The organism is Posidoniimonas corsicana, assembly GCF_007859765.1.
GTDB lineage: Bacteria > Planctomycetota > Planctomycetia > Pirellulales > Lacipirellulaceae > Posidoniimonas > Posidoniimonas corsicana.
This window is the reverse complement of the sequence record NZ_SIHJ01000001.1, coordinates 1848667-1906337: the sequence shown is the minus strand read 5'-3', so window position 1 is coordinate 1906337 and position 57671 is coordinate 1848667. Positions and strand designations below refer to the sequence as shown.

48 protein-coding genes are annotated in these 57671 nt (G+C 65.4%); 16 read left to right on the top strand and 32 right to left on the bottom strand.

The genetic code is table 11. From position 1 onward, the window contains the following. The first annotated feature begins 248 nt into the window (after nucleotides 1–248). The gene (locus tag KOR34_RS07350; RefSeq protein WP_197531222.1) at nucleotides 249–3014 is read left to right on the top strand and encodes a DUF5695 domain-containing protein; all 2766 of its coding nucleotides are present in this window, start codon (nucleotides 249–251) and stop codon (nucleotides 3012–3014) included. Between the two features lie 204 nt (nucleotides 3015–3218). Here the strand turns inward: KOR34_RS07350 and KOR34_RS07345 are convergent, their stop codons facing one another. Beyond that, on the bottom strand, nucleotides 3219–3884 hold the full coding sequence (locus tag KOR34_RS07345; RefSeq protein WP_197531221.1) for a sigma-70 family RNA polymerase sigma factor: 666 nt from the start codon (nucleotides 3882–3884) through the stop codon (nucleotides 3219–3221). A 568-nt stretch (nucleotides 3885–4452) separates the two neighbouring features. Here KOR34_RS07345 and KOR34_RS07340 point away from each other — a divergent pair. Continuing rightward, nucleotides 4453–5262 carry a cobalamin B12-binding domain-containing protein gene (locus KOR34_RS07340; protein ID WP_390620783.1) on the top strand — a complete coding sequence of 270 codons (810 nt, stop codon included), beginning with the start codon at nucleotides 4453–4455 and terminating at the stop codon, nucleotides 5260–5262. A 43-nt stretch (nucleotides 5263–5305) separates the two neighbouring features. Here the strand turns inward: KOR34_RS07340 and KOR34_RS07335 are convergent, their stop codons facing one another. From KOR34_RS07335 to KOR34_RS07315, 5 genes are all read right to left on the bottom strand, one after another. Continuing rightward, nucleotides 5306–6340: an SAM-dependent methyltransferase gene (locus tag KOR34_RS07335; protein ID WP_197531219.1), complete on the bottom strand. Its 1035-nt coding sequence runs from the start codon at nucleotides 6338–6340 to the stop codon at nucleotides 5306–5308. Between the two features lie 197 nt (nucleotides 6341–6537). After that, complete coding sequence (locus KOR34_RS07330; protein WP_146563583.1) at nucleotides 6538–7332, bottom strand: DUF1365 domain-containing protein; 795 nt, start codon at nucleotides 7330–7332, stop codon at nucleotides 6538–6540. Beyond that, nucleotides 7305–8585 carry an NAD(P)/FAD-dependent oxidoreductase gene (locus KOR34_RS07325; protein WP_146563581.1) on the bottom strand — a complete coding sequence of 427 codons (1281 nt, stop codon included), beginning with the start codon at nucleotides 8583–8585 and terminating at the stop codon, nucleotides 7305–7307. The genes KOR34_RS07330 and KOR34_RS07325 overlap by 28 nt, the downstream gene beginning before the upstream one ends. Then, nucleotides 8543–9499 (bottom strand): acyl-CoA desaturase, encoded by a 957-nt coding sequence (locus KOR34_RS07320; protein WP_197531218.1) that lies wholly within the window; start codon nucleotides 9497–9499, stop codon nucleotides 8543–8545. Before KOR34_RS07320 ends, KOR34_RS07325 begins: the two co-directional genes overlap by 43 nt. 62 nt (nucleotides 9500–9561) lie before the next feature. Continuing rightward, nucleotides 9562–10311: a DUF1295 domain-containing protein gene (locus KOR34_RS07315; RefSeq protein WP_146565878.1), complete on the bottom strand. Its 750-nt coding sequence runs from the start codon at nucleotides 10309–10311 to the stop codon at nucleotides 9562–9564. 93 nt (nucleotides 10312–10404) lie between these two features. Between KOR34_RS07315 and KOR34_RS07310 the strand changes: the two genes are divergently transcribed. After that, nucleotides 10405–11511 carry an SAM-dependent methyltransferase gene (locus KOR34_RS07310; protein ID WP_146563579.1) on the top strand — a complete coding sequence of 369 codons (1107 nt, stop codon included), beginning with the start codon at nucleotides 10405–10407 and terminating at the stop codon, nucleotides 11509–11511. A gap of 321 nt (nucleotides 11512–11832) precedes the next feature. Beyond that, the gene (locus tag KOR34_RS07305; protein WP_197531217.1) at nucleotides 11833–12486 is read left to right on the top strand and encodes a SpoIIE family protein phosphatase; all 654 of its coding nucleotides are present in this window, start codon (nucleotides 11833–11835) and stop codon (nucleotides 12484–12486) included. A gap of 19 nt (nucleotides 12487–12505) precedes the next feature. Here KOR34_RS07305 and KOR34_RS07300 read toward each other — a convergent pair whose 3' ends face one another. Then, a complete protein-coding gene (locus KOR34_RS07300; protein WP_146563575.1) occupies nucleotides 12506–13258 on the bottom strand; it encodes an SDR family NAD(P)-dependent oxidoreductase in 753 nt (250 codons plus the stop codon). A gap of 124 nt (nucleotides 13259–13382) precedes the next feature. Between KOR34_RS07300 and KOR34_RS07295 the strand changes: the two genes are divergently transcribed. Beyond that, the gene (locus KOR34_RS07295) at nucleotides 13383–14867 is read left to right on the top strand and encodes an SDR family oxidoreductase (protein ID WP_146563573.1); all 1485 of its coding nucleotides are present in this window, start codon (nucleotides 13383–13385) and stop codon (nucleotides 14865–14867) included. Between the two features lie 161 nt (nucleotides 14868–15028). Here the strand turns inward: KOR34_RS07295 and KOR34_RS27630 are convergent, their stop codons facing one another. Further along, entirely contained in the window at nucleotides 15029–16069 is a 1041-nt protein-coding gene (locus KOR34_RS27630; RefSeq protein WP_228714538.1) for a fasciclin domain-containing protein, read from the bottom strand. A 348-nt stretch (nucleotides 16070–16417) separates the two neighbouring features. Next, nucleotides 16418–17254, bottom strand: a complete 837-nt coding sequence (locus tag KOR34_RS07285) for a fumarylacetoacetate hydrolase family protein (RefSeq protein WP_146563571.1) — start codon at nucleotides 17252–17254, stop codon at nucleotides 16418–16420. A 248-nt stretch (nucleotides 17255–17502) separates the two neighbouring features. Here KOR34_RS07285 and KOR34_RS07280 point away from each other — a divergent pair, with 248 nt between their 5' ends. After that, nucleotides 17503–19476: a YjhG/YagF family D-xylonate dehydratase gene (locus KOR34_RS07280; RefSeq protein WP_146563569.1), complete on the top strand. Its 1974-nt coding sequence runs from the start codon at nucleotides 17503–17505 to the stop codon at nucleotides 19474–19476. 26 nt (nucleotides 19477–19502) lie between these two features. Here the strand turns inward: KOR34_RS07280 and fucP are convergent, their stop codons facing one another. The 4 genes from fucP to mobB all read right to left on the bottom strand — a co-directional run bounded on the left by fucP (nucleotide 19503) and on the right by mobB (nucleotide 25639). Then, the gene (fucP, locus tag KOR34_RS07275; protein WP_146563567.1) at nucleotides 19503–20828 is read right to left on the bottom strand and encodes an L-fucose:H+ symporter permease; all 1326 of its coding nucleotides are present in this window, start codon (nucleotides 20826–20828) and stop codon (nucleotides 19503–19505) included. 182 nt (nucleotides 20829–21010) lie between these two features. Continuing rightward, complete coding sequence (locus KOR34_RS07270) at nucleotides 21011–22450, bottom strand: DUF1501 domain-containing protein (protein WP_146563565.1); 1440 nt, start codon at nucleotides 22448–22450, stop codon at nucleotides 21011–21013. Nucleotides 22451–22497: 47 nt separating this feature from the next. After that, a complete protein-coding gene (locus KOR34_RS07265; RefSeq protein WP_146563563.1) occupies nucleotides 22498–24948 on the bottom strand; it encodes a PSD1 and planctomycete cytochrome C domain-containing protein in 2451 nt (816 codons plus the stop codon). Between the two features lie 181 nt (nucleotides 24949–25129). Beyond that, nucleotides 25130–25639 carry a molybdopterin-guanine dinucleotide biosynthesis protein B gene (gene mobB, locus KOR34_RS07260; RefSeq protein WP_146563561.1) on the bottom strand — a complete coding sequence of 170 codons (510 nt, stop codon included), beginning with the start codon at nucleotides 25637–25639 and terminating at the stop codon, nucleotides 25130–25132. Between the two features lie 404 nt (nucleotides 25640–26043). Between mobB and KOR34_RS07255 the strand changes: the two genes are divergently transcribed. From KOR34_RS07255 to KOR34_RS07240, 4 genes are read left to right on the top strand one after another with little or no spacing between them, the layout of a single operon-like run. Then, complete coding sequence (locus tag KOR34_RS07255; protein ID WP_197531216.1) at nucleotides 26044–27879, top strand: methyl-accepting chemotaxis protein; 1836 nt, start codon at nucleotides 26044–26046, stop codon at nucleotides 27877–27879. After that, nucleotides 27876–28274 (top strand): hypothetical protein, encoded by a 399-nt coding sequence (locus tag KOR34_RS07250; RefSeq protein WP_146563557.1) that lies wholly within the window; start codon nucleotides 27876–27878, stop codon nucleotides 28272–28274. The genes KOR34_RS07255 and KOR34_RS07250 overlap by 4 nt, the downstream gene beginning before the upstream one ends. Nucleotides 28275–28283: 9 nt before the next feature. Next, nucleotides 28284–28940: a cupredoxin domain-containing protein gene (locus tag KOR34_RS07245; protein ID WP_146563555.1), complete on the top strand. Its 657-nt coding sequence runs from the start codon at nucleotides 28284–28286 to the stop codon at nucleotides 28938–28940. Nucleotides 28941–28996: 56 nt separating this feature from the next. Next, nucleotides 28997–30118, top strand: coding sequence for a cytochrome-c peroxidase (locus KOR34_RS07240; protein ID WP_146563553.1), 1122 nt, complete (start codon nucleotides 28997–28999; stop codon nucleotides 30116–30118). Between the two features lie 115 nt (nucleotides 30119–30233). Here KOR34_RS07240 and KOR34_RS26485 read toward each other — a convergent pair whose 3' ends face one another. Further along, a complete protein-coding gene (locus tag KOR34_RS26485) occupies nucleotides 30234–31667 on the bottom strand; it encodes a hypothetical protein (RefSeq protein ID WP_197531215.1) in 1434 nt (477 codons plus the stop codon). Nucleotides 31668–32079: 412 nt separating this feature from the next. Between KOR34_RS26485 and KOR34_RS07230 the strand changes: the two genes are divergently transcribed. Continuing rightward, nucleotides 32080–32310: a hypothetical protein gene (locus KOR34_RS07230; protein WP_146563551.1), complete on the top strand. Its 231-nt coding sequence runs from the start codon at nucleotides 32080–32082 to the stop codon at nucleotides 32308–32310. A 133-nt stretch (nucleotides 32311–32443) separates the two neighbouring features. On the opposite strand, the gene KOR34_RS07225 is transcribed toward KOR34_RS07230, so the two are convergent. The 10 genes from KOR34_RS07225 to KOR34_RS07180 are packed head-to-tail and all read right to left on the bottom strand — an operon-like array spanning nucleotide 32444 to nucleotide 43170. Next, the gene (locus KOR34_RS07225) at nucleotides 32444–33346 is read right to left on the bottom strand and encodes a dienelactone hydrolase family protein (RefSeq protein ID WP_146563549.1); all 903 of its coding nucleotides are present in this window, start codon (nucleotides 33344–33346) and stop codon (nucleotides 32444–32446) included. Between the two features lie 37 nt (nucleotides 33347–33383). Then, entirely contained in the window at nucleotides 33384–34535 is a 1152-nt protein-coding gene (locus KOR34_RS07220) for a cysteine desulfurase family protein (protein ID WP_146563547.1), read from the bottom strand. Next, nucleotides 34532–36433, bottom strand: coding sequence for a prenyltransferase/squalene oxidase repeat-containing protein (locus KOR34_RS07215; protein ID WP_228714537.1), 1902 nt, complete (start codon nucleotides 36431–36433; stop codon nucleotides 34532–34534). The genes KOR34_RS07220 and KOR34_RS07215 overlap by 4 nt, the downstream gene beginning before the upstream one ends. Continuing rightward, nucleotides 36430–37302, bottom strand: coding sequence for a prenyltransferase/squalene oxidase repeat-containing protein (locus KOR34_RS07210; protein ID WP_146563545.1), 873 nt, complete (start codon nucleotides 37300–37302; stop codon nucleotides 36430–36432). The genes KOR34_RS07215 and KOR34_RS07210 overlap by 4 nt, the downstream gene beginning before the upstream one ends. Further along, the gene (locus tag KOR34_RS07205; RefSeq protein ID WP_146563543.1) at nucleotides 37262–38986 is read right to left on the bottom strand and encodes a polyprenyl synthetase family protein; all 1725 of its coding nucleotides are present in this window, start codon (nucleotides 38984–38986) and stop codon (nucleotides 37262–37264) included. The genes KOR34_RS07210 and KOR34_RS07205 overlap by 41 nt, the downstream gene beginning before the upstream one ends. A 49-nt stretch (nucleotides 38987–39035) precedes the next feature. After that, nucleotides 39036–40226 (bottom strand): radical SAM protein, encoded by a 1191-nt coding sequence (locus KOR34_RS07200; RefSeq protein WP_146563541.1) that lies wholly within the window; start codon nucleotides 40224–40226, stop codon nucleotides 39036–39038. Between the two features lie 49 nt (nucleotides 40227–40275). Further along, a complete protein-coding gene (locus KOR34_RS07195; RefSeq protein ID WP_146563539.1) occupies nucleotides 40276–41166 on the bottom strand; it encodes a ferredoxin family protein in 891 nt (296 codons plus the stop codon). Next, nucleotides 41163–41543 carry a hypothetical protein gene (locus KOR34_RS07190; RefSeq protein ID WP_197531214.1) on the bottom strand — a complete coding sequence of 127 codons (381 nt, stop codon included), beginning with the start codon at nucleotides 41541–41543 and terminating at the stop codon, nucleotides 41163–41165. Before KOR34_RS07190 ends, KOR34_RS07195 begins: the two co-directional genes overlap by 4 nt. 50 nt (nucleotides 41544–41593) lie before the next feature. Beyond that, on the bottom strand, nucleotides 41594–42697 hold the full coding sequence (locus KOR34_RS07185; RefSeq protein ID WP_197531213.1) for a GTP-binding protein: 1104 nt from the start codon (nucleotides 42695–42697) through the stop codon (nucleotides 41594–41596). Then, nucleotides 42691–43170, bottom strand: coding sequence for a glycine cleavage system protein H (locus KOR34_RS07180; protein ID WP_146563537.1), 480 nt, complete (start codon nucleotides 43168–43170; stop codon nucleotides 42691–42693). The genes KOR34_RS07185 and KOR34_RS07180 overlap by 7 nt, the downstream gene beginning before the upstream one ends. Before the next feature lie 315 nt (nucleotides 43171–43485). Here KOR34_RS07180 and KOR34_RS07175 point away from each other — a divergent pair, with 315 nt between their 5' ends. The 3 genes from KOR34_RS07175 (at nucleotide 43486) to tssK (ending at nucleotide 47082) form a co-directional block, all read left to right on the top strand. After that, nucleotides 43486–44364, top strand: a complete 879-nt coding sequence (locus tag KOR34_RS07175) for a sugar phosphate isomerase/epimerase family protein (RefSeq protein WP_146563534.1) — start codon at nucleotides 43486–43488, stop codon at nucleotides 44362–44364. A 214-nt stretch (nucleotides 44365–44578) separates the two neighbouring features. Continuing rightward, a complete protein-coding gene (locus tag KOR34_RS07170) occupies nucleotides 44579–45451 on the top strand; it encodes a GGDEF domain-containing protein (RefSeq protein WP_146563533.1) in 873 nt (290 codons plus the stop codon). Nucleotides 45452–45603: 152 nt separating this feature from the next. After that, nucleotides 45604–47082, top strand: a complete 1479-nt coding sequence (gene tssK / locus KOR34_RS07165) for a type VI secretion system baseplate subunit TssK (RefSeq protein ID WP_228714536.1) — start codon at nucleotides 45604–45606, stop codon at nucleotides 47080–47082. 42 nt (nucleotides 47083–47124) lie between these two features. Here the strand turns inward: tssK and tssG are convergent, their stop codons facing one another. The 8 genes from tssG to tssA form a co-directional block, all read right to left on the bottom strand. Further along, nucleotides 47125–48258 carry a type VI secretion system baseplate subunit TssG gene (tssG, locus tag KOR34_RS07160; RefSeq protein WP_146563528.1) on the bottom strand — a complete coding sequence of 378 codons (1134 nt, stop codon included), beginning with the start codon at nucleotides 48256–48258 and terminating at the stop codon, nucleotides 47125–47127. Beyond that, nucleotides 48255–50105, bottom strand: coding sequence for a type VI secretion system baseplate subunit TssF (gene tssF / locus KOR34_RS07155; protein WP_146563526.1), 1851 nt, complete (start codon nucleotides 50103–50105; stop codon nucleotides 48255–48257). Before tssF ends, tssG begins: the two co-directional genes overlap by 4 nt. Next, entirely contained in the window at nucleotides 50102–50557 is a 456-nt protein-coding gene (gene tssE, locus KOR34_RS07150; RefSeq protein ID WP_146563524.1) for a type VI secretion system baseplate subunit TssE, read from the bottom strand. The genes tssF and tssE overlap by 4 nt, the downstream gene beginning before the upstream one ends. Before the next feature lie 87 nt (nucleotides 50558–50644). Continuing rightward, a complete protein-coding gene (locus KOR34_RS07145; RefSeq protein WP_146563522.1) occupies nucleotides 50645–51142 on the bottom strand; it encodes an Hcp family type VI secretion system effector in 498 nt (165 codons plus the stop codon). Nucleotides 51143–51177: 35 nt separating this feature from the next. After that, nucleotides 51178–51618 (bottom strand): eCIS core domain-containing protein, encoded by a 441-nt coding sequence (locus KOR34_RS07140; protein WP_146563520.1) that lies wholly within the window; start codon nucleotides 51616–51618, stop codon nucleotides 51178–51180. A 95-nt stretch (nucleotides 51619–51713) separates the two neighbouring features. Next, on the bottom strand, nucleotides 51714–53183 hold the full coding sequence (tssC, locus tag KOR34_RS07135) for a type VI secretion system contractile sheath large subunit (RefSeq protein WP_146563518.1): 1470 nt from the start codon (nucleotides 53181–53183) through the stop codon (nucleotides 51714–51716). A 54-nt stretch (nucleotides 53184–53237) separates the two neighbouring features. Beyond that, nucleotides 53238–53747 (bottom strand): type VI secretion system contractile sheath small subunit, encoded by a 510-nt coding sequence (tssB, locus tag KOR34_RS07130; protein ID WP_146563516.1) that lies wholly within the window; start codon nucleotides 53745–53747, stop codon nucleotides 53238–53240. 56 nt (nucleotides 53748–53803) lie between these two features. Further along, nucleotides 53804–54838 carry a type VI secretion system protein TssA gene (gene tssA / locus KOR34_RS07125; RefSeq protein ID WP_146563514.1) on the bottom strand — a complete coding sequence of 345 codons (1035 nt, stop codon included), beginning with the start codon at nucleotides 54836–54838 and terminating at the stop codon, nucleotides 53804–53806. Between the two features lie 233 nt (nucleotides 54839–55071). On the opposite strand from tssA, the gene KOR34_RS07120 reads away from it, so the two are divergent. Further along, entirely contained in the window at nucleotides 55072–55686 is a 615-nt protein-coding gene (locus tag KOR34_RS07120) for a DotU family type IV/VI secretion system protein (RefSeq protein ID WP_197531212.1), read from the top strand. 29 nt (nucleotides 55687–55715) lie between these two features. Beyond that, entirely contained in the window at nucleotides 55716–57305 is a 1590-nt protein-coding gene (locus KOR34_RS07115) for a type VI secretion protein IcmF/TssM N-terminal domain-containing protein (RefSeq protein ID WP_146563510.1), read from the top strand. Nucleotides 57306–57671: the final 366 nt, after the last annotated feature.

Here is a 57671-nt window from a genome sequence, read left to right as displayed (position 1 = left end):
GTAACTTTCGAAGCTGGCGAACGCCACATCAGCGGCCGTTTGCCGAGCACTCGGCTTAAGAACGAGGCCGGCCCCTAGTGGTCAGGCACTACTCGAACGCAACCCGCCTGCGTCGAGTTAACCCGCGAGCGACCGCGTTGCAACAGCGTCGCGCAAAACTGCGGCCGGACTTGCCCCCTAACCCACAAAGTGCGAAGGGCGTGTTGATTGGCGGTTGCGCGCCCGCCACAACCACAGGATGCCGAGCGATGAGAGCTCCCAGATCGCCCCAAGTCACACTGTCGCGTCCTTCGACAACCGCGGTGCTCTTGACGCTGTGCACGCTTAGCGCGGGCACGTGTCTTGCATCGCCTTCCGAGACCTTCAAGGTTGAGTGGTCCGATGGTGCGATCGTCGATCTGCGCAGGGTCGACGACGCGTTCGATACTCCCTACATCCGTTCGGGGGCGCGACTTGGCGACGTCGACCTGAGGCTGCGGAAACCGGGAGGAGAATGGCGGTCGATCAGCACCTCAGACCTGGCAGAGAAGGGAGCGACGCAATCGAATGGCGGCGCCAGCGAGCGCACCACAACCTACGCGATACCTGCACCTAAGCTGAACGTCACGATTGCGATCCGCGTTGCCACGGAGTCGATCGATTGGACAGTAACTCTAGAGAACACAAGCGAAGCGCCCATCGAGGTGGGAGACCTCGCGTTTCCGCTGCCGATGAATACGCGATTCGCACGCGGTTCGGCTACAACATCGGTGCTGAAGCATAGCTTCGTATCTGGGCATGGGTCATTCTTCTTCTGGATGCGTTCGAATAGCGTTGGCCCCTACCTGACAATGACGCCCATCGGCGACACAGCTCTTGAGTACTGGGACGTGAAACGCGGGCTGTACCGCGCTTACGCCCACTCCGGCGTGATTGGGCCAGAGACGTCTGAGCAGGGAGGCAAGTGGCGGCAGCCCCACACCACCGCCATCCTGCAGCCCAAGGGCGCCCGACGCAGCAAACGCACCTACTCGTTCCGTTTCCAGTGGGCAGACGACTACGACCACGTCCGCGACCTGCTGGTCCAGAACGGCCTGGTCGACATCCATGTCGCGCCCGGCATGACGATCCCGTCGGATCTCCACGCGGAACTCGCGCTTCGCTGTCAGCACCCCATCGCTTTGGTGGAAGCCGAGTTCCCCGAGGAAACCCAGATCGACAAGCTGCCTCCGAATGGCGACTACAGCCGTTGGCGCGTCAAGTTCGGCAAGCTAGGCGAGAACCGCCTCAAGGTCAGCTACGGCGACGGACGCCACGTCTACCTCGAGTACTTCTCTACCGAGCCGCTGGAGACGTTGATCAAGAAGCGCGCCAGCTTCATCGCCCGCTGTCAGCATCTGGACCCGAGCAAGTGGTACCACGGGCTGATCTCGGAATGGAATATGGAGAGCGGCGTCCTGCTCGGACCAGACAACTACGACCGGATCAAGGGGTGGAGGATCTACGAGGTCACCTGCGACGACCCAGGACTCTGCAAGCCCGCCTTCCTGGCGGCCAAAAATTCCGAGTACCCCGATCAGCGGGAAGTCACTGCGCTGGACGACTACGTCGAGCACTTCGTCTGGGGCGGCCTGCAGCGCACCACGACGGAACCCTACTCCTACGGGATCTACGGAATCCCAGACTGGAAGCAGAACCGCGAGAGTGACGATCCGGGCGAGAAGGGCCAGCAGCACCTGTGGAGAACTTACGACTACCCCCACATCGTGCTCATCTACTACCACATGCACCGCTTGGCCCGCGACTTCCCCAACATCCGTACGCGACTGACCGCCGAAGAGTACTTGCAACGGGCGTTCGGTACGGCGTGGGCTATGTTCACGGTCCCGTGGGATATCGTGCAGTGGTCGGGCTATCCCACCGGATACTACAACGAGCTGGTCCTGGTCGATCTGATTGATGCATTGGAGCGCGCCGGCAGGCAGGCCGAGGCGCGGCTCCTGCGGCAGTGCTGGGCGCACAAGGCGGAGCAGTTTGTTAACGGAAAGATCGATCTATTCCAGTCGGAGTACGCTTTCGACTCGACCGGCTTCGAGTCGACCCACGCGCTGGCGAAGTACGCCGTGGAGCAGGCGTCCGCATCAGCCGGCACCGGAGAGTCCCTTGGCTACACTAGGCAAGAGGCGAAGGCCTTCATGGAAAAGCAGCTCGCCGCAAACCTGTTCTGTCGGGGCGTCATCGAACCGGCGTACTACTACCTGGGGAGCGACTACCGCGGCCGCGGCGGTGACGGATACACACTCAGCTATATGGCGCAGATGGGCGGTTGGTCGGTGCTCGACTACGGACTCTACTACGCGGACGAGCCGGCGGAGTACCTCAGGCTCGGTTACACGTCGTACCTGAGCTCGTGGGCGCTGATGAACTCCGGCACGCCGGAGTCCAACTACGGCTACTGGTATCCAGGCAAGCAACACGATGGCGCCGCTGGAGGCGGCTTCGAGCCCGCGCTATCGGGCGAGACGTGGCTGAACCAGCCCCACCACCGTGGTGCTTGGTATTACGCGTGCGAGATCGACCTCGGATACTGCGGTGCGCTGCGATCGGCGGCGACCGTGCTCGCCGATGACCCCATCTTCGGGCGTTTCTGCTTCGGCGGCGCCCTGTCAGAGTCGGATGGGAAAAGGCTTAGAGTCGAACCACGTGACGGGCTACGCCGACGGTTCCACGCATTGCTAGACGATCGCAAACTCCACTTGCTGCTTGAAACAGACCGCTTCCAATCCGGCGAGCAACTCGAGCTATCGACAGATTTGTCCTCAATCGCGTTCCGCATCGAGAGCGACAACCCGGTGCGAGGTTCCACGCCAGTGACCGTCTCGCTCCCGCAGCAGGGGCTGTGGCGGGCCACAGCAGGCGGGAAAACGCTAGGCGACCATTCTTGCAGTTCTGCAGATTCGACCTGGTCGTTCGACGTGCCCGTTCTCGATGGAGGCCGGTCGGAGCAAGTGATCGTACGCCGCGTCGATCGATAGATCTGGGACTGCCTGCTCAAAATGAACGAGGCGTATAGTCTGAGCGTCGCAGTAGAACTCGTCGAGATGGTAAGAGTGTAACGGGCATAGCAGCAGATCGCGTGACACGGCCAGAGCGTCTACCGTCCGCTGCGACCACGCCGCAACGAAAACTCGTTACACTCAACTCGGTGCACCACCAAGTAAGATGGAATCAACCCAAACTTACGAGACGACCGCTCCAAACAACTCGTCGCGGTCGTAGGATTCGGCCATCTGCTTGAGCTTGCTGACGGCCCGCCCTTCGAGTTGTCGAGCGCGTTCTTTGGAGATGCCAAGCTTGTCCGCCAAGTACTGGAATGTCCGAGGTTTGCGGTGAGCACCTAAGGCGTAACGGCTGCGGATGATGAACTTCTCGCGGCGGTCCAATCCCTCAAGCATCGAGTAAGCCAATCGCCGGACATTCTGCCAAGATTGGTCCAGAGCGGCAGACCCCTGTGACTCAGACACTGGCTCCACGGCGTGCTCTTCAACGCTGCAGGGAACACGCTGTTTTTCCTTCTGAGCATCCATCACGCACCTGTAGAGATTCCGGGCAATTGAGCGGTAGGCGTAGGTGCTGAATCGGAACCCGCGATCGGCATCGAACTTGTCGACTGCGTGCATGAGCGTCATCGTGCCCTCGCTCACCAGCTCGTCGAACGCATGTACAGGCGACACGTACTTCTTGGCCACAGCCATGACTAGTCGCATGTTGGCGGTAATTAAATGGTTGCGGACCGCCAATGCTTCATCGAGCAGCACGGTTGCACGCTCTATCAACTCTGTTCTCTGTTCGCCGCGTGCGATTCTCTTCTTTAGTGCGCTGGTCCTGAACTTGAGGAAGTTCATGCGGAGGAACAACTCAGCCTCCTCCGCGGGCGACAAGAGCTCAGTCGACCCAAGTCCTGCTACCGGGCCGGTGGATTTTCTCCCGTCGGATCGACCTGTCAGCTGACTACGCAGGCGCTCCCAGGTCGCGCATCGCCTAACTTTCGTGCGGGTAGAGAAGCCATCATTCGGGATGAACGACGTATCCGCTGACATCAGCATCTCGAGCGACCTAGCTTGAGAAGGCGACTCGCTAGGAGAAGCAGGGGGTGCCGTGTCGATTAGAGCAGTCATGTTTGGACTCTCCGGGCGTGCAATTCGTTCAAAACGCTCACTCGATCATATGGAGTTCGCCGTATGAATTCAACCAAAATAATCAGAAAAACTCCTCAGACCACCCCGACCGGGTAGCCGCATCCACAGCATATACGCCAATTTGCCCGAGAATCAGGTTTGTTCTACAATGCTTTAGGCAAAATCGCTGGGATTGGATCAGCAGTAAATTCGTGCAAATCACCTGAACGCCAGCATGGTCAGTCGAATCACGCCAAAGCAGGTCGCAAGGGCCCTGGCGGTCAGCGAGTCGTCGGTGAAGCGTTGGTGTGACAAGGGGGTAATTGAGACGGAGTACACACCAGGAGGACACCGACGTGTCTCGTTGCCCTCCTTGATGCGTTTTCTAGCAGACTCGAAACACAAACTCGCCTTTCCAGAAGCACTCGGGCTCCCCGCCACCAGCGGTAAAGGGGAATTCGTGCTGGATCGCGCCGTCACCGGGCTGACCGACGCGCTGCTGCGGGGCGACGAGCAGAGCGCCAGGCAGGTCGCAATAGATCTTTACCTTGCCGAGTTCAAGCTGAGCCGCGTCTGCGATGAGGTCTTCGCACTGGCATTCGAGCGGATCGGCGACGCGTGGTCGTGCGGGGACGCTGAGGTGTTCCAGGAGCGTCACGCGTGCGTAATTCTTCACCGCGTCCTGCAGGAGCTTTCGACGTTCCTCCCTAGGGTGGCGAAGGCGCCAATCGCGATAGGCTGCTCAACCGCGGGCGACCACTACTCGCTCGCTACGACTATGGCCGAGCTGGTCCTCAAGGACTGCCAGTGGAATGCCTTTTCATTGGGTTCGAACCTGCCGCTGGCGTCGCTTGATCAAGCAATCCGCGTGCGACGGCCCAAACTCTTGTGGGTGAGCTGCTCTTACCTGACTGACGAAAGCCGGTTTCTAGCCGAGTACGACCGCCTCTACAACGAACACGGTTCAACGACCGCATTCGTGGTCGGGGGGACGGCCCTGAAAGAATCCACCCGGCGCCAGATGCAGTACGCCGCCTACTGCGATAACATGCAGCATCTCGAGGCCTTCGCAGGCACGCTTCGCAACGCGATGCCGGAGTCTTAGTTGAGCATCTGCGACTAACTGCATTTATACGCGTCTTACTTGCCTACCTTGCAAGTGGTTTACTGTACAACAGTTGGTGGACGCCAACCTTCCTCTCGAGAAACCCCGCCTCGCAATAGCATAGGTAGTACTCCCACATCCGCAGGAAGCGTTGGTCGAACCCAAGTTCGAGCACTCGCCGCCGGTTCTCTGAGAACCGACCACGCCAGGCCGCGAGCGTTTGAGCGTAGTCTCTGCTGAAGTCCTCCGAGTACGTCAGCCGCATGTCAGTGTGGCCGCCAATGCAGGATGCAATCTTCCCAATACTCGGAAGAAAACCGCCCGGAAAGATGTACTTCTGAATGAAGTCGACACCCCGGCGGTAATGATCGTATCGTTGATCGGGTATGGTGATTGCCTGCAGGGCCATTGCCCCCTGTGGACGCAGCAGCGATGAGCACTTTGCGAAGTACTCAGGCAGGAACTGCTCACCCACCGCCTCGATCATCTCAATAGATACCAGCTTATCGAATTCTCCAGTCAACTCGCGGTAATCGGTTTGCAGTAAGTTAACTCGACCAGCGCAGCGGCCTGAGCGGAGCCGCTTGCTGGCGTACGCATGCTGCTCTTTCGATATCGTTGTCGTGGTGACACGGCAGCCGTATCTTTCAACGGCGAACTCGGCGAATCCGCCCCACCCGGTACCGATTTCCAGCACGTGGTCGGCATCGCTCAGCCTGATTAGGCGACACAATCGGTCGTACTTCTCAAGCGAAGCCTCCTCCAACGTCGACATTTCATGCTCAAACACGCCGCAAGAGTACGTCATCGTCGGGTCGAGCATCAGCTCGAAGAACTCGTTGCTCAGGTCGTAGTGGGCGGCGATGTTCCTCCTGCTCCCCCGCACTGTGTTGCGGCAGGCGGCCCTGGAGAGGTAGGTGAGAGGAGATACCAGCCAGCTAGCCAGCCCCCCAATTCGTGCGGAAGTGGAGAGGTTCCTAGCCATCACCCGCAGGACCCGCGTCAGGTCCGGTGTATCCCAGTACCCCCTCAGGTAGGCCTCAGCGGCGCCGTTCGCCCCACCTGTCGCAAGCAGCAAGTAGAAACCTTGGTCGCGGACAGCTAATTCGCCCTCAATTTCACACTCAGTATTGTGGCCGAACACTGTTTCATGCGAGCCCTCCCGCACACGCAAGAGACCATCGCGGATCGTCCCCAGCTTGCGAAACACTAGTGCGCGGGCCGTGCCGCTTCCAATGACTCTAGGCGGGCCACTGATTGCAGGAAGGAGATCGCCTAGGGTGCGTGCTCTGGGACTCTTCCGCTGCTGTGGTTCGGCGGATTCCCGGTCCGCAACGGGTGGGGAAAGGTGGGGCATTTCTTGCACCAGAGCTTGAGGGCATGGTAGTAGATCCCGCCCACGATCTGGACCGGTGCAACGGGATGACGCAAGGCAAGAGCTGAGAGATTGGCGGGAGTTAGTTCGCGGCGGTTGAGCGCCATGGTCGCGTTCAGTTCCACCCTGTCGGCACGAACTGCTTGTATTCGTACGCCGACCGTTTGGCCTGGCTCGGTCAGCCGCCAGTGGTAGGTCATGTCCATCGGCATGAATGGCGAGACATGGAAGTCTTTCGGGTGAGCGAACGCGAGACGCTTTGGTCGTCCCGACTGTTTGAGGTCTGAAAGCACATAGCGGCGCCTTTCATTCCATGGTGTGTTGCTGACCTCGGCAACCACCGCCCGAACGTCCACGCCGGACGAGTCGAAGCAGTAGTACAGGTTCAGTGGACTGAAGTAGAGACCCATGACGCGCAGCTGAGTCAGCAACCGAACCGGGCCTCCCGGGCGAAGACCGTGTTCGCGGGACAAGAATTGCAGCAGAGAGTCTTTAAGGTCTCCGTCCGCCCCGCCCACATGGTCTCGATCGCGGTAGGTGTGGTACGCCCTGCGCTGCGGAAGGATCCCGCGGTCCGCGAGCCAATCAGTTTCGTCCAGATCCAGATAGGCCATGTAGACGCGTCGCCGCAGCCTATGCGACGTCGGCGCGCGTCGGTGATGGCTGACTACACCTTCGTAAAGGCAGCTCTGCATGATTCGAGTCCAAGTCCGAAGGCCGCTGCTACACGAAGCGCGCTGTTGACGCCATCCTCATGAAATCCGAACCCCCAGTAGGCGCCGCAGTAGTGCGTGTGTCGCACCCCGCTGATGTCCGCGTGGCGGGCCTGCGCCGAAACGGACCGCAGGCCGTACGCTGGATGGGCGTACTCGAACGAGTCGAGAATCTTTGCTGGCGCGATCCGCTCAGCGTCGTTGAGGGTGAGCAGCAGGGCGTGGTCTGTTGGCAATCCCTGCAATCGACGGAGATCATAAGTGACGGTCGCGCCAGCGGTCTTAGAAGTCGGCACGTAGTAGTTCCAGCTTGCCCATGCCTGCACCCGCCTCGGAAGCAGACTAGTGTCCGTGTGCAGGACCGCTCGGCTCCTGCGGTAAGGGAAGCAGTTCAGCACCGCCTGCTCTTCCGGAGAGGCGTCATCCAGGACCGCCAACGCCTGATCCGCATGGACCGCTAGTACGACGTGGTCGAATAGCTCCTCCTCTCCATCGACGACTACGAGCACCCCGCCGCCGGGGAGTCGACGGACCAGTGTAACTGGACTGCAGAGCCGCACCGAGCCTGCGATGGGATTTAGCAATTGACGCACATATCTATTTGATCCGCCAGGGATCGTCTTCCATTGCGGGCGGTCTTTCAACTGCAGCAGGCCATGGTTCGCAAAGAACCCAAGCATAAAGTGCGCGGGGAACTCAGCGATATCGCTCGGGCTGCACGACCAGATGGCTGCGGCCATCGGCAAGAAGTAAGAGTTCCGAAAACCCGACCCCAACCGGTGCTGGTCTAAGTAGCCCTCGACGGTTTGGTCACGAGGAACCGATCCCGCTTGCACTGCACGCGTGGCGCACGAGTTAAACCGAATGATGTCCCGGAGCATCCCCAGGAAACGCGGTCGGAGAAGATTGGCACGCTGCGAAAAAACACCATTCAGAGAGCTTCCCTGGTACTCGAGGCCGCGGGCATCGTCACGCACGCTGAAGCTCATGTCACTCGGCCTGGAGTCAATGCCGAGCATACCAAGTAGCCGACAGAAGTTCGGGTACGTGCGCTGGTTGAACACCATAAAGCCCGTGTCGACGGCAACTGGCCGGCCGTTCTCTGCGACCACGACAGTATTCGCGTGGCCACCCGGGTAGTCGGCGGCATCGAAGAGTTTGACGTCGTGTCTGGTTGAGAGGAGTCTGGCGGCTACACATCCGCTGACGCCAGCCCCGATGACGGCAATTCGCATCGGTCGTCCCCCTTCTTTGGCGTCTCTTGCGCTGGCGAGAGCACTCGGGCCGGAACCGGCTTCAGTTCCCACACAATCCCCAACCACGATAGCACCACAAGGCCGTAGTAGGTTAAATCTACTTCCCACCAAAAGAACCCCTGCCGGGCCGACGATGGGAAGTGATGGTGATTGTTGTGCCACCCCTCCCCGAAAGTGAGCAGAGCGAGCCACCAATTGTTGCGGCTCTCGTCGCGCGTATCGTAGCGCCGAGATCCCAGTCGGTGCGCCAGCGAGTTGATTGAGAATGTGACGTGATACAGCGCCACTGTGGACAACACGAATCCCCACACCACCATCTGAAGACCGCTCACCCCGCTCGTTGGCCAGTACGCCTGCAGCACTTCACCAATCGCATACAATGCGGTTGCCAGGGCGACTGGCGCTAAGAAGTCAAACCGATCAATCAGGCGAAGCTCGGGGAACTTCAACCAATCTTTGACCAGCTTGGTATTTGTGCGGTAGGCGTTGCGGGTCATAAACCAAAGCATGTGGCTCCAAATGAAACCCTGCTGAACGGGAGAGTGGATATCGTCGTGCCGATCGGATGCGCGGTGATGATGGCGGTGATGGGCTGCCCACCAGATCGGCCCACGTTGAGCAGCGCTGCAGCCTAGCAGCGCCCCCAAGAATTGGACCCCGCGACTAGTTTTGAACGCCCGGTGGGCGAAGTAGCGGTGATAAAACGCGGTTAACCCGAATACACGCGCCGCGTAGACGAAGCCCGCGGCTGCGACGGAGGGCCAGCTCCATCCCACCAACAGCACTAGGCCGCAAGCCGCATGGAGCAGTAGAAAGGGGATCACGCGAAACCACTCAACGCGGTCGTTTGTTTCGGCTCGTGCCATGCGTTCTGAGTTGTAGTCGACTGACATCACTTACGGCTGTAGGCGCCTAGTACGCAATGCCAAGGGCGAGTTTCCATGAATTGTTCACTTTACTTGGGCGGCATTGGAAAGAATGGGCTAGTGCGATTCACGTACTCCTCGTAGCCCTCTCTGCGGTTCCGGATAGCGTTCTCCAGGTGTCGTACACCTGAAACCCAGATCAGGCAGACCGACATTACGGATGGGCCAATCGCTGTCCACCACCAGTTGCCAGGCGTCGCCGCCACCGCGTACAACCCCCACCACACCATAAAGTCGCCAAAGTAGTTTGGATGCCGGGTATACCGCCAAAGCCCTTGGTCCATTACGACGCCCTGGTTGTCTGGATCGGCCTTGAAGCGTGCGAGCTGGTAGTCGCCTACCGTCTCGAACACGAGGCCAATCACGAATAGCCCGACGCCCAAGTAGGCGGTAGAACTCAATCGGCCGCTGCTGAAAACGCCGGCCTGCACTGGAAAGGACACCACCCACGCGACCGCCCCTTGGAGTAGAAACACCGTAAAGAGGCTGACCAGTGGAAACCATGCGCCGTGGCTTTCTCGCATCTTGCGGTAGCGATGATCCTCAGGCTGGCCAAGGTTACGCCAGGCCAGATAGCCCGATAGCCGCAGCCCCCAGACGGTAACGAGGAGGATGAGGAGGTATTCTCTCCAAGAAGTCGGATCGGTAACGGACCAAGTTACCCACGCAACAACGACAAAACTGAGGCCCCAGCCGATGTCCACAATGCTTGCGTCTCGTACGACCAGGCTCAGGAACCAGATTGCTACGAAATATCCCGCGAGAACCGCGAGATTCATCCCCATTACACCCTGCATGTGCTCTCACCGCGTTCTAAGGGGGTTGCCGCATCGCTACAATTGTAGGGCGACTAAGAACCATGGGAATCCGGTATGGAGAGTTTCATCTTTCTCGCTGAACGCGGGCTTATTCCCGACGTGGCCATCCGCTGGGGAATCCGCCGTCTGCTGGCAATGCGGCAGTCGCAACTGGGAGATCTTCAAGGTAAGAACGATCGCATCCTCGAGCAGCTCAGACAGGGACCGCTCGCTGTAGCTACCGACGCGGCGAATGAGCAGCATTATGAAGCGCCTACCGAATTCTTTCAAAAAGTGCTAGGTCCGCGGCTAAAGTACAGTTGCTGCCTGTTTGATGAAGCGACGTCTACTCTTTCGGACGCCGAATCGGAAATGCTAGGCCTCACCGTCGCCCGGGCGGAGGTTCAGGACGGAATGAAGGTGCTCGAGCTCGGCTGTGGTTGGGGTTCATTGACACTTTGGCTTGCTGAGAAGTTCCCCGCCTGCCGCGTGACGGCGGTCACCAATTCATCAACGCAGCGTGCCTACATCGCTGGACAGGCACGCGAGAGGGGGCTCTCAAGCGTCAACGTCGTCGAAGCCGACATGTGTGACTTTTCGACCGTCGCCAAGTTTGACCGAGTGCTTTCGATCGAGATGTTCGAGCACATGCGGAACTACGAGTTGCTTTTCGAGCGAGTCGCTTCCTGGCTCGCGCCGGGCGGCAAGGCGTTTGTGCACGTTTTTTGCAACCGGCGGGCCCCGTACCTCTTCGAGCAAACCGGCGAGAACGACTGGATGGCTAGGCACTTCTTCACCGGTGGCGTCATGCCGTCAGTCGGGCTGTTTCGCTCATTCGACGAGCACCTGGTCGTTGCGAGTGAGTGGAGGGTCGATGGACTCCAGTACTGGCGAACCTGCGAGGCTTGGCTCGCAAACCTCGACCGCAACCGTTCTGACCTTCTTCGCGTCTTCGCGGCTTCACTCAGCCCTACGGATGCGCGTATCGCTTTGCAGAGATGGAGGATGTTCTTCATGGCATGCGCAGAACTCTTCAAGTTCAACGGCGGCCAAGAATGGCTTGTTAACCACTATCTCTTGGAGCCTAAGGAGGAAACTGAGAATATGCGTTGCCCAGTTGGTGACGACGTGAGCCATTTCAATACTCCTGAGCATGAGCGCGGAACCCGCGCACGGAGCTAACCAGCGACTGTAAAACAGCTTAGAACTCTCCGCGTCGTTCTTGCCAAGCTTGTTTGACAGTCTAGTGTAGAGGAAAAGATTCCGCCCCCGCCAAAGAAGGTTTTCATGGGCACATCACTCGTTAGCAACGAATCGAGTCCGCCCGCGGCTCCCATGGGATGCATGGAGGTTTGGGGCGGCGCCGGGCCGAGGCAGTGCAGCTTAGAGCGCCCCGGGTTGGACATCTGGGTTAGCAGCCTCTCTGCCAACGAGCACCAAAGGGGTGGCGGGGACCTTCACCTCGTTTCCTCGTGCGCATCAGGACGAATCACACGCTTGCTGATGGCGGACATCTGTGCGGGCGGCGAAGGGTTTGCTGAGTTGTCAAACGATCTGCGTTCGTTGATGAAGCGCAACGTCAACCGACTAGGCCAAAACGCCTGCGTGGCGGGGATGAGTAAGAGTCTGGCCGATGCTAGCGAGCACGGTTGCTTCGCCTCCTCGCTCCTAGCCACTTACTTCTCTCCGCGACGGTCGCTTACAATCTGCAACGCTGGTCATCCACCGCCTCTTCTGTTCCGCGATGCGGAGAAAGCTTGGATTGCACTTTCAGGATCGATTTCCGACTCTGGTGAAACGCATTCCGATACGGTGCTGAGATCCACTGAGTATCATGAAGTGCAGACCCGGCTTTCGGTGGGGGACGTGCTCCTCTACTACAGCGGATCGCTGGTGGAGTGCGTCGACGCACATTCAGACCTTCTCGGCATCGCTGGGATCCGTAAATTGGCGGAGCGTCTCGTACTGGATGGAACTGAGCGGCTGGCGGCTCGCCTGCTCAGCGAGGTCCAAGCGACAAACCCTCGCATCCTCGAAGCCGGCGATGCGACGGTCATCGTTTGTCGCGCTACGAAGCGAGCTGTAGGATGGAAAGCCAACCTTTTGGCGCCGCTAAGGATGTTCCGCCGAGTTGCTGACCAGGTTACTTTTCTTTAGGACCTCTAGAAGTGGCGGCCTAGGCGAGCTTGGTACGGCCAAGACCGCCATCAACGCCAATCACCTCGCCTGTAATCCAGGCGTTATGCGGATCCAGCAACCAGGCGATCAGTGACGCTACATCATCTGGTTCGCCAAGTCGCCCCAAGGCGTGGAGGGCTTGCGAGTGTGCGGCAGCTCTCTCACTGCTCCATATCCGCTCGGTTAGCTTGGTCTTCACGAGCCCCGGGGCGACCGCGTTGACGCGCAACCCTCGCCGAGCGTAGGTCGCCGCTGCCGAACGAGTCAAACCCTCAATGCCAGCCTTCGCTGCAGCGATCGCTTCGTGATTGACGAGGCCGATCCTCGCGGCGGACGAAGAGATGAGCACAATCGATCCGCCCGATCGATCCATCTTCTGCGCTGCCGCCCGCACGACCGAGAATGCTGAGACCAGGTTCAGCGAGAGCGTCTCGTGGAGTTCGTCTGCGGTGGTCAGGTGGGCGGGTTTCAGCAGGACCGATCCCACGCAATTAACAACACCGCCGACCCTACCATAGCGTTCCTGGGCCGCCTGCAAACAAGCGTCGACCTCCTCGAAGCTAGTTGCATCGGTAGGCATCGAGTCGGCACGCAGTTCATCCGCGAGCGACGAGAGCCGATCACTCTCCGGCGCCGCTAGCAGCAACCGGCGCCCCTGGTACGCCAGCCTCCTCGCGACGCAGGAACCGATGTCCCCGGAGGCGCCAAGCACGACACAGCAGCCTAATTCTGAGCCTTTCTCGTCGGCCACGACCCACTCCAATGGTTGTCTCTTGCCGTGAATTGCCTATCTTCTTTCTAGGCAGATCGATCGGCTTGACCAGCACTCACCGGCGCCTGCTGAACCTTTTTAATCCAAGTAGTCCCGGATTGCGATGAGCACTCCCAAGGGTTCCGACTCCGACCGCATCGATGGTGGCCGACTCGTCCTCTTAACCGGCGCTACGGGCTACGTCGGCGGCCGGCTGCTCACGAAGCTCGAGCAGAGAGGCGTCCGTCTGCGGTGCCTCGCGCGGAACCCGGCGAACCTCACCGCCCGAGCGGCCCCCACGACCGAGGTGGTTCAAGGGGACCTCCTCGATTCAGAATCCCTCGACGACGCGCTGCGTGGCGTGCACGCCGCCTACTACCTGGTCCACTCGATGGGTTCGGATGGGGATTTCGCAGAGCAAGACAAAGCGGCGGCAGAGAACTTCGCTAGGACTGCAAAGAAGGTCGGGGTTGACCGCATCATCTACCTCGGCGGACTCGGCGACGACAGCGAAGAGCTTTCACCCCACCTGCGCAGTCGGCACGAGGTCGGACGGCAGCTGTTCGAGTCGGGCGCCACCGTGGTTGAGCTGCGGGCGTCGATTGTCATCGGCTCTGGCAGCCTTTCGTTTGAACTTGTCCGGGCCTTGGTCGAGCGACTGCCGGTGATGATCTGCCCACGGTGGGTTGGGGTCCTGACGCAGCCGATCGCCGTCGAGGACCTGCTCGAGTACTTGCTCGCCGCGGTTGATCTGCCGGCGGACGATAGTCGGGTGCTCGAGATTGGTGGGCCCGATCAGGTAAGCTACGGCCAAATCATGGAGGAGTACGCCCGGCAGCGCGGCCTCCGCCGGTGGCTGATCTCGGTTCCCGTGCTCACCCCTCGCCTGTCGAGCCTGTGGCTCGGCCTAGTCACTCCGGTCTATGCACGCGTCGGCAGGATTCTGATTGACAGTGTGCAGAACCCGACGGTCATCCAGGACCCAACGGGTAGAAAGGCCTTCTCGATTCAGCCCCGCGGACTCACCGAGGCCATCAAGCGGGCTTTGGTTGCTGAGGACAACGAGTTCGCCGAGACCCGCTGGTCGGACGCACTCTCCGCTTCGCGGGGGTCCCGAACCTGGGGGGGCATCCGATTCAAGAACCGCATCGTCGACTCCCGAACCGTGGAGACCCACGCCCACCCGAGCGCCGCTTTCGAACCGATCAAGACCATCGGCGGCAGGCGGGGGTGGTATTACGCGAACTCGCTGTGGAAGCTCCGAGCCTGGATCGACCTGCTAGTTGGCGGCGTCGGCATTCGGAGGGGGCGGCGAGATCCCCAAGACCTGAGGGTTGGAGACGTGCTCGATTGGTGGCGGGTCGAGGAGTACGACCCCGCCGGCCGGCTGCGTCTGCTTGCCGAGATGAAAGTCCCTGGGCGCGCCTGGTTGGAATTCGAGGTTACCCCCAGCCAGCACGGCTCCACCATACGCCAGACAGCAATCTTCGACCCTGTTGGAATCGCAGGGCTTGCGTACTGGTATGCCCTGTATCCTCTACACGCACTGATCTTTAGCGGCATGCTAAAACGAATCGTAAGTGAAGCGGAAGCTACAAAGAGGAGGTAAGTGTCCGCTTGCCGAATTGTCCGATTCGCGCTGCTCCGGCAGGTCAAATGAGATGCTGCGTTCTTGAGCTAACTTGCCTCGGCTTAAAACAATAGAGCCAGCCGTCCGCGTAATTTACGCCGACGACTGGCTCTGAGGACTCTCAGCTTTTCGCGGCCGGACTAGTGGCCGGCGGCGGGGCAGGATGCTTGCGCACTAACGTGTAGTGCACTTGGAACCTGACTCGAGGCCTGCGTCCCACCCTTCGGGAGCAAGACCGTGTCAATTACGTGAATGACGCCGTTGCTAGCGTCAATGTCGGTCGAGAGCAGCCTTGCGTTGCCTACCTTTGCCCCGTCCTTGGCCTTGGCAATCGTTAGACTGTCGCCGTTCAGGGTTTCCGCCTTACCAGCCTTCACCGCCGCGTCCGAATAAACGCGCCCCGAGACGACGTGATGCTTGAGGATCGACGCCAGCCGATCTTTGTTCTCCGGTTTGAGCAGCGACTCAACGGTGCCCGCCGGCAGCTTCTCGAACGCCTGGTCTGTGGGAGCGAAGACTGTGAACGGGCCTTCACCGGCCAACGCTTCTGCCAGTCCCGCCTGCTTCGCCGCAGCAAGCAGTGTAGAGAACGCTTCAGCCTTCTTCGCGGTCGTGGGGATGTCGTCGCTGGCGGGCAGAATCACCCGGTCAATCACGTGGATGACGCCATTCGAACAGTGAATATCGGCTGACACGACAGTGGCGTCGTCCACTTTCACCTTTCCAGCGTCTACCGCAATATCAACGCGCTGACCATTCACCGTGGTCAGGCCCTTAACCTTAGTAACATCCGCCGCGGGACTCGCGCCGGGGACAACGTGGTAAGTAAGCACCGAGGCGAGCTTCTTCTTGTTCTCCGGCTTGAGCAGCTCATGCACCGTTCCCTCCGGAAGCGCCTTAAAAGCTGCGTCGGTGGGAGCGAACACGGTGAACGGCCCGTCCCCCTTCAGCGTCTCCACCAGGTTGGCAGCCTTGAGAGCGGTCGCCAACGTGCCAAAGGATCCCGCGGATACCGCGGTGTCGACGATGTCCTGCTTGCCCTCAGCGCCGCGGGCGGAATCCGTCGGGGGAAATAAGAGTACTGCAGCAGCTATGGTCATGAGAATTCGCATGGTCAGATCCTCTTCTTCGATTGAAACTGAATGGTTGTACCTGAGCTGAGCGAACGGTTCCGTGGCCACGGCTTCGATCTGGCTCCGAGCAACTAAAGCAGGGCGGCATTGCTTGACAACCCGTCGAGCGAGTTTCTTTTTCTTGTCAAGCTGGTGGACACGATGCGCATACCGCGACAGACGGTGGCCTCAAACCACCCACTCTGGGGAGAGGACCGCCAAGCCGGCTAGTACGTGATGCAGCTTCGCGCCGCGTGCTAAGCTATCCGACCAACGCAATGAGAATGCTCAACAGCGGTGCGGTCTGGAAGCTGAGACTCTCGGCGTGCCCGCGGTGATTACGCGACTGATCTGCCTGCTAGATCGACCTGTCGCGTCCGCCGATCAAGGACACACGCTGGTGGTGCACCTGACGGTTTACTCCATTGCATTGCACAGTTCGCCGATCGGTCCGATGCCGATTGTTACCAGATCGCCCGACGCGAGCGAGAAATCGTCGGGCGGCACAATCCCGGTTCCCGTCATCAGGAGCACACCGTAGGGGTGGGGGTTCTCTCGCATCAAGTATCCGACGAGTTCTTCGTGGCCACGTTTCATCTGTGAGAGAGTCGTCTGCCCTTCGAACGCGGTGTCGCCACCGCGGTCCACACGCAGCGTTACTGCCGCGCCGGAGTCGATGGCCCCCTCCGAAGGCACGTAGATGGCGGGCCCAACCGACGCGCATCGATCGAACGTTTTTGCCTGGGGAAGGTAGAGCGGGTTTTCTCCCTCGATATCCCGGCAGCTCAGATCATTGCCAATGGTGTACCCAACGATGTCGCCGGTGTGCGCGACGAGCAGCACGAGCTCCGGCTCGGGGACGATCCACTTCGAATCGCTCCGCAGTCGCATCCGGCCGCCAGGCCCAACCACCCGGTGCGGGGTGGCCTTGAAGAAGATCTCAGGCCGCGGCGCATCGTAGACCCGCTGATAGAAGTCTCCGCCGCCGGCCGACTTTGATTCTTCCATCCGAGCATCGCGGCTCCGGTAGTAGGTCACGCCCGCAGCCCAGATCTCTTGTCGTTCTCCAATTGGCGCTAAGGGGGACTCTGTCTGCTTGAGCAAGTTCTCATCGGCATCGAGCCCGCCTGCGCTCTCTATGAGTACTCTCCGAAGGTCGGGATCGTTTACCAGCGTCTCCCAGTCTCGGTCGACGCGCACACAACGCGAAGCGTCTCGAAGGATTGGCCCTGACGCGGTCTTGTAGAGAAGCATGTTTGGGCGTTCTGTCGGAAGGCGATAGAATGGGCGACGGAAAGCCTAAGTCTCGCAGGATGGTGGACCAAGAGCAACACGCAGCATCTATTGCGCAACAGGTTGCCGCGATCACAACATTGCGTGCCCATAAAGCACCAAGTATAGTGCCGGTCTCGTCCCTCTAGCGCGGCACGCAGTACTCGGTGGCCCAGACACAATCCCTGGGCATTCCGTCAACGACAACCTTCCCCGCTGCTAGGCGTTGAATGTCGAGCCAGCCACCACAGAATGCCGGTAAGGAGTGGTTCCCAAGTGATCCTACGCTTACCAACATTGCCACATCGGCACAGGGACCTGCCGGGGCATTGCCGCTAACGGACAACGCCCTTAAGCAACGTCCGAGCGGCGACTTGTTCGGATGGACCCAAGACGCGGCGATGGGCTGGAACCCAGCCGACCTGGGCCGCGACGAGTACCTGATCCTTAGCACCCAAGGGGGGCTGCGTGCGCCGGACGGACGGCCGATCGCGCTCGGCTACCACACGGGGCATTGGGAGGTGGGGCTGCTGGTCGAAGCGGCCGCCAACGAAATCCGTGCCCATGGGGGAATCCCGTTTGCCGGCGCATGCAGTGACCCGTGCGATGGCCGGACACAGGGCACGCGCGGCATGTTTGACAGCCTCGCCTACCGGAACGACGCGGCCATCGTCCTCCGCCGACTGATCCGATCGCTGCCGACCCGCAAAGGGGTGATCGGGGTCGCGACCTGCGACAAGGGGCATCCCGCCATGATGATGGCGCTCGCCGGGTCGCGGGACCTTCCCGGTGTGGTGGTTCCGGGCGGGGTAACGTTGCCGCCAACTTCGGGCGAAGACGCCGGCAAGATCCAAACCATCGGCGCTCGGTACAGCCACGGGGAGCTGACGCTCCGCGAGGCAGCCGAACTCGGTTGCCGCGCGTGCGCGACGCCTGGCGGCGGATGCCAGTTCCTCGGCACCGCGGCCACGTCGCAGGTCGTCGGAGAAGCAATGGGGCTTTCAGTCCCGCACTCGGCGCTGGCGCCAAGTGGGCAGCCGGTGTGGCTGGAACTGGCGGGACGCTCCGCCCGCGCGGTGGCCGCGCAGCACGCGGCAGGCATCACCACCGCCGATCTCGTTACGGAGGCTTCCATCCGCAACGCGATGGTCGTGCACGCCGCGTTCGGCGGATCCACCAACCTGCTGCTGCACATCCCGGCGATTGCGCACGCCGCGGGCGTCCGGCGCCCCTCGGTCGACGACTGGGCTCAGATCAATCGGACAACGCCCCGCTTGGTGAGCGTGCTGCCCAACGGGCCTGTCGATCACCCGACCGTGCGCGTGTTTCTCGCGGGCGGAGTTCCCGAGGTGATGCTCCACCTGCGGCGGCTCGGCCTGATAGATTCTTCAGCTCTCACTGCGTCGGGAGTTCCGCTCGGCGCCGTGCTCGACGCCTGGGAAACTTCCGACAGACGGCTGCTGATGCGTAGGCGCCTCCGCGAGGCAGACGGCGTTGATCCCGACAGTGTAATCTTCCCTCCGGAGCAAGCGGCTCAGCAGGGTCTCACGGGAACGCTGGCCTTTATATCCGGGAATCTTGCGCCGGACGGGGCGGTCGTTAAAGCGACATCGATCGACGCGTCGTTGTTCCATAATGGCATCTTCCGCCACACTGGCTCGGCAAGGGTGTTTACGAGCGAAGCGGCCGCGATGGCGGCCATCAAGTCCACCGGTGCGGACGCCTTGTCGCCTGGCGAGGTGCTAGTGCTCGTCGGCTGCGGCCCCATCGGGACCGGCATGGAAGAGACCTACCAGCTGACCTCCGCCCTCAAGCACCTTTCTTGGGGCAAGCAGGTCCCGCTGATCACCGATGCGAGGTTCTCCGGCGTGTCGACCGGCGCGTGCATCGGGCACGTCGGCCCCGAAGCGCTGGCGGGAGGTCCCCTCGGCAGGCTTGCCGACGGCGACCAGGTCCGAATCGAGATCACACCGGCTGAGGCCCGCGGCTCGGTCGACCTGGTCGGGGACGCTGACGGTCTGCGCGACGCCGAGTGGGGCGCCGCGGAACTCGCCCAACGCCCGCCCAGGCCCGACTTGGCGGAGGCCGACGGCCTGCACGACGACACCCGGCTATGGGCGGCGCTGCAAACGCTCGGCGGCGGAGCGTGGGGCGGCTGTGTCTACGACGCAGACGCCATCCGGGCCGCGATCAGCCGCCGGTAACTCACCGCGTCTGCGGTGTCGCCCGCTCAGGCTGCCTGCCGCTTGGAGGTGGCGAAGCCGTAGACGGCCACGACCACAAAGCAGATCAGCGGCAGCACGAACGAGGCGCGGGTGGCGGAGAGGGTGAGGGAGCCGAGGTCGACGGCGGAGCCGTCCATGATCTTCCCCTGCAGAGGCGGCATGACGCAGCCGCCGCCGATGGCGCAGATGAGTCCGGCCGAGGCGAGCTTGGCGTCGTCGCCCAGGCCCCGCAGCGCGATGCCGTAGATGGTGGGGAACATCAGCGACATGCACGCCGACACGCCGACCAGGCAGAGCAGCCCCGCCTGGCCCGGAAGCAGGATGGCGCCGGAGACCAGCATCCCGCCGCCCACCGCCAGCACGCCCAGCAGCGTGCCCGGGTTGACGAATTTCAGCAGGTAGGTGCAGATGAACCGGCTGGTGACGAAGATGATCATCGCCGCGATGTTGTAGCTCTGCGCCACCTCAGCCTTCATCCCCAGTTCGTTGACGCCGTACTGGATGATGAACGTCCAGCACATGATCTGAGCCCCGACGTAGAATGCCTGTGCGACGACGCCGCCCAGGTAGCGGGGGTTGCTGAACAGCCGGCCCAGGGTCGGAAGCAGCCGCGAGTCGCCCTTCTCGTAGGTCTCGCCCTGGGGAAGCTTCGCCAGCGCGAACACCACCAGCACGCCCAGCACCACCAGGCCGAGCGTCACGTACGGGCCGACGATCACCGCCAGGTCCGATCGCTGGATCGCCTCGAAGGCGGCGGGCTCAGACTCGGCCAGCGCGCGGCGGGCCTCCTCGTCGGCCGGGTCGAGCCGCGCGAGGATCAGGTTCCGGGCGGTGATCATGCCGATGATCGACCCTACCGGGTTGAACGCCTGCGCGAAGTTGAGCCGGCGGGGGGCGTTGTGCTCGGGCCCCATCGCCAAGATATAGGGATTGGCCGTGGTTTCGAGGAACGCCAGGCCGGAGGTCATGATGAAGTACGCGGTCAGGAACGCGGAGAACGCCATCGCCTGCCCCGCGGGGACGAACAGCAGGCACCCGGTGGCGTACAACGCGAGCCCCATCAGCACGCCCGCCTTGTAGCCCATGCGGCGGATGAACAATGCCGCCGGGATCGCCATCACGCAGTAGCCGCCATAGAACGCCGACTGCACCAGCGAGCTCTCGTAGTTGCTGATCAGCAGGATGTTCTTGAACGCCGCCACCATCGGGTTGGTGATGTCGTTCGCGAAACCCCACAAGGCGAACAGCGTCGTCACCAGCACAAACGGGAGAAAGTAGTGCGGCGGGATTACCGGGCCGCCGCCCTGCGGCTCGCTTGCGTCTTCGGACATTTACGGCTGATCAGCTATGAGATATGGGAGGAGGATCGTTGAGGCCGGACTTCCCAAGCAGAAAAGCGTGGGCGCCGGCGGAGCTACAAGTTACTCGGTTTGGCCTGCCGCGCGGAGTGCCGTACGCCGACAACCGGCGAACCCCTTATACCGGGCCGGCCGCCGCTGGGCCGGCAGGCCGGTTAGCCCAGAATGTCGCGGACGACGTGGGCCTCTTCCACGCCAACCAGCTTCTGATCCAGCCCCATGAACGGAAACGTCAGCCGGTTGTGGTCGATGCCCAGTTGGTGCAGTATCGTGGCGTTGAAGTCGCGGACGTGGACCGGGTTTTCGACAATGTTGTAGCTGAAATCATCGGTCACGCCGTAGGAAATCCCGCCTTTAATCCCGCCACCGGCCATCCAGGTGGTAAAGCAGCGTGGGTGGTGGTCGCGTCCGTAGTCGGTCGGGGTCAGTCGGCCCTGGCAGTAGGTGGTGCGGCCAAACTCCCCGGCGAAGACCACCAGCGTGTCGTCCAGCAGGCCCCGCTGCTTCAGGTCCTTGATGAGCCCGGCGCTCGGCTGGTCGACATCAAACGCCTGGCCGCGCAGCTTCTTGGGCAGGCCCACGTGGTGGTCCCAGCCGCGGTGGAACAGCTGCACGAAGCGCACGTCCCGCTCCATCATCCGCCGGGCGAGCAGGCAGTTACGAGCGAACGAGCCGCTCTTGTGCACCTCCGGGCCGTACAGGGCGAGGGTCTCGGCGGTTTCTTGCGACAGGTCAGTAAGCTCGGGGACCGACGCCTGCATGCGGAACGCCATCTCCTGCTGAGCGATCGTGGTTTGGATCTCCGGATCGCCGGTCGCCTGGAGGTGGTCGCGGTTAAGGTCCGACACCAGGTCCAGCATCCGCCGCCGGCTCTCGCGGTCGACGCCAGCGGGGTTCGACAGGAACAACACTGGGTCGCCCGAAGGCTGCAGCGACACCCCCTGGCACCGCGAAGGCAGGAAGCCCGATCCCCACAGCCGGCTGTACAGCGCCTGCACGTTGCCCGTTCCGCCGGTCCAGAAGGCGGAGTTCATGACGATGAAGTCCGGCAGGTTCTCGTTCATCCGGCCTAGGCCGTAGCTGAGCCAAGCGCCGAGGCTCGCCTTGCCGGGGATCTCTGAGCCGGTGCAGATGAGGGTCTTGCCGGGGTCGTGGTTGATGGCGTCGGTGTGCGTGGACTTGATGAGGCAAAGGTCGTCCGCCACGCTGGAGAGGTGCGGCAGCAGCTCGCTCATCCACAGTCCGCTCTCGCCCTGGCGAGAGAACTTGAACATCGACGGCGCCACCAGCTGGGCTTTGCCCTTGGTCATGGCCGTGACGCGCTGGCCCATGCTGACGCTCGGCGGGAGCGGCTCGTTGAACTGCGTGGCCAGGCCCGGCTTGTAGTCGAACAGGTCGATCTGGCTCGGCGCCCCCGCCATGAACAGGAAGATCACCCGCTTTGCCCGGGCGGGAAAGTGGACGCCTACACTGCCCACCGCGCGGCGCGGCGTCGCGACCATCGACCCGAGCGCCGCGGCGCCCAGGCCAATTCCGGTCGAACGGAGGAACTGGCGGCGGTGCTGAATCTCGTTGTGCTGAGTCGCTAGCTCCATGTGGGGAGTCCTGCTAGGCGTGGGTGGCTGACGGGCGGCGGGAAGGGTCACTCTCGGGTTTTGGCCGCGTCCAGGTTGAACAGGCTGTGGATGACCATCGTGTCAGCGGCGAGCTCGGCCCGCTCTTCAGTCGGGATCTGCGCGTCGGCCAGCAGTTCGTTGGCGGCTCGCGGGTCGTCGCGGTACTGCGTGCGGAAGTCTCGCCAGGCGGCGATCAGCTTCTCACGCACTTCGGGCTCGGGCTTCTGGGCGGTGATCGCTTCGTAGGCGGTGGCGAGCCGTTGCTCAGGAGACAGATCTTCCCGGGAGTTAAGCTGCTGTGCGTAGCTCCGCGCGGCGGCGAAGTGCAGCTCCTCGTTCATCAGCAAGAGCGCCTGCAGAGGCGTGTTGGTGCGCTCCCGCCGGGCGATGCAGCTGTCGCGGTTGGGGGCGTCGAAGATGGTCATCTGGGGGGGCGGCAGCCCACGCTTCCAGAATGCGTAGACGCTGCGTCGGTAGATCGCGTCGCCCTCGTCGGCGCGGAACGTGCGAGGGTTGGAACTGGGCATCGTGACAATCTTCCACAGGCCATCCGGCTGCGGGAAACGGATGCTCTTGCCGTACATCTGCGTGTTCAGCAGTCCGCTGATCGAGAGCAGTTGGTCGCGGATCACCTCGGCGTCCAGCCGGTATCGCGAGCCTCGGGCGAGCAGCCGGTTGCGCGGGTCCTGGCGGTACTGCTCGCGCGGCGCCCGAGAATCCTGCTGGTACGCCGCGGACAGGACAATCGCGCGGACTAGCGACTTCACATCCCAGCCTGACTCGACAAAGTCTAGCGCCAGGCGGTCGAGCAGCTCCGGGTGGCTTGGCCACTCGCCCTGGGCGCCGAAGTCTTCGGAGGTCTTGACCAATCCGACGCCGAAAAACTGCTGCCAAAACCGGTTCACCGTGACCCGTGCGGTGAGCGGGTTCCCCGGATCGACCAGCCACTCCGCCAGGTCGCGGCGCGTCCGCAAGCTATCGGTGGGCTTCATCACCGGAAGGAACGCGGGGACGTCCCGCTCGACGCGCTCGCCTGGGTTGTCGTACGCGCCGCGGATCATCACGTATGCCGGGCGGGGTTCGTCCCGCTCTCTCATTACGAGCGTGGCCGGAACCTTCCGCGTGACCCGCTTGCGCCTCTCGCGGAGGTCCTTCAGCCGCTTCTCCGCCGCGGCGACCGCGTCGCCCGCGTCGGCGGTCGTGATGACCTGGTCGAGCGGCGCATCAGCCGCCTCATGCTGCTGCGCCTTCAGCCGGTCGAGGTCGGCCTCCGCGGCGGCGATCTCCGCGGCCAGACGGCCCAGCTCCGCAGACTGTTTGGGCGTGGGCAGTTCGAGGTACGGCGGCTGCAGCCCGCGGGCGAAGTCCTCGGTGCCTCGGCCGCCGGTCTCCGGCGCGCCGTCGAAGTTGTTGAAGAACGCGTAGAGCTGATAAAAGTCCTTCTGCTTGATTGGGTCGTACTTGTGGTCGTGACACGACGCGCACTGCAGCGTAAGCCCCATGAACGCCGTGCCGACCGCCGACACCCGATCGACGACGTTGTTGAAGAAGCTCTCCTCCGGGAGGGCCGTGCCGACGTCGATGATCAAGTGCAGCCGGTTGAAGCCCGAGGCGATGAGCTGGTCGGTGCTCGGCCCGTCGCCGTCTGCTCCATCGAGCAGATCGCCGGCGATCTGGTAGCGGGTGAAGTCGTCAAACGGCAGGTTGTCGTTGAACGCCCGGATCACCCAGTCGCGGTAGGGCGTCATCTCTCGGTAGTGGTCGTGGTGCCGGCCGTTGGTGTCGGCGAAGCGGACCAGGTCGAGCCAGTACCGCGCCATGTGCTCGCCGTAGTGGGGGCTCGCCAGCAGGCGGTCGACCAGCCGGTCGTAGGCGTCGGGCCGCTGGTCGGCGACAAACTCTTGGATCTCACTCAGCGTCGGCGGCAGGCCGGTCAGGTCGAGCGTCACGCGGCGGATCAGCGTCCGCTTGTCGGCCCTCTCGTTCGGACTCAGCCCCTCTTCATCGAGCCGGTCCAGCACGAACCGGTCGATCGTCTTTCCGCTCCAGTCGTTGTCGACCGGCGATTTGGGGCCAACGCGTTTGGGAGGGGTGAAGGACCAGAACCGCTCGTAGTTGGCGCCCTCCTCGATCCACCGGCGGACTAGCTCTTGCTGCTCAACGGTGAGGGGGTCCAGGTGCGAGTCCAAAGGCGGCATCCGTTCGCTCTTGTCGGTCGACGCGATACGGCGCCATACCTCGCTCGCCTCGGGGTCACCGGGCAGGATCGCGGAAACCCCTGCCAGCTCGCGGTAGGCGCCCTCTTCGCCGTCGGCGGCGTCCAGCCGCAGCCCAACCTGACGGTCGCCCTCGTCGGGCCCGTGGCAGTGGAAGCACTTCTGAGACAGCAGCGGACGGATGTCGCGGCTGAAGTTCACGTCCGCCGCGGCCGGAAACGCAACGCCGACTAGCGCTAGGTAGACTGCAAGACGAAGCAAATCCGTTCCCTTTGACTGAGCGTCCGACGAGTTGAAGTGCCCTGCCCCGCCGGCTCGGAAGCAGCCACGCGGAATGTCGTCGATGAGCGGGCGACGTCCCCAGATTGTACCGCGCCCTGTCGTCGTATGGCGCCCACTTGGGGGGCTTCCCTGAATAGCGGCGCTTATTCGAATTCTCCGCCTATCTGCGTCCAGAGTCGACAAAATGCTCAACCACCCACTCGACTAGTGGCTTCGTATCGCTCCGCGGAAGAGTTTGGGCGTCAAGTGGAGTCGTATCGTCGGTAACGATCGCCAGGATCTGTTGGTCCTCCGCCGCCAGCGGCGGGCTGCCGACCGCCGACCGCCAGACCTCGATCTTGGGCGCCGTGGTCTTAGAATCCCCCTCGACGAGCACCAAGTCGCAACCGGCGAAGCTCGCCGCCAGCGCCGCGTAGGGATCGGCGTCGCTATCCGTGCCGACCTTGGGCAGGTACACCGCGCTGAGGCCCTTGGACAACACCCCCACCACCGCCGCGCCGGCGGTGCGGTGCCGGTGCGAATCCTTGCCGGGGACATCCAATTCGTGGCGGTGGTGCGTGTGCTTGATCGAGCCAACCCGCAGACCACGCCGGGTGAGTTGGTCGATCAACTCGACCACTAGCGTTGTCTTGCCGTGATTCTTCCGGCCGATGATGTGGAGTCGGTTCATTCGCGGGAGCTGCGAGACGGGCGAAATCGAACGCCCGATGTATCTGACTGCGGTCGCCGTGCTCGGCGCGGCCTGGACTCTTATTGGACCACGACAGGCGGCCTGTTTCGACCGCAAAGCCCACCTGAGATGCGACGACGCATTGGCCCGCCTGCGTGGCTCTCGGCAGTTAACACTTGCGGTAGTTCGCACCACGTCCCCTCCGAACGCCGCCGCTGCCCCCCGTTTGGATGTCCACTTCTGACGCCACGGTGCGCAAGGCCGACCTTTGTTTGCAGCGACCGTCTGGCAGCGGTAGCGGTCGCAACGGATCGCGCAGCTCCCAGCCTCCTGACGGTTCGTTAATCGTAGTTTCCGAAAAATGCGCCGACTGCGCCAAATCGTCGAAGCTACGGTTGCCGGCCATGATCAAAATCCGCATCCAAAAGTCGATAGGGCAGCGGCTGATTGCCTCGCTGCTGCTGGTGATCCTGCTGATGAGCGCCGCCACGGTCGCCCTGGTGGGCGTGATCGCCAACCGCGCGGTCGAGGCGGACCAGCGCCGCGACTACCAGCGCACCGCCCAGGTGAGCAGCGAGTATTTCCGCAGCCGTCAGCGGAGGCTGGCGACCGGCCTCGAGTCACTGGTCGACTCGCCCGAAACAAAGTCGCTGCTGACCATGCGCGGCATCGACCACGCCACCCTGCTCCACTCGGTCACCGAACTCCAGATGGTGCTCGAGGCGGACGTGGTGCTCTACGCCAACAAGAAGGGCGTGCTGCTGGCCCGCACGGACGACGCGTTCGCCGAGGGTGACGACCTGACCGACAACCCGCTGGTCACCCACGCCATCGACGGCGAAGCCGTCGTGGGCGTGTGGGACATTGACGGCACGCCGCACGTCACGTGCGCCTACCCGATCGAGGTGGCGGGCGCGTCAAAGGGTTGCATGCTGGCCGGCTACGCCGTGACCAGCGCCTTCGCCGGCGAGCTCAAAGCCCTCACGCTGCGGGACATGGCGGTCGTTTACGGCGATGAGCTCATTGCCTCTACGCTGCCCGAGGCGGACGGCGAGACCTTCGCCCTGTGGTTGGCGGACAGATTCGCCGAAGAATCACCTGAGGCCGACCGGGCGGAGACCGGCGCCACGCTAGTTGAGTCGACCGCCGGCCGGGCTCAGCGGTCTACGCTGCGGCTGCCAGAGTCCGGGCAACTGAACGCCCAGTCCCACGAGCTCACCTTCCCGATCGCAACGAGCGACGCACGCCTTTCGCTGATCTCACTGCTGCCGCGCAAGGAGCTGTACGCGTCGCGGGATCAGATGTACGGCGCCCTGGCGGTGCTGGTGGCGCTCACGGTGTTCGGCGGCGGGCTGCTGATAGTACTCATCGTGCGAGGGGTCAGCCGACGCGTGAAGGCCACCGTCGGACTGCTCGAACGGGTCGCCGATGGCGACTACACGCAGCGGCTGGCGTTCAAGGGCGATGACGAGTTCGGCCGCATCGCCCGGGCCGCCAACTCCGCGATTGAAGCCCTGTCGCACACGCTGGAGGAGGTGCGGCTTGCGTCGGAACGCGAGAAGCAGCTTGAGGCCGAGCGGCTGGCGGCGATCGAACACAAGGCGGAGCAGGAGAGAGAGCTGCAGCGCCAGCGTGATGCCCAGACCGAGACGGAGAAGCGGCAGCAAGAAGCGTTGCGTCAGCAGCAACTGCAGGCCGCCGAGCAGCGGGCCCAACAAGCCCAGCACCAGCAGCAGCGCGAGCAGGAGCTGGCGGAAGAGCAGCGTCAGGTGGCCGCGGTCGTGGAGCAGCGGATGAACGAGCTGCTGAGCCGGATGGAAGAGTCGTCCAGCTCGCTGATGGCCGCCCACAAGATGTCCAGCGAGATCGACCGCGTGGTCGACATCATGTCCGAGTTGTCGGCCGAGGCGCGGATCGTCTCACTGAACGCGGGCATCGAGGCTACCCAAGTCGGCGAGCTCGGCGCAGGCTTCTCCGCCGTGGCCAAGGAGATGACCCGCCTGTCCGAACGGTCGCAGAAAGCGACCCGCGAGATCTCCGCGATGATCAACGAAACCCAGGCCGGCATCACCAACTGCTCGAGCCTGGCTGAACGGACTAGCGAATCGCTCCGCCGGGTCGCCGACGAAACCAACTGCCTGCTCAACAAGATGCACGCCGGATCGGCCGGGCAGGTCGACTCCGCCGACGCCGATTCCGACACCAACCAGAGCCGTAACCAAGAGGCTACCGCAACGTGATCCACTACCCGCTTGTTTCCAGTCTGCTGTTGGGACTCTCGCTGCTGCTCGCCGCGCCCCCATCGGCTAAGGCGCCGGCCGGCCCATCCAACGCCGCCGCGGACCCGTCTTCCGACGAAGTGATCGCCGAGGTGATGCAGGAGGGGATGACCTCCGGGCTCGCGAAGCGCGTCGCCAAAGGCGAGGAGCCTGTCGAGGGCCGGCGTGAGCTCCTGGAGCTCTTCCAACGGCTCGAGGGAACTTCGCCAAGCATCGGCCATCAGGCGGACTGGGACAAACGCGTCAAAGCGTTGGTCGCCGCCGCGGAAGACGCGGTCGACGACAAGGAGGGCTACGCCAAGCGACTCCGCAAAGCCGTCAACTGCGGCGCGTGCCACAAGGCCCACCGCGAATAGCCCAATTAGATGATTCTCCCCCAACTCCAGGCGCCTGCCCCCATCATCGCTATGCACCGCACGACCACCGTCAATCTGCCTCGACTAATCTGCCTCTGTGCCCTCGCCGTGGTAGTGCCCGCAGCGACTGCGGTTTCCGGCGAGATCACCGGAACCGTAGCGGGCCCCGCACAAGACGGCGAGAACAGCCGCGTGGTGGTCTGGGTGGAGGGCGCCCCCGCGCCGGCCACACCGCCCGCCAACGCAGTGGTCAGCCAGAAGGGGATCCAGTTTGTCCCGCAGCTGCTGATCGTGACCGAGGGCCAGACGATCGACATGCCCAACGACGACAACGTCGCGCACAACGTGTTCTCGATGTCGCCGACCAAGCAGTTCAAGCTCGGCATCTACCCCACCGGGCAGAGCCGCTCGGTGACCTTCGAGAAGGCCGGCGTCATCGACCTGTTCTGCTCAATCCACCGGCACATGCACGCGGTAATCATCGTGACCCCCAGCGGCCACTACGCCGAGACCGAGGTCGGCAAGGGCTACAAGGTTGCCGACCTGCCCGACGGCGAATACACGGTTAAGGCGTGGAACCCCGCGTTGGGCGTGACCGAGGTGTCATCAGTGACAGTAACCGGCGGGGTCGCGGAGTGCGACATCACGCTGGAAGACAACTCCTGACCCCGAGCCGCCGCCACGGGGCGGACGGTCTCAACTACTCTCTAAAGGGGAACACCGTGACCTACAACTCACGAATCGCGTCGCTAACCATCTGCGTCGCCGCGCTGACCGCGGCGACCCTGCCCGCCAACGAGCCACCGCTGGCCGCCGAGCACGAGGACCTGGGCATCTCGATCCAGGACCTCGACGGCATGGCGTCGTCGTGGCTGCCCGGCGAGCTCGGCCTGCTGCCAGAGACTCCCGTCGCCGCCGACAACCCGCTCACTCCCGAGAAGATCGACTTGGGGCGTCACCTGTACTTCGACAACCGCCTGTCGATGGACAACTCGATGAGCTGCGCCACCTGCCATCACCCGGACCACGGCTGGGCCGACCCGCGGCCCCGCTCGCTGGGCTTCGGGGGACTAGAGCTGGGGCGCCACTCCCCAACCGTGATCAACACGGCCTTCAACGGACCGCAGTTCTGGGACGGTCGCGCCCACGGGCTTGAAGAGCAGGCCACCGGCCCGATCATGTCGGGCGCCGAAATGAACATGCCCAGCCCCGAAGAAGTCACCCGCCGCGTGAAGCTGGCGCCTGAGTACAAGGGCAAGTTCGAAGAGGTATTCGGCGAGGCCGCGACGCTCGAGAACATTGGACGCGCGATCGCCGCCTTCGAGCGGACCGTTGTCAGCCGGGACTCGAAGTTCGACGAGTATGTCGGCGGCGACGCGTCGGCCCTCACGGACCAGGAGAAGCGGGGCCTGATTGTCTACGTCACCAAGGCTTCCTGCACCGCGTGCCACAGCGGGAAGAACTTCACCGACAACAAGTTCCACAACCTGGGGGTCGCGCAGGAGGGCCCGCTGGCCGAGGACCTCGGCCGCTTTGAGGTCACCAAAGACGAGAAGGACCGCGGCGCCTTCAAGACGCCCACCCTGCGGAACATCGCCCAGACGGCGCCCTACATGCACGACGGCTCGCTCGCCACGCTCGAGGAGGTAGTCGAGTTCTACAACAAGGGAGGCGGCGACAAGCCCGGCAAGTCCGACCTAGTCAAGCCGCTCAACCTGACGGAGTCCCAGAAGTCCGACCTGGTGGCCTTCCTCAAGGCGCTTACCGGCTCGACGCCGAAGGTTGAGATCCCCGAGTACCAGCCGCTCCCGGAGGAGGAGGACAAGCTGGCCTCAGGTGGCTGACCACGGCCCGGGTCGAACCCAGAACCGGCTAACGCACGAAGGCTCCGCCACCCACGGCGGAGCCTTCTGCGTTTACGCCCGGCAAGCCGGCGGCGCATCCCCCAGGGCGTTGCGGCTAGAAAGCAAGTTGCAGCTGCGAACGGAATACGGTCTGGCCGTCCTGGCCCGGCGAGTCGGCCAGCCAGCCGATAAACGGATCGGCGACCGGCACCGTGTCGAACGCGTGCATCACCTCGCAGGTGATCTTGGCGCCCTGGCGGTGGTAGTACCGGTTGAAGCCGACGCTCAGCATCGACAGCGAGCTGTCGCTCACCGGGACCGCGGCGCCGCCCACGTCGGTCAGGCCATCGAAGTCGATGTACTCGTACCGGGTGAACAGCTCGAACGCGTCGGGGACGACGTGCACGCCGCCCTGGGCAAGGAAGCCGAACTGGTCCAGCGGCTGGGTAGGGTTGTCGCCGTGCCGGCCGACCGCCGAGACGAACGCGTTAACGCCGTGCCCCTCCAGCGTCCAGTCGATCGTCCAGCCGGTGAGGTTCTCCAGGTTGTTGGCGGGGACATCGTCGCCGGTCTCCCCTCGTTCCCAGTAGGCGCCGGCGCCGATGAACATGGCCCACTCCTCGTCGCACCACGACGTGAAATCGCCGTACTGCGCCCACTCGCCGAACAGCTTGATGTCGACCGAGCCGGACAACGCGATGTCGGAGTTGTCGGTGGTGAAGTCGGCGCCCCGTCCCGGGCCGCCCGACCCCCGGCCATCATGGACGATGAAGAAGGTCCGCAGCATGTCGGTCTGCTGGTTGAGCGCGATGCCCTCGAGGATGCCGGTGCTGAAGATCGTGTGCACGTACGACCGGTCGACCCCCAGGATGTTGGTCAGCGGCACGTCGAGCTCCCTGAGGAACGACGGGTCCCGGAACCGGCCGACCTGGATCAGCGCGCCGTTCTCAAACCCGTAGTAGACCTTCGCCTCCTCCAGCTGATCGCTGCCGCCCGAGTTAATCGGCTGCAGCACCACGAAGTAGTTGAGGCTGGGGCTGAAGGCCGTGCCCGACACTACCAGCGTGCTGCGACGCATGACGAACCCGCCCTCAAACGGGTCCTCGCCGGCGGGCGGGTCGTGACGCCAGTTGCCGAAGTAGCCGGTCTGCAGGGCGCCGTTGAGCCGCACGGAGAAGGCGCCGTCGCGCGTCCGCACGTAGTAGCCATCGTCGTAGCCGGCGCACTCGGAGCAGTCGCAGCAGCCCCCGTAGAGTGCGTCGCCGCAAAGGTCGCCGCAGCCGTCCCCACAGAGATCACCGCACCCACCGTCACACCCGGCGGAGCAGCCAAGATCTTCGCAGGCGGCCGGGCCGGAGTTGTGGTTGGCCAGCAGCAACTCGCCGTTCTCCAGGCTCTCCAGCCGCTGCTTGAGCGCGGCGATCTCGCGAGCCAACTCCGCAGGATCCGCGGCGCCCGCCGCGTCAGCAGGCCGGGGACCGGCCAGCCCGGCAACCGCCGCCGCCATCAGTAGCCGGCCCAAGAGCCGGCGTGCAGTAGGATCACTCAACACGTATCCACCCTCCAATCCGTTGGTTACTTCCGCCCGCTCCAACTGGCGTGGCGCAATCGCTGCGGGCCGCCGCCCTGCGTCCATTGCAGGCGTGCTCGACCCTGTCCCCGCCCCAGCAAGCGACCCCGGCTCGGTGTTCCGAAATCACCCACGACCTCTGTCGTCTTCTTCAAGTGTTAACCGAAAGCCCACCCCCGCCGGCCGCGGACATGGCGTATCACCGCAGCAGGATAAACCGGGTTACCCCCAATCTCGCACATACTTCCGCAGCGGCCGCCTTGTAACCGCTACGACCGGACCGCAAGCCCAATCCGCAAGGTTGACCCTGACGGCCCACCTGATGAGACTGAAGATGTCCCAGTCGGGCGCCGCTGCCCGCCGCTCTCCTCTCCGTGAAAGGCCATCCTTCATGACCTCCCGCACCTGCCGCGTCCTCATGCTCACCGCCGTTGTCGCCTCTTTCGCCCTGACGCCGTCAGAGAGCCAGGCTTGGGGCCGCCATCGGGGTCACCAGTCGCGCGGCTACTACTCCCAATCAACGAGCTTCTCGCGGCCGTACTCCTCGCCCGGGTACGAGTACCGCTACCGCCGCGCCCAGGCCCGCACGGCCGTCGGCTACAACCAGCTGTTTAGCTTTTAAGAGAGTCGCGACGCCGCCCTTGCCGGCGCCGAGCACTGAGCATGCGGTGGGGAACTGACACGGGGCGGGAGCGCAGGGCGCTCCCGCCCCGTTCTTGGTTACGGCGGCGGTAATAGTGAGGGCGCGGTTCCCGCTAGCTGGTTGCGGGCGCCGCGAGGTTCTTCTTGAAGAACTTCACCGTGCGGTCCCACGCTAATTTGGCGGCGGCATCGTCGTAGCGGGGAGTGGTGTCGTTGTGGAAGCCGTGGTTGACGCCCTCGTAGACGAAAGCCTCGAACGGCTTGCCCTGCTTCTTCATCTCGGCCTCAAAGGCGGGGGCCCCCTCCAGGATGCGGCGGTCCCGCCCGGCGTTGTTGATCAGCAGCGGCGCCTTAATCTTCGACACGTCCGCCAGGTCGGGCTGCCGCCCATAGAACGGCACGCCCGCGTCCAGCAGTTCGCCCCCCTGGACGGCGATCTGATAGACCACGCCGCCGCCGAAGCAGAACCCCACGGCGCCGACCTTGCCAGTCGACAGCTCGTGCTCGTCGAGCCACTTGGCGCCGGCGATGAAGTCCTGCGTCATCTCGCCGCGGTCGCGTTTGGACTGCATCGCACGGCCCTCGTCATCCGTGCCCGGGTAGCCGCCCAGCGGTGTGAGCGCGTCGGGCGCGAGGGCGAGAAAGCCGTCGGTCGCCAGCCGGCGGGCGACATCCGCGACGTACGGGTTGAGGCCGCGGTTCTCGTGGATCACCAGCACCGCGGGGAACTTGTCGCCCTCGGCGGGCCGGGCGAGCAGGCCCTTCATCTCGCCGGCGCCCTTGGGCGATTTATAGGTGATGGTTTCGGTCTTGATGCGCGGGTCGTCGGGCTTCACCTGCTCGGCGAGCGCGTAGTTGGGTGAGAGGCTGGCGAGCAACGCCTCGACCGTGAGGCCACCCACCGCGAACGCGCCGAGCTGCCGCACGTAGTCGCGGCGCGACATACGGCCGTGCGCGTAGTCGTCGTAAAGGTCCAGCACGCGTTGGTCAAACTGATCGGCGGTCTTGCGCTGCATCGTTCTGCCTCGGGGGTCTGGGATTTGAAAAGACTACTCAGGAGTGTCTGGCGCGGGCGTCCTGCAGTCTGGCGATCATCGTGGGCAGGGCCGCCTCAAGTTCGTTCGGGTCGGTCATGCTGCTCCAAGAGAGCCGCACCGCGCCGTCGAGCAGCGGACCCGCGACGTCCATCGCGGCGAGCACATGGCTGGCGGTCGCGCAGATAGTCGTGCAGGCCGCCCCGTCGGACACGGCCGCCACGCCCGCAAGCGCGTCGATGACCGAGTCGGCATCCAGACCGGGAATCGACACCGAGGCGACGTGCGGGAGCGTCGCTTGTGGGTCGCCATGCACAACAGCATCAGCTTGCATCAGTGCCGCCAGGATCTTCTCGCGGAATTCCGTACAGCGGCGTTCTCGGGATGCTTCCTCTTGCTGGGCCAGTTCGGCGGCGTGGCCAAACGCCGCGATCAGGGCGGTAGGCAGGGTGCCAGACCGCAGGCCTAGCTCCTGGCCGCCGCCGTGCAGCACCGGCCGCAGTGGCGGCAGCAGCCCAAGCCGCCGCCGCGCCACCAGGGCGCCGATCCCGTGCGGACCGTGGATCTTGTGCGCGGTGACGCTGATCAGATCGATTCGGTTGTTGCGCAGCGGCGCCGACCGCTTGCCGAACCCCTGCGCGGCGTCGACATGCAGCAGCGCATCGTGACCGGCGAGGCTGTCGGCTATCGCCGCGATTGGCTGCTCGATGCCGGTCTCGTTGTTCACATGCATCACCGAGACCAGCAGCGTGTCGTCCCGCACGGCGTCGCGGACCGCGTCGGCGGACACCCAGCCGCCGGCGGTCGGCGGGACCAGCGTCACCTCAAAACCGCGGCGGCGCAGCTCGGCGAGCGGCTCGAGCACGGCGCGGTGCTCAATCTGGGTGCTGACAAGGTGGCGTCTGCCAGTCTGCAGGCCGTGCTCCGCCAGCCCCAGCAGCGCCAGGTTATTGCTCTCGGTGGCGCCGCTGGTGAATACCACCTCGTGCCGGCGGGCGTCGACGACGCGTCCGATCTGGTCACGCGCCGTGTGCACGGCGTCCTTCGCCCGCTGACCAAACTCGTGGGGGCTGCCCGCATTGCCGTAATCGGCCGACAGATGCTCTATCAGCGTCGCGCGGACGCGCGGATCGATGGGGGTGGTGGCGCTGCTGTCAAGGTAGAGCGTCATGCGGGCGCCTCGACGTGCGGCGCGACGGCAGAAGGCTCCAGCACGCGGATCGCTCGTCCCAGCGCGGCGACCGTGTACACCACTGGGTACATCCGCTCGTAGTACCAGAGCTTGGCGAAGTAGAAGCCGATCGGCGTGGCGGGGAACTCCCGGCCGCCGGCGGTGTGTTCGACCAGCCACGCGGCCCCGCGGCGCACAGACTCAGCAACCCGACCATCGGGCGCTCGGTCCGCAAACGCGGCAAGGGCCTCGACGGCGAGCGCCGTTTCCTCGATGGACGACGGGGTGGCCGGGCCGCCGCCCCAGCCTCCGTCTTCATTCTGTAGCGAGATCATATATTGCAATCCGCGAACCGCATTCGGCAGCTGCCGGTCGCCGTCCGCCGCGTGGCAACCGATCTCCGCCAGCGCGACCAGCACTCGGCTTGTGCCGTAGGTGAGGTTGGTCTCGTCCACCGCAACGGCGTGCTGATTTCCGAACCACAGCGGCGCCCAGCCGCCGTCGGGCCGCTGCTGTCGTGCGAGGTACGCCAGCGCTGCCCGCTCGGCGCGGCGGGCGCGGTGCGTTAGGGCTTCGGGCAGCACCGACCGCCAAGCGTGCAGGGCGCGTAGGCCGTGGGCGGTGATGTCACAGCTGCTTCGGTCGAACGGCAGCGTGCCCCAGCCGCGGCAGAAAGTCGGCATGCCGCCGTCGGCGTTCTGGAGATCAACCAGCCAGACGATGCCGGCGATGGCGGACTCACGGAGTCGCGCGCGATCTTCGTCGGCGTCGGCAAGGGCGCGTAAAGCGAGCAACGCGCCCGGGGTGTCGTCGGCGTCGGGCACGCCGCCGGGCAGGTCGGTCCAGGCCCAGCCGCCCGGCGCCGCCTGGGTGTAGGGGTGCACCTGCTTGAGCTGCTGTCCGTGCAGCCAATCGCGGACGGCGCCCTGCTCACTCAGCGGCATTCTCTTCGATATCCAGCCGCCGGCATCCAACGCGTTAACCGACAGCGTGGTGACCCACGTGGCGAGGTTGGTGTCGATGGGCCAGCTGCCATCGGGGCGTGCGGAGCGGACGAGGAACTCGACCGCCTGCTCAACAACCGGGCATGCCGCCTCGCCGGCGCCCAGCAGGCCGAGCGTGACAAAGCTGGTGAGCGGCGTCGCCTCGAGGAACCCGCCGCCGTCGGGCTGGATCGACTGCAGCACGCTCAGCACCCGCCGGCGCGTCATGCCGCGGGCCGCCCGCGTCAGTGGGTTGCGGGTGGGACGGTTGCTGTGACGCACCAAACCGATAGCGATCAAGGCGGGCAGCGCGTAGCTAACGACCGGCAGCTTGACCTTGGCGTACCAGGCGGGTGGGCAGGCGGCTAGCTCGAAGGGAAGCTGCGGCGCCAGCCGCCAAGCATCGCGCCCCGCCCCGAGGCGGTCGTGCAGCGCAAGGGTGGTGAGGATGGGGACAGAGAACGTGTGGTCCTTGCCGTACCGCCTGCGGATGGCGGCGGCCAGCGTTGGCGGGTCGAGCCCTCCGGCAGCGTCGGCGAGCCAGGCACGCACCGCCTTCTCAGCCTGGCCGTAGGCCGCTTCTTCCCCAGAGAACGCCGCCCAGCAGAGGGCGGTCGTGCTAATGTTGCTCAGGCTGAGCGTGGTGTCGCCGAAACCGCCGTCGTCGTTCTGGTGCGCAGCAAGCCAGGCCAGGCCCTGCCTCACAAGCAATTCAATGGCCCGCCGCCGGTCTTCCGGAAGGCCGCTCACGCAGCCAAGGTATCGACGCAACGCGCAAACCGCGGTTGCGGTGGAAAGGGCGCTGCTGGAGAGCTCGCCCTCCCAGTAGCCCTGCTCGTTGCGGAACGCGAGCAGCTCGTCGGTGGCGGCCGCCAGCGTGTCGCGGAGGGTCGGGATGGGGGGCTGGTCGGTCACAGGCTCAGGTGCCCCAGGGCGAGCAGCCCGTAGAAGGTGTACTCGCAGTCCAGGGCGTCGTCTTCCCAGGTGCCGTAGAACCCGCCGCGGGCGGTCCACAGGGTGTCGATGTAGTCGAGGCACGGCTCCTTGAGCGGCTCGAGGTCGCTCTGCATGCTGGCCAGCGCGTGCAGTGCGGTAGCGGTCGAGAGCAGGTCCGGGAAGGGAGCGCCCTGGGCCGCGTAGAAGCCGCCGTCGGGGTGGATCTGCCGCAGCAGCCACAGCTCTAGCTCGCTGCCCGCGTCGGCCGCGCGGCCAAGGCGGCGAAACATCGTCGCGGCCGCGGCCGACGAAGGGGTTAGGCCCATCGGCATGTCATCGGCGTTGGCGTAGCCGCCGTCTGGTGTGCGGAGCGACGCCACGCACTCCAGCAGACGCTCCGGACCGGGCGGGGTGCGGCCGAGGTCCTCGTACGCGCCTAACGCTAGGAAGCAGCCGTAGATGTCGCCCCGCGTTGCTCCGGGATCGATGTGGTAGCCGCCATCGGGCGTGCGGCGGCACTCGATCCGTGCGAGAAGCGCGTCGGCCAGCTCAGCGGGGACCGCGTCGCGGTCGAGCGACGCCCAGCACCGCGCCAGGCAAGCAACGTGCACGCTGTCCTGCCCTTCGCCATCGCCGAACGACTCGAGGTAGCCACGGGTCTGCTCGACCGGCAGCTCGGCCTGCAGCGCGGTGAGCCCCTGCAGGCCGAAGGCCGTGTAGTAGAGGTCGCTCTTGCCGTCCCGGTCCTGGAAACCGCCGTCCGGGTTGATCTGCCCCCGCAGGAAGCCCTCAACCAGCGGCGTGGCGTCACCCAACAGGTTCGGAGACAGCCGCGCCACTTGCAGCATTTCGAGCCTCAAACTCACTGCACCAGTCCTTCACTTCGATCGAGAAGATCTTGCTGACCACCCGCCGCAGCAGGCCCTTGAGGCTGGCGTCCCGCAGCTCGGACAGGCACTGCACGGCCTCTTCTTTGTAAGACTCCTGCAGCACGCGGCAGCGGGTCACGACGTCGTACTCGTCAATCAGCGCGCGGAGCTGGTCGGTCTCCTCCACAGAACACTCGCGCCGCCAGGACTTTTCGACCAGCGCCCGCTCGGCGGGTTTGGCCTTGGTGCGGTCGTGCAGCACGGCCAGCGGCAGCGTGGGCCGCATCGCGGCGATGTCGTTCGGCTCGTCCTCGTCGGTGAGGTCGTCGACGTCGTCGCGGATCTGGTAAGCGATGCCGAGCGCCTCACTGTAGCGTCCAATCACGCCGAGCGCGGCCTCGTCGGCGCCGGCCAGACACGCGCCCACGCGGAGCGCAACGTCGAACGCGGGCGAGGTCTTCTGGCGGAAGATGTCGAGCACCGCCAGCGTGTCCAGCGGCCGCGGGTCGCTGGTCCAGTTCAGCTCGGCGCCCTGTCCCAGGCAGAGCGTGCGGTGGCCAGCGATGGCCGCCTGGGTCATCGCCAGCGCCTGCGACGCGTCGGCGCCCGACTCGGCGATCAACCGGTAGCCCTCGCCCAGCAGCAGGTCACCCAGGTTCAGGGCGACCGGCACGCCGTGCTCGATATGCAGGGTGGCCTGGCCGTAGCGCAGGTCGTCGTCGTCTTCGATATCGTCGTGGGCGAGCGACGCCTTGTGGAAGCACTCGACGCCTACCGCGGCCCGCTTCACCTCCAACGGCACCTCCGCGTGCGGGTTCTCTTGAGCGGCCTTCCAAACGCAGGCCGTCAGGAACGGCCGCCAGCGCTTGCCCTCCTTGGCCAGCCACGCGCGGGCTTGGCGGTCGGTGTCGCTGGCGGCGGGGCCCATGATCTCTTCGAGCGCCTCAGGCGTGAACCAGCGCTGGACCTCCTCGCGCAGGCCGTCCAGGTCCAGGCGGTGGGTGCGGTCGTCGCTAGTGAGGTGCAGGGCCTCCCAGATCCAGTCGACGTCGACCGTGACGTCCTTGCAGTCGTCCTGCAGGAGCGGGATCGCGACGCCCGGGATGGCGGCGGCCTCCATGTACGGGAAAGCCTTCTCCAGCACCGACAGGCAGCTCACGCCGACGATCGCGTCGATCTTGCCGGTCTCGATGATGGCCATCACCAGCGCCGACCCCTCGGCCACCAGCACCGCGTAGCCGAGCCGCTCGGCCTCTTCCTGCAGGTCCTGGATGGTGCACAGGCCGCACTGCTTGCAGAGCAAGCCGAACTCGTCAAACGGCGCCGGGCACTGGTCCTCGACCCGCAGGCACTTGGGCACCAGCAGCAGCCGCCGCTCGTACGGCACCGAGGCCAGCTTGTCGCGCCACAGCTCGCTGTTTAGCAGCACGCCGACGTAGTCGGTGAACTTCTCCTCGAGCCCCTCCTGCTCCACGAACCGCTCGGACATCGCGCGGAGGTCGGTCATGCTGAGCGGCGGCGTGGCGCCCTCGCGGGAGACCATCTCGCGCAGCCGGGCGCGGACCCGCTCGCGCTCGCCGCGGGTGGGCGGGATGTTCTCCTGAGCAGGCCGCTCGCGCTGCAGGGGGACGGCGCGGGGCAGGTTGATCACGGGGAGTTGCATGAGGGATTCGTCTCTCGGCGAGGGGTGCGGTCGCGGTTGCAACGCGTGCTCAGGTGTAGGCGCCAAACCCGAAGTACCAGTGCTTCTTGGCGAAACGGTAGAGCCACTGCTTCTCGGGTATTTCGGCGCCGGGGCTGTGCTGGCTGCCGCGTGGCTCCAGCCGGTCCAGCTCGGCCAGGGCGGTGCCGCGCTGGGTGGTGTCGCCGGCGCTGTGGCGGTGGACCAGGTCGCGCACCAGGTCGGGGCGCTCCAGCACCACGCAGCCGCGAGTCGCCTCGGCGGAGGTGCGGCGGAAGTCGTCCAGGAACTCCGACTTGCTCATCAGCTGGTACACGTCCGGGCCGTCGTGGATGTTCTCGGTCGCGAACTGGATGATCGGGCAGGGCTCGATGGCGCCGGAGGGGCCGATGTGGTGGCTCACGCCGGTCGACATCGGGCAGAGCGCCTGGCCGCGGTCGTCCCAGTACGGCTCGACGATTCCGATCGGCATCTTGGTCCGCATCTCGACGATGAAGCGGCGGATCGAAACCACCTGATCCGGCGTGAGCGCTAGCTCGGGCGATGGCTCCGGGCCAACCACGCGGTAGGTGTGGAACCAGACGTAGTGCACGCCCATCTCGATGAGCCGGTTGAGCCAGTCCTCGCTGACCAGGTCGTAGTTGGTCTGGCAGATGCTGCTGGCCACGCCGACGATCAGCTTGTTGTTGACGCAGTTCTCGACTCCGGCGAGCGTCTTGTTGAGCACGTCCTTGCCGCCGCGCCGCTCGTTGCTCACGACCTCTGAGCCCTCGATGCTGATCAGCGGGGTCGCGTTGCCCAGCCGGCGGAGCTTCTTGGCCACCTCGTCGGTGATGAGCTGCCCGTTGGTGAAGATCTGGAAGTAGCAGTCCGGGTGCCGACCCAGCAGCTCGAGCAGGCCGGGGTGCATGAACGGCTCGCCGCCGAGGATGCCGAAGTAGCTGTTGCCGTGACGCTTGGCGTCGGTGATCAGCTTGTCGAGTTCGCCGAGCGGGATCATCTGCCGCGGCGACGCCACGTCCACCCAGCAGCCCTGGCACCGCAGCTGGCAGCTGTTGATGATCGAGATGAACAGGAAGGGCGGGAAGTAGACGCCTTCCTTGAGCCGCTTCTTGTACTTCTGGACCGACCGCATGCCCTTGAAGCCGAAGTTGTAGGCGAACTTCCACAAGGCGCGCTTGTCGGTCTCGAGCAGCATGCGGGTGGCGAGCCTGGCGACCATCAGCCTGTCTTCTCGGTGTGGGTGTGGGGGCTTAAGCGACGAAGGGCGGTCACGTGGGGGCGCCGCCCGCGTTCTGGTCTGGCGCCGCGGCGTTCTTGGCGAGGGCCTCTTGGGCCCGCTGCTGCGCCTGCTTGGCCTTCGATTGGATCTCGTCGGCGCTGGGCAGGCTAGCGAGTACGTCGACTGGTATGTCCATGTCACCGACGCCCTGCTGCAGCTTCTTCAGACAACGCTGCCGCTCCTTGAGGGCGCGTTCGTCGTCTCGTTCCTTGGAGAACCGCGACTTGGCCTTGGCGCTGCGGTCGCGGAGCATGGCGTAGATGTCGCCGCCGAGCAGCGACGAGATGTCGACCTTCATCGCCTCGCGGCGGAGGTCCTCGTCGCTGATGGCGTCGCCGTTGATCGGGCCGGCCTTGTACTTGGGGAACAGGATCGCCACTTCCGGGCAGACCCGCGAGCAGGCGGGGCAGTCGGTCTTGCAGTTGCTCTGGTTCTGCACCGTAATCTTGCCTTCGCCCGAGACGCCGTACACGTCGAACAGGCAGAAGCTAAGGCACTGCATGCAGTTGGTGCAGCGGTCGAAGTCGATCACGGGGAACCACGGCTTCCAGCCGTCCGCGGCGCCGGCGCCGGTCTGCTCGCACAGGCCCTCGACGAGCGGCACCACCTCGTCCGGCGCCACGCCGGACACGTCGCGGACGTGCACGCGGCAGCCGTCGGCGGCGTCGAGCTGCGGCGGCTCGCCGGCGAAATCGCCCAGCACGATTAGCTCGCGGTGCCCAAGATCGGCCAGGGCGCCGTCTGGCCGGACGCGGCTGACCGAGTAGCCACGGTCCAGCAGCCGGCTGAACAGGTCCAGCCGCACGCCCTGCTCCAGCGGCTGGCTGCCGCGGCCCTCGTACAGCACGACCCGCTGAATGGTTTCGCTGGTGGCGATCATGTGGCGCCCCCTTCCGGCGGATCGGCCTTCTTAGGGGCGGGGATCGGCGCGCCGTTCAGCAGGCAGTCGGTGGTCTGCGCGGCGGATAACTCGCGCATGTTGACGATCTCGACCCCGTCCTCGGGCAGCGGCGATCCGGCGGCGGAGAACAGCCACTTCACCGCCCGCGGGTAACAGGCAGCGATCCGCAGACCGGGCTGGGACGCCAGCCGCGCGAGCGCCGGGTCCTGCTTGGCCGACATCTCGCACAGGTCGGCGACCGCGTCGAACGGCGCGTCCGACTCGGCAAGGCTCGCCAGCACGCCCTCCTTCACCTCGCGCGGCACTACCTTCGCGTAGGCACAGCGGCAGTAGAGGATGGGCTTGGTGGCGGGCATCGGCGGTTGCGTTGCGTGAAACTTGGTGTGGCTCGTAGGTGCGCTGTCAGCTAGCCACTAGCGTAACGGTGCGTCGGGTTCGGGCGGGAGGGGCGGAACGCCTCGGCGTGCTGGATTTCGGCCTGGATCCCCCACCGGTTTGCCGCGGCCGCGACAGCGTGCAGCACCTCGTCCCGAAGCGTTTCAGGGTCGCCCTCCGCCCTCAGGTTGACGATCAGGTCGCCGCGGTCGAGCGGGTCAGACAGTCGGTGCGACAGTTCGGAGTTAGCGTCCTCCCGCACTAGGTTTGCGACCGCCAGGTCGAGCCCAGCGGACGGCGCCAGCGTGGCCTTGAGGTGGGCGATCTCGATCCCCGCCCCCAAAACCCGCCCTCCAATGTCGGACACCAGGTGCTGCAGCAGCGCGTTGCCGTCGAACTCCGTCCCCGTCAGCGTCGCGGAGGCGTTCAACCAGCCGAGCAGCGCCTCGCCGTCGGCGTAGACGTCGTAGTCGATATCCATGGACTCTCGCCCGCCGGACTCCGATCCGATCACCCGGTCGAGCCAGCTCTCTACCCCGTCGCCCCGTCGGGCCGAGATCCGCATCACATCGGCCTGCGGGTAGGACGCTCGCAGCCGCTGTTCCAGGGCGTCTAGGTCTGCGTCATCCAGCAGGTCGCACTTGTTGATGACGATCAGGTCCGCCTCTTCCAGCTGCTTCCCGTAGATATAGCCGACCTTCGGCGAGAAGTTCTTGCCCGGCCGCAGCCCCAGCAGCCGCTGGGCGCGGATCGGGTCGATCAACACGCTCAGCGGCGCGACCGAGTACGACTCGCCGTACAGGTGCTTCAGCGGGTAGCTGACCGTGGCCTGCAGGTCGGTGCAGCTGCCGACTGGCTCGGCCAGGAAGACATCTGGGCGGGTTTCGTCGGTCAGTCTTTCGGCCGCTTCGACAAGCGAATTGAACTTGCAACAGAAGCAGCCGCCGCTGATCTCTTCGGTCGGCAGCGACGTCGAACCGAGCATCGCGGTGTCGACCAGACCGACACTCTGGTCGTTGGTGATCAGCCCCACCCTCAGGCCGCGCTCGTCAAGCATCCGGGCGGCGCGGAGGATGGCGGTGGTCTTCCCCGCGCCGAGGAAGCCGCCGATCATGATGTATCGCGCTCTCAGCACTGACGCTCCTCGCTCTGGTGTTGCTCGTCAACCATCCGCTGGATGGTCTGGTCCAGGATCGCAGCGTAGCTTTCGGCGTCAACCGCGTCGGTGATCGTGGCGTTCTCCAGCTCGTACAGCCAGCCGCCGTCGTAGGGGTCCTTGTCGATGAGCTGGGGGTTCTCATGCAGGCTTGGGTTGCCCCCTACGAACACCCCGCCGCCTACGCAAAAGATGTCCGATTGGGCCTTAAACCCCTCGATCCAGCCGATGGGCTGCCCCTGACTGACCAAATCGCCATTTTGTGGCGTAAATTCGTGCTCGACGAAGTCGCCCAGCATGCGGATCGCAAACTTGGTGAGGCCTACGCGCAGACGTCCCCCGCCCACGTCCAACAGCCAGTAGTGGGACGGGCAGAAGCGGTGGGACTTTGGCAGACGCGTCGAGAATCGGGCTTGCCGATAGTAGAGCGTATCGGCGGGATCGATAGGCATACAGGGAACCGCCGAACTCAGGTAACAACGCGGATCGTGGTCCGATTATAGGCGATTGCGGACGCCGAGGGACAATATTCCGGCCGCTCGCCGTAAATGTCGAGCCGGCCGTTCGTTCCGCTCTCCGCAGGGCACAAGGCAGGGCGCCGAAACGTTGCGCAGGTTACGCCCCCGCAGGCGTGCCGCGGGCGGCGCTCGGTTGCCCGTGACTATCGCCTGCGCGCTGTCGACTCGGCGCCGCCCCTAGTAGAATCGGCGGCGGGCGCGGCTGTCTCCAGGCCGACCGGAACTCACTCCTTCCCGACGGGCGAGCGCATGAATCGCAGAAGCTTTCTAACCTCGACGACCGCCGCCGCCGCGGCACTGGCGTGGCGTCCGGCGCCCGCGGCGGCCGCGCAGAACCAATCCAGCGAACCGCTGTCGATCTACAAGGCGGTAAAGTGGGGCATGATCCAGTCGGGCGGATCGGTGCTCGATAAGTTTGAACTCTGCCGCGAGCTGGGCTACGACGGCATGGAGCTCGTTAGCCCCGGCGGGCCAACCGCGAAGGAGGTCCGTGCCGCCTCCGAATCGACCGGCATGCCGGTGCACGGACTGGTCGACATGAAGCACTGGGAGATCCGCCTCTCCTCGCCCAGCGAGAGCGATCGCGACAACGGGCGAGCCATCCTGGAGCAGGCAATACGCGACGCCAAGGCGTACGGCGGCGACTCGGTGCTGCTGGTCCCCGGCCGGGTCGGCGGCGCCGACGAGACCCACGACCACGTGTGGGGCAGGTCGGTCACCGAGATCCACAAGGTGCTGCCGCTGGCCAGCCGGCTCGGCGTGCGGGTGCTGATCGAGAACGTGTGGAACGGCTTCTGCGAGACGCCCGACCAGCTCCGCGACTACCTGGACGAGATCGACAGCCCCTGGGTCGGCGCGTACTTTGACATCGGCAACGTCCGGAAGTTCGGCCCTAGCGAGGACTGGATCCGCACGCTGGGGCCGCGGATCGTCAAGCTCGACGTCAAAGACTGGGGCGAGTCCAACGGCTTCTGCAAGATCGGCGACGGCGACGTTAACTGGCCCGCGGTGCGCGAAGCATTGCGAGAGATCAACTTCTCCGGATGGGCGACCGCCGAGGTTGGCGGTGGGCAGCGGGACCGCCTGGCGGAGATCGCTCAGCGGATGGACCGCGTGCTGCTGTCCTGAGCTGCCTGCAGGTTGGCGATAGAGGTTCGGTCGTGCGGGATGCGCCGATGGTCCGGGCCGTTGTCCACCGGCTAGCGGGCTCGTGAGACTGGCCGCCTGCAGAATCCCAAAGACGCTGTCGCGGCTGGCCGTCTGGCCACCAGGGGAAGCTAAGGTTGAGAGATCGGCCGCGTCGGCGGCTGCGCCCGCCGACTCTCTCCGCCGTTCCCACGCCATGACGCCCGCAGCCCCCCGCACGTTTGCTCTTGAAGGCTGGCTCGACCGTTGCAAGGACCACGCCGCCCTGTCAATCGCCGCCTCGCTGTTGCTGGCGACCATCGTCGCGGCAGCCGACTACGCGACCGGCGATGAGATCCCGCTGATCGTGTGCTACCTCCCATCGGTCCTCATCATGACCTGGGTGAGCAGCGCCGCGGTGGGGGCGACGCTGGCAGCGGCGTGCTGCACAGCGTGGCTGGCGGATGACCTTCTTGCCCTGGACGGCCAGGGCGTGACGGCCCAGGAGGCCTGGACCGCGGCCATCCACGCGGTGTTCTTCGTGGTGCTGGTCGGGATGCTGACCCGGCTGCGGATCGCCAACGAGAACGAACGCCGCCTGGCCCGCACCGACGGGCTCACGGGCCTGCTGAACGCCAAGGCGTTCCGCGAGCGGGCGGAAGAGGAACTCGCGAGGTCCGTCCGCCGGGAGCACTGCGTCTCGGTGGCGTTCATCGACTGCGACAACTTCAAGACCGTCAACGACACCCTCGGCCACCTCGAGGGCGACCGCCTGCTGGCCGCCATCGCGGCCGAGATGCAGGAGAGCGTCCGCAAGATGGACGTCCCCGCCCGCATGGGTGGCGATGAGTTTGCTGTGCTCCTGCCGGAGACCACCGAGCAGCAGGCCGAGCAGGTGATCGCGAGGATGCGGGAGCGGCTAGACGCGGCCATGGCCGCGAACAACTGGCCGGTCACCTTCAGCATCGGGGTGGCGGTCTACGAAACGCCGCCCCGCTCGGTCGACGAGCTCATCCACGGCGCCGACGAGCTGATGTACGAGGTCAAGGCCGACCAGAAGGACGCGGTTGTGTTCCGCCTGGTGGCCTAAAGTCCGCCGTCAACCGGCGCCGCCCGCACAACCGGCGCGTCCGGCGTGCGCGGCAATCTCGACTTTGCTTGGCCAGACGCCGGGACCGGAAACGATGAAGTGACGTGACACGCGCCACTTCCCCGTTGTCCCCGTCGCCGAGCGTCCCCGTCATGAGCATGTGCGAGCACTCCGTCCACTGGCACGAGGGGATGTTCCTCACGCCGCACCACTTCCAGGCCGCCGACCGCCGCAGCGCGCAGCTGCGGCAGCTCGGCTCCAGCTGGGACTCGCACTACAACTGGGGCGTCCGCACGATCGAGCTCGACGCCGACGCGCTCGCCAACCACCGCCTGGTGGTCCGCCGGCTGCGGGCGCGGATGCCCGATGGCGAGCTGCTCTCGTTCCCCGAGGACGGCAGCCTGCCCGTGCTGGACCTGCAGCCTGCGCTCAACGCGGCGGAGTCGGTGGTGGTGTACCTCGGACTGCCGCTGCAACACCAGTCCCGCGCGAACACCGCCGGCGAGTCCGCGAACATCGCCGCGCGGCGGCTGATCCAGACCCGCGAGGCGCGCGACGAAAACACGGGCGACCACGCCCAGAGCATCCAGGTCCTGACCCCCAACGCGCGGCTGCTGGTCTGCGGCGACGACCTGTCCGGCTTCGTGGTGCTGCCGATCGCCGGCGTGCGTCGGTCGGAGTCGTCCACCGGAGCGCCGGTGGTCGACCAGGACTTCATCCCGCCGGTGCTGGCGTGCGACGCCTGGCAGCCGCTGCACCAGGGCGTGCTGGCGCGGGTGCTCGACAAGGTCGAGAAGAAGGTTGAGATGCTCGCCACCCAGATCGAGTCGCGCCGTCTGCGGTTCGAGAGCCAGGGTCCGGGCGAGCGGGTGATGCTGGAGCAGCTCCGCGAGCTGCAGGCCGCCGCCATGGTGCTGCGTGTGGACGGCGCCGCCCAGGGCGTAGCGCCGCTGACCGCCTACCGCGAGCTGGCCCGCCTGGTGGGGCGGCTGTCGATCTTCGCCGGCGACGGCCGGATGTTCTCGCTGCCCGCCTACAACCACGACGACCTGGGCGGCTGCTTCCTGGCGGCTCGTCAGGCGGTCGAGGACCTGCTGGCGTGCGTCACGCAGCCCGGCTACCAGGAGCGGCCCTTCGTTTCGGACGAGATGCTGCTGCGGGTTGACCTTGACCCGGCGTGGCTGCACTCGGGTAAGTCGCTGTACCTGGGCGTGCAGAGCTCGCTGCCGGCCGACGAGGTGGAGCGGCTGCTCTCCAGCGGCCGCAACATCAAGTTCGGCTGTGCGAAGCGGGCCGACACGCTGTTCCTGCTCGGCCACGCCGGACTGGAAGCCCGCCGCGTGGTGCACACCCCGCGGGCGTTGCCGGTGCGGAGCGGCCTGCAGTACTACGCGCTGTCAGCGGACGGCGCGCCGGAGGAATGGCGGCATGTCGAGCGGTCGCTGACGCTGGCCGCGCGGCTCAGCGAGCAGCTGCTGATCGATGAGTTCAGCGACCACGACGCCGTGGTGCTGGACGTAGACGGCAAGTCGGCCACGCTGAAGCTGTCGCTGTTCGCCGTGGAGGACGAAACCACAGGGCAGCAGACTGACGCCCCGGCCGCTCGGCCCGAACTGGCGACAACCCCGTAGCGTCCCAACCGCGCTGCCTTCAGAACGCCCGCGCTGCGACCGCTACGCTTCGGACGATTCAATCGGCTCGAACACTGGCTCCCCGCCGTCTCGCTCGAGGGGCGCGGCTGCCAACCAACTGCTCCATCCCAACCGCGGACGATCACCATCCCGCTGGGCTGAGAGCCGCGGTATATCCGACTTCCGCAGCACCAGCTGCACGTCAAAGTCGAGCTCAGGCCCGATGGCAAGCCTCACCATCTGACACAGCGAGACAAACCTGCGGCGGTCCTGTCCGCCCCCGGCGTCGGGGAGGAACCGGGCAAACTGCTGGGCGTCGAGCGGACCGACCCGCACGCGGATGCGGCTCTGGCGGTCCCACACGCGGCTGCCCAGCACAGCGTCGACTCCCAGGCGGTTGGCGGCGCCCCAGGCGCCGGCGCGGGTCTGCTCTGCGGGCGATAGCTGGAGCCACTGCCCCTGGAACTGCTCGATCTCCACGGGAACGCGGAAGTGGCTCGACAGCATGGCGGCTACCTGGCTGGCCGAACGTCGACGGCGGGAGAGCGTCCCGACGTGCCGGGCGAGGACTGAATCGGGGATCTGGTCGACCACCTCGGCTGCACCGCCCTGCCCCGTAGGCTGGGTGACGGAGAGTCGGTTGCGCAGCTTGGGAGTCGCGACGCCGATCAAGCTGTACAGCGCGGTGGAGAAGGGGTCGGCCTGCGTCCGGTCGGCCACGCCGTCGGCCAGGCCCCGGTCGATCCGGCACTTGGCCCACACGCGGTAGAGCTGGCCGATCAGTCGGTTGTTGAACAGGTCGTACCAGGCGTTGAGTGTACGCTTAGCGGCGTCGCGTAGCCGGCACTCGAGCTGGATCAGCAGCTCCGTGTAGTGCCGGGGCAGCACGCCGCTGGGCCCGGTAAGGCCCATGAAGTTGACCCTCACGCGGGAGGTGTTTTCGTCTGCGTCGTCCGGCGTGATCGAGTCGATTGCGCTGGCGGGGAACGCGGTGGACGGGGGCGTCGAGAACCTCACCGCGGGGCTGCCCAGGCGCCGGTCGCGGTCGGCGCCCGCAGACGACTGCTCTAGCAGCCGCACCGCTTGGAAGAAGTCGAAGCTAGCGCCCTCGGCGTACAGCTGCTGCTGCACACTCGGTGCGTCGGGGTCGGACGGTATCTCGGCGACGGCGGTCACAGCAGCTCAACGCCTCCCGAGCGGGGACGCCAGACCTTCACCAGGCCCTGCTGCTTGGTCTTGAGCGTCAGCCGGGTGAACGAGTTCATCGTGGCGTACTCGGCGAAGAAGCGTTCGAGCACAGCGCCGAACAGGTACGCGCCGACGCCGCGGTAGTTTTCTTCGTCGAGCTCGAGCTCCACCGACACGCCGCGGCAGACGCCGCCGTCGGCGGGGCCGCCGACGCGGCACACTGCGCGGCCGATGTTCATGCCGATCACGCCGTCGATCATCTCGCTGTTGGCGATCGCCTGCGTGCGGTTCGCGGACCGGTCGGCGAAGTCGTACAGCCGGAGGATCTCCCGCAGCGCCGACAGGCCCAGCCGGTCGTTTGTCAGCGACAGGTGGTTCAGCGACAGGTGCGAGACCAGCCGCCAGTAGGCGGCCGCCCCCAGCGGCGGGCGGACCGGCGCGGTGGGCTGCCGCAGGCAGCTGGCGGACCGCACGGGGACGGGCGTCTCCATCTGCAGGCGCAGGCCGGCGGGCCCGGACGGGATCTGCAGCGGCAGGTCCCGGTTGGTGCAGGTCGCGTGCACGGTAATAGTCTGCTCGGCGGGCTGGGCCGGGGTGAAGTCCAGGTCGACCAGCCGCAGCATCACGTCCGACCCGGTGTCGTCGTGCTGCGAGGCGCCACGGCGGCGTGTGTGCCAGTAGGCGCGGGCCTCGTCCTCGCCCCGCCACGAGTTCTCGTGATCCAGCCCGTAAATCGGCTCGTAGCGTGTCGCGCGGCCGGTGGAGACGCCCACCACGCGGTCGGCGCTGTACACCTCGGTGGCGTCCCGGTTGTGGACGTCGGGCAGCACGGGGTACTCGTGCTTCTTGTGGGTCAGCCGGATCGGCTCGCAGACCTTCTCGAACAGGTTGACGATCGGCGTGCAGCCCAGCCGGAACGTGCTGGCGTTCACCTCGCGGGCGAGGCGTTCGTCCGCCTCATCGAGGTAGATCAGGATGTCGATCTTGGCGCCGGCGGTCGGCAGCGCCGCGGCCAGTCCGGCGATGTCGATGAAGGCGAACTTCTGGGGGAACGCGAACAGCTCGGTCAGCAGCTGGTACGCGCGGCTGGACTGTGGTGGGCTGGGCAAGAGCGACTCGTCGTCGCCAAAGCCGACCGGGTGGAGGGTCTGCTCGGCCGGAGCGTCGCTCAGCAGGCGGCCGCCATCCTCTGCCGAAGAGCGGACCTCGACCCGGGTCGAGCGGTTGAGCAGCTGTTCGTACAGCTTCGCCATCAGGTGGTCGTCGCCCTGCAGGTGGACCCGCAGCGTGTCGAGCGACAGCTCGCTGAACTTCATGTCGGCGTGCGTCTGCAGGCTGATCCGCAGCACGGCCGCGGTCTGCGGCGGCGGCGTCAGGCCGCGGTCGAACGGCGGGAACTCGATCGCCGCGTCCACCACGTCTAGCGGCCACAGCCGCACCGGGAAGCAGGTGCGGTACCGGCAGGCGGACCCGCCAGAAGTCTTTGCGCGGACCCCGACGCCGCGGGGCACTGGGAGCCCGCCAGGCTGGGGGCTCGCCGGGTCGGCGTCGAACTGGGCGATCGCCATCGACGGGATCGGCGCCAGGTAGTGCGGGTAGAGCGCCGAGAGCAGCCCGTCGGTGATCTCGGGGAACTGGTCGTCGAGCTTCTTCTCGACACGGGCCGACAGCAGCGCGAAGGCCTCGATCAGCCGCTCGACGTGCGGGTCGCGGCTCTGGTTGCGCTCCAGCAGCAGCTGCCCCGCCGCCGCGGGGTACTGCTTGGCGAACTCCTCCGCCTCGTGGCGGATGAAGTGGAGCTGCTCTTCGTAGTAGGGGTACAGCGATGCGTTCATGGTCGCTCCGTCGTGACGTGGGCCCGGCCGCTGGTGTTGCGGACCTTCACCGCCAGCGTGACCGCCCGCTGGGGATCGTCACGCAGCGTCCCTTGGATGTGGAACCGCCCCTCGTTGCAGAGCTTGGAGGTGGCGTCGGCGCGGACGCGGACCCGTACCAACCGCGGCTCGAAGCGCTTGAGCGTCTGCTCGAGCTGCCGCGCGGTGGCCACCCGCTCGTGGTGGGTCGCGATCGAGAGGGACTGCGGCGCTGGTGAGCCGTAGGTGAGCAGAGAGTTGGTCGCCTCGGGGCAGCCGGCGAGTTCGTCGCCCGGCGCGACGCTGCAGGTGTTGAGCAGGTCCTCGATGTCGTCGATCAGGCTCGCCAGGCCGGCGGGCCGGGGCTCTGCGACGCCGCCGCAGGCGGCCACCAGGCGGTCGAGCAGCGAGGGGGCGAGCGTCGGGGAGGGCATGCTCGGTCTCAACAGGTCGGGAGTACAAAAAATGGGCCGCGGCGCCCCCGGCAGGGACCGCCGCGGCCCGGCATGTCGAAGGGCCGACTAGATGGCCTTGTTCTCCTGCAGGTTCCAGCCCGCCTTGACCGGGGTCTCCAGGGCGCCCTTGTCGCTCTGCGGGCGGTACTGGTAGCTGATCTTGGCGAAGGCCAGCGTGACGGTGTCCATCGGCAGGCTGTCGCCGGTGCCCCCGCCCGTGTTGTAGGACGACACCATCACGTCCTCCAGCTTGATCTGGTAGAACTCTTCCTGGTCGCCGCCGGCCTTGCGGGCCACGAGGGTCGCTTCCTTGATGTGCTCGCCCTTGGCGCAGGACAGGAACAGCTTCGGCGAGGCCTTGCAGGCACGCATGGTGAACGTCAGGTCCTGCATGCTGACCTTGCCCGAGCCGGCGCCGGTGCCGTAGACAAAGCTGGCGGGCTGGGTCTCGCCCCAGTTGAAGCCGATCAACTGGATCTCGTTGGTGTGGGTCGAGTCCTTGGACTCGCCCTCGATCCCGTCGATCTTCAGGAAGTAGTCGATGGAGGAATGCTGGTCGGACATCTATCTAAGCTCCGTGTGGAATGTGAGTTTGGTTGTTAGCGGTTGTTGAGCATCATCTGGGTGAGCACCGTGCCCATGACCTGCCGCTCGCGCATCAGGCCGGCGGCCTGCAGCGCCTGGGCGCCCATGTGGTCGGCCTCCTTCTCCAGCGCAGCGTCGTCGTTGACCCACGCGCCCTGCAACTGCATGGTGGGCTGGACGCGTCCCTGCTTCTGCTGCACCACGTGCCATGCCTCGTGCGGCAGATGCTTTTCCTGCCCGGACGCGACATGGATGTCGGTGCCCTGGGCGTAGGCGTGGGCTTTGAGCTTGGCCGGCTTGTCGCTGTTGTAGTGGACCTTGACGTCGTCCATGCTGTAGCCGGACAGGCTCTCGATCCCCGACTTCAGGTTGTCGGGCAGGCCGGTGTTGTTCGACTTGGTCTGCGCCGGAACAACCCCAACCGCCGCGCCGCTCGCTTGGCTCTTCAGTTGCATCGGTAGGCCCTTTCAGGGAAATGGGGCAGGCCCGGGAACCCCGGGCCGCCCGCCCCGGGTGGGGCGGACGGCGCCGGTTTGTCCCGTCTGCTGGATCAGCCCTTCTGAGGCACCTCGGCCACCAGCCGCATGCTGGCGCTGAGGGTCTCGAGCTGGAAGTGCGGACGCAGCCACGCGACCGCCTCGTACCAGCCCGGCTTGCCGGCCACGGCACGCACCTCGACGGTGGCGTCGGACAGCGGGCACTTAGCCTTGGTCTCGTCGCCGGCCATGGAGGGGTCGCACACGTAGTTGGCGATCCAGTCGTTCAGCCACTTCTCGCACTGGTCGGCCTCGAGCATCGAGCCGACCTTGTCGCGGGCCATCACCTTCAGGTAGTGGGCGAAGCGCGACACGCACAGGAGGAAGTTGATCTTCGTCGACAGGTCCGCGTTGGCGGTCGCGGCGTCGTCGAAGTAGGTCTTCTGCTTCTGGGCCGACTGGGCGCCCATGAACACGGCGAAGTCGGTGTTTTTGGAGTGCAGCAGCGGCAGGAAGCCGAGGGTCGACAGCTCGAACTCGCGGCGGTCGGAGATGGCGATCTCCGTCGGGCACTTCATCGCGACGTCGCCGTCGTCGGTGTTGAAGGTGTGCACCGGCAGGCCCTCGACCTTGCCCCCGCCCTCGACGCCGCGGACCTTAGCGTACCAGCCGTACTTGCTGAACGCGTCGGTCACGCGGGTGGCGTACGCCCAGGCGGCGTTCATCCACAGGTACTTGCTGTGGTCGCGGCCGTCGACGAACTCCTCGAAGTCGAACTCCTCGACGCTCTTGAAGTCCTCGCCGTACGGCAGGCGGCCGAGCACGCGGGGCATGCACAGCGCCACGTAGCGGGAGTCCTCCGAGTCGCGGAACGAACGCCACGACGCGTGGGCCGCCGACTCGAAGATCTTGGCCAGGTCACGCGGGTTGGGCAGCTCGGTGAAGCTGGTCAGGTTCAGCAGCGCCGGCGAGGCGGCGGTGATGAACGGCGCGTGGGCGCCGGCGGCCACATTCGAGATCAGCTTCAGGAGGTTGATGTCCTCCGGGTGGCGGCTGAACTCGAAGTCGCCCACCAGCATGCCGTAGGGCTCGCCGCCCAGCTGGCCGTACTCTTCCTCGTAGACCTTCTTGAACAGCGCGCTCTGGTCGAACTCGACCGCGGTCTCGAGGTCCTTGAGCAGCTCGCGCTTCGTGACGTTCAGCACGCGGATCTTGAGCGTCGTGCCGGTTTCCGACTGGTGCACCAGGTAGTGGAGGCCCCGCCAGCTCCCCTCGAGCTTCTGGAACTTCTCATCGTGCATGATCTCGTTGAGCTGCGCGGAGATCTTCTCGTCGATCTTGGCGATCCAGTGGTTGATCTCGGCGGCGGCGTCCTGGCTGGTCACCTGGTCGGCGTCGACTACGTGCGAGATGAACTCCTGCAGGTAGTCGCGCTGCGACTGCCGCTCGGAGTCGTCCAGGGCGCGTGAGTTTTCGAGCAGCTTTTCAAGCAGGCTGAGCTCCTGGGCATCAGCCGCGTCGACGGTAGCTTCGGCGGTCGCCATTATTCGGTTCTCCCGTAGTGGGTGGGTGCTTGTGTGATTGGTCGCGGCGGGGGCCTACTCGGCTTCCTTCTCGCCCAGCTCGTCCTTCAGCGACTTGGCCGCCTCGGCGTCGGTGAGGACCTCCTGCAGCAGGTCGGCGTACGAGTCGTTGCCCTCCATCGTGCTGAGGATCTGACGCAGCTTGTGGCGTGCGTCCAGCAGGCTGTTGAGCGCCGGCACCTGCTTGGCCACATTCTGCGGCTCGAAGTCGGAGATCTCGCTGAAGTTCAGCTCGGCCGATAGGTTGGTGCCCTCTTCGTCGGTCAGGCGGTTGGGCACCTTCAGGGCCAGCCGCGGCCCGATCTTGCCCAGCACCTCGTTGAAGTTGTCGCGGTCGATCGGGACGAACTTGCGTTCCTTGACCGGCTTGGGGGTCTCGGTCTGGTCGCCCGCCAGCTCGGACAGCACGCCCACGACGAAAGGGAGTTCCTTCTGCTCGAGGGCGCCATTGGTTTCGACGTCGTAGGTGATCTGCACGCGCGGCGGACGCACACGGTCAAGCTTGTGCTGGAGGCTTTCGCTCATCGATTCGCTTCCTTTGATTGGGTCTCTGGGTAGTGGGCGTCACGCCCGAAACGGACTTAGGCCGATGCATCAACTCCGTCCGCTTCGGCGATACCAAACTCGCGATTCAGCTCCGTAAGCGTCGATTGCTCCCGGATTACGTGCTGCATCAAAGACGGGAACGGCAGCCGGCCGAGCCGGACCGCGCGTTTAATCAGGTAGGGTATTGGGCTGTGCGGCTCCATCGCACGGAGCCGGTCGGCGGTGTCGTCGAGCAGGCAGTACAGCTGCTCGCGGCCCGATGAGCCGAGTGTCGACGGCGCGGGCGGCGCCTCGTGCTCGGCTGAAAGTGGTTCTTCGGTGCCCGCGGACGGGAAGCCCAAGCGGGCGAGCTCGTCAGCCAGCAGGCCCTGCAGGTCCGCCAACGCGGCCCGCAGGTTGGCGAGTCCGGGCGCGTCGGCTTCGAGACGCTCGTCCAGCGTGCCCCGCAGCGAGTCCAGCCAGTAGAGCGCGCCGGACGCGTCGTCGTGATTCTGCTTAAAGCACTCGGGCGTGATCCGGGTTCGCAGGCCGGCCAGCTCGTCCGACTCGGCGGCCGGCTCGCCCCGCAGGCGGGTCCAATCGACGTAGCTGCGGGAGTCGTCGCCGTGGCCGATCAGCGGGAGCGTGCGGACCTGGTTCGGGAAGCACAGACCGCGGTGGGGGTCGTCGAGGAGGTTGCGGAGCGGGGTGCCGCGGGTCTCGGCCGGGTCGTCGCCCGCGGCGGGGGCGACGCGGTCCCAGCACTCGTCGGCCAGCCGGGCGATCAGCTCTAGCCCCTCGCGCAGGCCGCCGAGCCCGTCGGTGTGGGCGCGGGCCTCGGCCAGGTGGCACGCGGTGCGGAGGTCCTTGGCGTGCCCGGCCAGGGCCTGCTCGCACTCGCTGACGATGCCCTTCCAGTCGGCCCGCTTGAGCTGCGTGGGCCGCGTGGCGTCGTCGAAGGCGTCGGCGGACTCCTCCCGACGCAACTCCCTGAGCATCGGCGCAAGCGTCATCGCGAAGTGCGACTCATCGCCGGTCGGCGAGTCGCCCTCGAGCGGCGACAGCAGGGATTCGCAGGTAACGCTGGCCATCAGGGAAGGGGTACGAGGTGTTCGTTGCAGGGGGACGGGTGGTCCGACTCGTCTTTGGAAAGTAGGTCATGCGGGAGATGCCAGTGCCGCGTGCGAGCAACTTTCCTAAATCTTTCGCGCACACGGCGGCCCCTCCCCGGGTGGCCTACTCTTTGTCAGCGCGCCCGGACCACGCTGCGCCCCACCCGTACCCAGCGTCCCTACAGCCCCTACCCCCGTCACAACGCGTCGGCATGCGAACATCGACCACCGAGCCGCTGCACAAAGCGATCCGCTACGCGTTGCGGCTCCACTCCGCGGTTGAGCGGGGCGAGCGTCTGAGCCTCGCCAAGGAGCAGACCGTGCTGACCGGCCTGGCGTTGGAGGTTCCCGACGGCGGCGCCGACGATCATTTTCGCGGCGCCCGCTACGCGCTGGTTTGTTGGCTCGACGAACTGTTCATCTGCCGGTCGCAGTGGTCCGACGCCTGGAACGAGAGGAAGCTGGAGTCGGCGCTCTACGGCGGCAACGACCGCGCCTGGGAGTTCTGGCGGCAGGCTCAGCGGGCCGCCGCGCAAACCACCGACGACGCCCTTAGCGCGTACTACCTGTGCGTCGCGTTGGGCTTCCGCGGCCGGCTCCGCAACGATCCCCCAGCCCTGGAAGAGTGGTTCGAGCAGACCCGCGCCCGGGTGACCCGGTCGGCCGGCCTCGCGGCGACGCCCGCCGCTCGCCGGCGTCGTCGATCATCACCGCCGCGGCTGCGTGGCGAGGCGCGCCTGCGTCGGTTTGTCGCGGTGGCGACGGTCGCAACGATTCTGCTAGCGCCCTTCGCCACCTACGCCGTGATGCAACGAATCTTCGCCTGACAGCGCCGCCCCAGCCCAGCAACACGCCCATGATCGCACTGATTCGCAAGGCGGCGCCAACCGTCGCCAAGATCGCCGCGGCCCCGTTCATCAGCTTCGGACGGGGGGCGATCGCAGGCGGAGCGATCACTTGGCTGCTTCACGGGCTGCTGGTCGTAGCGGTGCTGTATGGCCTGCAGCGGCTCAACGCCTACCTGGAGCTCGAGAAGGTCGTTCGTGCGCCTTCCAGCCTGCTCCGCGAGACGTGGCTGCCCATCCTGTTCCTGCTCGCCTACGCGTTGGGCTGGGCCGCATTGGCCACCTGGCGCGCCGCGACCCGTCCCGAGGCGGCTTCGCGGTTCCCGGAACTCGACCGCTGCTGGCGGCAGGTCGTAGCGGCGATGCACCGCCACGGGGTGGACCTCGCCGAGAAGCCACTGGTGCTGATGCTGGGTGAGCCCGGCGGGAGGGAGGCCGAGCTGCTGTCGTCGTTCGCCGTCGCGCCGACGTTTGGCCCTGCCCCTGCGCAGCCGCACGCCAAGCTCCGCGTGTTTGCCGACGACCAGGCGATCTACCTGCTGTGCCACGAATCGTCGCTGCTCTCCACCGCCGCCGAGCGGCTATCGCACGTCCGCGGCGTCAAGCGGCGCGCGAGCCAGCCATTCGAGACCATCGCTTCCACTGAACAGCGGATGCCGGCCGCGCTGCGCACGCCGGCAATGGCCGCAGCCGGGGAGCCCACAGGTCGGGACTTCGCCGCGGTGGACGATTCACAATCCCCGGTTGGCTGCTCCGACGACGCCACAACCCTCACACTGGCCGAGCAGCTCGATGCGCAGCAGGCGTCGCCGTGCGGGACCCCTGCCCTGTTCGATGACGAGCAGGCCGAGCGCTGCGCGGCCGAACTCGACCACTTGGTGCGTCTGATCAAGAACGAACGCGGCACGGTCGCGGCCATCAATGGAGTCGTCGCCCTAACGCCGGTAGACGCCGCCGACTCGGACGCCACCGCCGACGCGTTTGGTTGGGCGTTGGAGCAGGACCTGGCCGTGCTCGGCGACGCCGCCGGAGTGCGGGTCCCGGTGCTGTCGATCGTCAACGACCTCCAGCACGCTCCAGGATGCGGCCACCTGCTGCACGTCCTGCCGCCCGACCGCAAGAGCAAGCGGCTGGGGATTGAGGTAGACCCGCGGGCCGCTGCACAGGACGGGGCAGCGGAAGATACCATCGGCGAGCTGCTGGACCGCATGACGCCGGTGCTCTGCCAACGGCTGATGCAGGTCGACGACGACCCCGCCAGCGATGACTCGCTCGGCGATAACGCCGCGTTGTTCGAGCTGCAGTCTTACCTGTCCGAACGCCGCGACAGGCTTGCCAAGCTGCTGCACGAAGGGCTCCGCAGCAATCCCACGCAGCCGTGGCCGCTGCATGGCTGCTTCCTGGTCGCCACCGGCGACGCTCTCGGCGCTAGCCAAGCCTTCGGGTCGGGCGTCCTGCAGTCGCTTGCGACGCGACGCGCAACCGCTTGCTGGACCACCGAAGCCCTGGACCAAGACGCCCGCTATACCCGCGTGGCCGGCTTGGGCTACGCAGGGCTCACGGCCGCCAGCGTCGCGGTCGGGTGGCTGCTGATCGGATAGCAATCGCTTTCCGAGCACTACCCACGGACTGACCGCCCGGGCGATTGTGGCTCCCCCCTGGAGGGGTCATGACGGGGCCCGGATCGGCGTGCACCGAGGGCCCTCTCGAGCCGGCTTACGCGACCCATCGTGTCGCACCTCATCGAAGCGTCCACGGCAGTTTATTGCACCGCCACGCTTGTTGATTGCAAACGGGCGCTGCAGCCGAGACAAGTTGCATGATCGGGCGTCAATTCCGCGTTCTATCGATGTCAATCACGTTGCCGAACCGACTACTGGGAGTATAGAATTCGTACCATCAGATCGGGGTTCGTGCGCTGCCCGCCGCAGGCCGGCAGCCCCCTGAAACCGGCAGCGCCCGCTGGG

Coding starts and splice junctions, on each gene's coding strand:
- KOR34_RS07350 (WP_197531222.1), top strand. CDS start 249: ATGAGAGCTCCCAGATCGCCCCAAGTCACACTGTCGCGTCCTTCGACA.
- KOR34_RS07345 (WP_197531221.1), bottom strand. CDS start 3,884: ATGAACTTCCTCAAGTTCAGGACCAGCGCACTAAAGAAGAGAATCGCA.
- KOR34_RS07330 (WP_146563583.1), bottom strand. CDS start 7,332: ATGCAGAGCTGCCTTTACGAAGGTGTAGTCAGCCATCACCGACGCGCG.
- KOR34_RS07325 (WP_146563581.1), bottom strand. CDS start 8,585: ATGCGAATTGCCGTCATCGGGGCTGGCGTCAGCGGATGTGTAGCCGCC.
- KOR34_RS07320 (WP_197531218.1), bottom strand. CDS start 9,499: ATGTCAGTCGACTACAACTCAGAACGCATGGCACGAGCCGAAACAAAC.
- KOR34_RS07315 (WP_146565878.1), bottom strand. CDS start 10,311: ATGAATCTCGCGGTTCTCGCGGGATATTTCGTAGCAATCTGGTTCCTG.
- KOR34_RS07310 (WP_146563579.1), top strand. CDS start 10,405: ATGGAGAGTTTCATCTTTCTCGCTGAACGCGGGCTTATTCCCGACGTG.
- KOR34_RS07305 (WP_197531217.1), top strand. CDS start 11,833: ATGGCGGACATCTGTGCGGGCGGCGAAGGGTTTGCTGAGTTGTCAAAC.
- KOR34_RS07295 (WP_146563573.1), top strand. CDS start 13,383: ATGAGCACTCCCAAGGGTTCCGACTCCGACCGCATCGATGGTGGCCGA.
- KOR34_RS07285 (WP_146563571.1), bottom strand. CDS start 17,254: ATGCTTCTCTACAAGACCGCGTCAGGGCCAATCCTTCGAGACGCTTCG.
- KOR34_RS07280 (WP_146563569.1), top strand. CDS start 17,503: ATGTCGAGCCAGCCACCACAGAATGCCGGTAAGGAGTGGTTCCCAAGT.
- fucP (WP_146563567.1), bottom strand. CDS start 20,828: ATGTCCGAAGACGCAAGCGAGCCGCAGGGCGGCGGCCCGGTAATCCCG.
- KOR34_RS07270 (WP_146563565.1), bottom strand. CDS start 22,450: ATGGAGCTAGCGACTCAGCACAACGAGATTCAGCACCGCCGCCAGTTC.
- mobB (WP_146563561.1), bottom strand. CDS start 25,639: ATGAACCGACTCCACATCATCGGCCGGAAGAATCACGGCAAGACAACG.
- KOR34_RS07255 (WP_197531216.1), top strand. CDS start 26,044: ATGATCAAAATCCGCATCCAAAAGTCGATAGGGCAGCGGCTGATTGCC.
- KOR34_RS07245 (WP_146563555.1), top strand. CDS start 28,284: ATGATTCTCCCCCAACTCCAGGCGCCTGCCCCCATCATCGCTATGCAC.
- KOR34_RS07230 (WP_146563551.1), top strand. CDS start 32,080: ATGACCTCCCGCACCTGCCGCGTCCTCATGCTCACCGCCGTTGTCGCC.
- KOR34_RS07225 (WP_146563549.1), bottom strand. CDS start 33,346: ATGCAGCGCAAGACCGCCGATCAGTTTGACCAACGCGTGCTGGACCTT.
- KOR34_RS07220 (WP_146563547.1), bottom strand. CDS start 34,535: ATGACGCTCTACCTTGACAGCAGCGCCACCACCCCCATCGATCCGCGC.
- KOR34_RS07210 (WP_146563545.1), bottom strand. CDS start 37,302: ATGCTGCAAGTGGCGCGGCTGTCTCCGAACCTGTTGGGTGACGCCACG.
- KOR34_RS07205 (WP_146563543.1), bottom strand. CDS start 38,986: ATGCAACTCCCCGTGATCAACCTGCCCCGCGCCGTCCCCCTGCAGCGC.
- KOR34_RS07200 (WP_146563541.1), bottom strand. CDS start 40,226: ATGGTCGCCAGGCTCGCCACCCGCATGCTGCTCGAGACCGACAAGCGC.
- KOR34_RS07195 (WP_146563539.1), bottom strand. CDS start 41,166: ATGATCGCCACCAGCGAAACCATTCAGCGGGTCGTGCTGTACGAGGGC.
- KOR34_RS07190 (WP_197531214.1), bottom strand. CDS start 41,543: ATGCCCGCCACCAAGCCCATCCTCTACTGCCGCTGTGCCTACGCGAAG.
- KOR34_RS07180 (WP_146563537.1), bottom strand. CDS start 43,170: ATGCCTATCGATCCCGCCGATACGCTCTACTATCGGCAAGCCCGATTC.
- KOR34_RS07175 (WP_146563534.1), top strand. CDS start 43,486: ATGAATCGCAGAAGCTTTCTAACCTCGACGACCGCCGCCGCCGCGGCA.
- KOR34_RS07170 (WP_146563533.1), top strand. CDS start 44,579: ATGACGCCCGCAGCCCCCCGCACGTTTGCTCTTGAAGGCTGGCTCGAC.
- tssK (WP_228714536.1), top strand. CDS start 45,604: ATGAGCATGTGCGAGCACTCCGTCCACTGGCACGAGGGGATGTTCCTC.
- tssF (WP_146563526.1), bottom strand. CDS start 50,105: ATGAACGCATCGCTGTACCCCTACTACGAAGAGCAGCTCCACTTCATC.
- tssE (WP_146563524.1), bottom strand. CDS start 50,557: ATGCCCTCCCCGACGCTCGCCCCCTCGCTGCTCGACCGCCTGGTGGCC.
- KOR34_RS07145 (WP_146563522.1), bottom strand. CDS start 51,142: ATGTCCGACCAGCATTCCTCCATCGACTACTTCCTGAAGATCGACGGG.
- KOR34_RS07140 (WP_146563520.1), bottom strand. CDS start 51,618: ATGCAACTGAAGAGCCAAGCGAGCGGCGCGGCGGTTGGGGTTGTTCCG.
- tssC (WP_146563518.1), bottom strand. CDS start 53,183: ATGGCGACCGCCGAAGCTACCGTCGACGCGGCTGATGCCCAGGAGCTC.
- tssB (WP_146563516.1), bottom strand. CDS start 53,747: ATGAGCGAAAGCCTCCAGCACAAGCTTGACCGTGTGCGTCCGCCGCGC.
- tssA (WP_146563514.1), bottom strand. CDS start 54,838: ATGGCCAGCGTTACCTGCGAATCCCTGCTGTCGCCGCTCGAGGGCGAC.
- KOR34_RS07120 (WP_197531212.1), top strand. CDS start 55,072: ATGCGAACATCGACCACCGAGCCGCTGCACAAAGCGATCCGCTACGCG.
- KOR34_RS07115 (WP_146563510.1), top strand. CDS start 55,716: ATGATCGCACTGATTCGCAAGGCGGCGCCAACCGTCGCCAAGATCGCC.